This is a genomic window from Pseudonocardia sp. NPDC049635, from assembly GCF_040659795.1.
In the GTDB taxonomy this organism is placed as follows: Bacteria; Actinomycetota; Actinomycetes; order Mycobacteriales; family Pseudonocardiaceae; genus Pseudonocardia.
This window is the reverse complement of the sequence record NZ_JBFAON010000005.1, coordinates 56,483-112,540: the sequence shown is the minus strand read 5'-3', so window position 1 is coordinate 112,540 and position 56,058 is coordinate 56,483. Positions and strand designations below refer to the sequence as shown.

General features: G+C 73.7%; 55 protein-coding genes, 2 pseudogenes and 1 riboswitch (2 of these 58 only partly in view). Of the genes and pseudogenes, 32 read left to right on the top strand and 25 right to left on the bottom strand.

Annotated elements, in window-relative coordinates; genetic code table 11:
* Positions 1–385, bottom strand: partial view of a gephyrin-like molybdotransferase Glp gene (gene glp, locus AB0J24_RS08840; protein WP_358677680.1) — the 5' portion only. Its footprint begins 875 nt before the window's first position; only the first 385 of its 1,260 coding nucleotides appear in the window; the start codon lies at positions 383–385; the stop codon falls past the left edge of the window.
* A 215-nt stretch (positions 386–600) separates the two neighbouring features.
* On the opposite strand from glp, the gene groL reads away from it, so the two are divergent.
* Positions 601–2,229, top strand: coding sequence for a chaperonin GroEL (groL, locus tag AB0J24_RS08835; protein ID WP_358677677.1), 1,629 nt, complete (start codon positions 601–603; stop codon positions 2,227–2,229).
* Between the two features lie 130 nt (positions 2,230–2,359).
* On the opposite strand, the gene AB0J24_RS08830 is transcribed toward groL, so the two are convergent.
* The 3 genes from AB0J24_RS08830 to AB0J24_RS08820 form a co-directional block, all read right to left on the bottom strand.
* Positions 2,360–2,710, bottom strand: coding sequence for a PspC domain-containing protein (locus AB0J24_RS08830; RefSeq protein WP_358677674.1), 351 nt, complete (start codon positions 2,708–2,710; stop codon positions 2,360–2,362).
* Positions 2,711–2,789: 79 nt separating this feature from the next.
* On the bottom strand, positions 2,790–3,017 hold the full coding sequence (locus AB0J24_RS08825) for a hypothetical protein (RefSeq protein WP_358677671.1): 228 nt from the start codon (positions 3,015–3,017) through the stop codon (positions 2,790–2,792).
* 109 nt (positions 3,018–3,126) lie between these two features.
* Entirely contained in the window at positions 3,127–4,788 is a 1,662-nt protein-coding gene (locus AB0J24_RS08820; protein ID WP_358677668.1) for a DNA repair helicase XPB, read from the bottom strand.
* Positions 4,789–5,195: 407 nt separating this feature from the next.
* Here AB0J24_RS08820 and AB0J24_RS08815 point away from each other — a divergent pair, with 407 nt between their 5' ends.
* From AB0J24_RS08815 to AB0J24_RS08800, 4 genes are read left to right on the top strand one after another with little or no spacing between them, the layout of a single operon-like run.
* A complete protein-coding gene (locus AB0J24_RS08815; protein ID WP_358677665.1) occupies positions 5,196–9,413 on the top strand; it encodes a nitrate- and nitrite sensing domain-containing protein in 4,218 nt (1,405 codons plus the stop codon).
* Positions 9,410–9,838: a roadblock/LC7 domain-containing protein gene (locus AB0J24_RS08810; protein ID WP_085910464.1), complete on the top strand. Its 429-nt coding sequence runs from the start codon at positions 9,410–9,412 to the stop codon at positions 9,836–9,838. Before AB0J24_RS08815 ends, AB0J24_RS08810 begins: the two co-directional genes overlap by 4 nt.
* A gap of 53 nt (positions 9,839–9,891) precedes the next feature.
* Positions 9,892–10,548 (top strand): DUF742 domain-containing protein, encoded by a 657-nt coding sequence (locus tag AB0J24_RS08805; RefSeq protein WP_358677662.1) that lies wholly within the window; start codon positions 9,892–9,894, stop codon positions 10,546–10,548.
* 46 nt (positions 10,549–10,594) lie between these two features.
* Complete coding sequence (locus AB0J24_RS08800; protein ID WP_358677659.1) at positions 10,595–11,146, top strand: ATP/GTP-binding protein; 552 nt, start codon at positions 10,595–10,597, stop codon at positions 11,144–11,146.
* On the opposite strand, the gene AB0J24_RS08795 is transcribed toward AB0J24_RS08800, so the two are convergent.
* Positions 11,143–13,419 (bottom strand): helicase-associated domain-containing protein, encoded by a 2,277-nt coding sequence (locus AB0J24_RS08795; protein ID WP_358677657.1) that lies wholly within the window; start codon positions 13,417–13,419, stop codon positions 11,143–11,145. The genes AB0J24_RS08800 and AB0J24_RS08795 overlap by 4 nt on opposite strands.
* 97 nt (positions 13,420–13,516) lie before the next feature.
* Between AB0J24_RS08795 and AB0J24_RS08790 the strand changes: the two genes are divergently transcribed.
* Together AB0J24_RS08790 and AB0J24_RS08785 are read left to right on the top strand one after the other, a co-directional pair.
* A complete protein-coding gene (locus AB0J24_RS08790; RefSeq protein WP_358677654.1) occupies positions 13,517–13,699 on the top strand; it encodes a hypothetical protein in 183 nt (60 codons plus the stop codon).
* Between the two features lie 2 nt (positions 13,700–13,701).
* On the top strand, positions 13,702–14,304 hold the full coding sequence (locus AB0J24_RS08785) for a nucleotidyltransferase family protein (protein WP_358677651.1): 603 nt from the start codon (positions 13,702–13,704) through the stop codon (positions 14,302–14,304).
* Positions 14,305–14,317: 13 nt separating this feature from the next.
* Here the strand turns inward: AB0J24_RS08785 and AB0J24_RS08780 are convergent, their stop codons facing one another.
* Positions 14,318–14,917 (bottom strand): transglycosylase family protein, encoded by a 600-nt coding sequence (locus AB0J24_RS08780; RefSeq protein WP_358677648.1) that lies wholly within the window; start codon positions 14,915–14,917, stop codon positions 14,318–14,320.
* 439 nt (positions 14,918–15,356) lie between these two features.
* Between AB0J24_RS08780 and moaC the strand changes: the two genes are divergently transcribed.
* From moaC to AB0J24_RS08765, 3 genes are read left to right on the top strand one after another with little or no spacing between them, the layout of a single operon-like run.
* Positions 15,357–15,854, top strand: a complete 498-nt coding sequence (gene moaC, locus AB0J24_RS08775) for a cyclic pyranopterin monophosphate synthase MoaC (RefSeq protein ID WP_358677645.1) — start codon at positions 15,357–15,359, stop codon at positions 15,852–15,854.
* The gene (locus tag AB0J24_RS08770; RefSeq protein ID WP_358677642.1) at positions 15,851–16,327 is read left to right on the top strand and encodes a MogA/MoaB family molybdenum cofactor biosynthesis protein; all 477 of its coding nucleotides are present in this window, start codon (positions 15,851–15,853) and stop codon (positions 16,325–16,327) included. The genes moaC and AB0J24_RS08770 overlap by 4 nt, the downstream gene beginning before the upstream one ends.
* On the top strand, positions 16,327–16,755 hold the full coding sequence (locus AB0J24_RS08765; protein WP_358677639.1) for a molybdenum cofactor biosynthesis protein MoaE: 429 nt from the start codon (positions 16,327–16,329) through the stop codon (positions 16,753–16,755). The genes AB0J24_RS08770 and AB0J24_RS08765 overlap by 1 nt, the downstream gene beginning before the upstream one ends.
* Before the next feature lie 158 nt (positions 16,756–16,913).
* On the opposite strand, the gene AB0J24_RS08760 is transcribed toward AB0J24_RS08765, so the two are convergent.
* Positions 16,914–17,471, bottom strand: coding sequence for a transglycosylase family protein (locus AB0J24_RS08760; RefSeq protein WP_358677637.1), 558 nt, complete (start codon positions 17,469–17,471; stop codon positions 16,914–16,916).
* Between the two features lie 549 nt (positions 17,472–18,020).
* Here AB0J24_RS08760 and AB0J24_RS08755 point away from each other — a divergent pair.
* The 9 genes and pseudogenes from AB0J24_RS08755 (at position 18,021) to AB0J24_RS08715 (ending at position 27,320) form a co-directional block, all read left to right on the top strand.
* The gene (locus tag AB0J24_RS08755) at positions 18,021–18,926 is read left to right on the top strand and encodes a MoxR family ATPase (RefSeq protein ID WP_358677634.1); all 906 of its coding nucleotides are present in this window, start codon (positions 18,021–18,023) and stop codon (positions 18,924–18,926) included.
* A gap of 2 nt (positions 18,927–18,928) precedes the next feature.
* Positions 18,929–20,062, top strand: coding sequence for a VWA domain-containing protein (locus AB0J24_RS08750; RefSeq protein WP_358677632.1), 1,134 nt, complete (start codon positions 18,929–18,931; stop codon positions 20,060–20,062).
* Positions 20,055–21,170 carry an XdhC/CoxI family protein gene (locus AB0J24_RS08745; protein ID WP_358677629.1) on the top strand — a complete coding sequence of 372 codons (1,116 nt, stop codon included), beginning with the start codon at positions 20,055–20,057 and terminating at the stop codon, positions 21,168–21,170. Before AB0J24_RS08750 ends, AB0J24_RS08745 begins: the two co-directional genes overlap by 8 nt.
* A gap of 98 nt (positions 21,171–21,268) precedes the next feature.
* Positions 21,269–22,549, top strand: coding sequence for an iron-containing alcohol dehydrogenase (locus AB0J24_RS08740; RefSeq protein ID WP_358677626.1), 1,281 nt, complete (start codon positions 21,269–21,271; stop codon positions 22,547–22,549).
* Between the two features lie 25 nt (positions 22,550–22,574).
* Positions 22,575–23,945: a histidine kinase gene (locus tag AB0J24_RS08735; protein ID WP_358677623.1), complete on the top strand. Its 1,371-nt coding sequence runs from the start codon at positions 22,575–22,577 to the stop codon at positions 23,943–23,945.
* Positions 23,942–24,634, top strand: a complete 693-nt coding sequence (locus tag AB0J24_RS08730) for a response regulator transcription factor (protein WP_358677620.1) — start codon at positions 23,942–23,944, stop codon at positions 24,632–24,634. The genes AB0J24_RS08735 and AB0J24_RS08730 overlap by 4 nt, the downstream gene beginning before the upstream one ends.
* 155 nt (positions 24,635–24,789) lie before the next feature.
* Positions 24,790–25,989, top strand: a pseudogene (locus tag AB0J24_RS08725) (DUF222 domain-containing protein); the annotation flags it as partial.
* Positions 25,990–26,039: 50 nt separating this feature from the next.
* Positions 26,040–26,174, top strand: a pseudogene (locus tag AB0J24_RS08720) (HNH endonuclease signature motif containing protein); the annotation flags it as partial.
* A 546-nt stretch (positions 26,175–26,720) separates the two neighbouring features.
* The gene (locus AB0J24_RS08715; protein ID WP_358677618.1) at positions 26,721–27,320 is read left to right on the top strand and encodes a hypothetical protein; all 600 of its coding nucleotides are present in this window, start codon (positions 26,721–26,723) and stop codon (positions 27,318–27,320) included.
* Between the two features lie 427 nt (positions 27,321–27,747).
* Here AB0J24_RS08715 and AB0J24_RS08710 read toward each other — a convergent pair whose 3' ends face one another.
* The 3 genes from AB0J24_RS08710 to thiO all read right to left on the bottom strand — a co-directional run bounded on the left by AB0J24_RS08710 (position 27,748) and on the right by thiO (position 29,890).
* Complete coding sequence (locus AB0J24_RS08710) at positions 27,748–28,530, bottom strand: thiazole synthase (protein WP_358677615.1); 783 nt, start codon at positions 28,528–28,530, stop codon at positions 27,748–27,750.
* Complete coding sequence (thiS, locus tag AB0J24_RS08705) at positions 28,527–28,718, bottom strand: sulfur carrier protein ThiS (protein WP_358678044.1); 192 nt, start codon at positions 28,716–28,718, stop codon at positions 28,527–28,529. The genes AB0J24_RS08710 and thiS overlap by 4 nt, the downstream gene beginning before the upstream one ends.
* An 11-nt stretch (positions 28,719–28,729) precedes the next feature.
* Positions 28,730–29,890 carry a glycine oxidase ThiO gene (gene thiO / locus AB0J24_RS08700; RefSeq protein WP_358677612.1) on the bottom strand — a complete coding sequence of 387 codons (1,161 nt, stop codon included), beginning with the start codon at positions 29,888–29,890 and terminating at the stop codon, positions 28,730–28,732.
* Positions 29,889–29,999: riboswitch (TPP riboswitch) on the bottom strand. Its footprint overlaps the gene before it by 2 nt.
* Positions 30,000–30,035: 36 nt before the next feature.
* On the opposite strand from thiO, the gene thiE reads away from it, so the two are divergent.
* Entirely contained in the window at positions 30,036–30,710 is a 675-nt protein-coding gene (gene thiE, locus AB0J24_RS08695; RefSeq protein WP_358677609.1) for a thiamine phosphate synthase, read from the top strand.
* A gap of 2 nt (positions 30,711–30,712) precedes the next feature.
* Here thiE and AB0J24_RS08690 read toward each other — a convergent pair whose 3' ends face one another.
* From AB0J24_RS08690 to ectA, 6 genes are all read right to left on the bottom strand, one after another.
* Entirely contained in the window at positions 30,713–31,939 is a 1,227-nt protein-coding gene (locus tag AB0J24_RS08690) for a hypothetical protein (protein WP_358677607.1), read from the bottom strand.
* A gap of 157 nt (positions 31,940–32,096) precedes the next feature.
* Positions 32,097–32,765 carry a DUF3159 domain-containing protein gene (locus AB0J24_RS08685; RefSeq protein WP_358677604.1) on the bottom strand — a complete coding sequence of 223 codons (669 nt, stop codon included), beginning with the start codon at positions 32,763–32,765 and terminating at the stop codon, positions 32,097–32,099.
* Between the two features lie 112 nt (positions 32,766–32,877).
* Positions 32,878–33,804 carry an ectoine hydroxylase gene (thpD, locus tag AB0J24_RS08680; protein ID WP_358677600.1) on the bottom strand — a complete coding sequence of 309 codons (927 nt, stop codon included), beginning with the start codon at positions 33,802–33,804 and terminating at the stop codon, positions 32,878–32,880.
* Between the two features lie 131 nt (positions 33,805–33,935).
* Positions 33,936–34,334, bottom strand: a complete 399-nt coding sequence (locus AB0J24_RS08675; RefSeq protein WP_358677597.1) for an ectoine synthase — start codon at positions 34,332–34,334, stop codon at positions 33,936–33,938.
* 7 nt (positions 34,335–34,341) lie between these two features.
* Entirely contained in the window at positions 34,342–35,595 is a 1,254-nt protein-coding gene (ectB, locus tag AB0J24_RS08670) for a diaminobutyrate--2-oxoglutarate transaminase (protein WP_358677594.1), read from the bottom strand.
* Positions 35,592–36,194, bottom strand: coding sequence for a diaminobutyrate acetyltransferase (ectA, locus tag AB0J24_RS08665; RefSeq protein WP_358677591.1), 603 nt, complete (start codon positions 36,192–36,194; stop codon positions 35,592–35,594). The genes ectB and ectA overlap by 4 nt, the downstream gene beginning before the upstream one ends.
* Before the next feature lie 409 nt (positions 36,195–36,603).
* On the opposite strand from ectA, the gene AB0J24_RS08660 reads away from it, so the two are divergent.
* Entirely contained in the window at positions 36,604–36,846 is a 243-nt protein-coding gene (locus tag AB0J24_RS08660) for a hypothetical protein (RefSeq protein ID WP_358677588.1), read from the top strand.
* A 106-nt stretch (positions 36,847–36,952) separates the two neighbouring features.
* Here AB0J24_RS08660 and AB0J24_RS08655 read toward each other — a convergent pair whose 3' ends face one another.
* Positions 36,953–37,693 carry an SDR family oxidoreductase gene (locus AB0J24_RS08655; protein WP_358677585.1) on the bottom strand — a complete coding sequence of 247 codons (741 nt, stop codon included), beginning with the start codon at positions 37,691–37,693 and terminating at the stop codon, positions 36,953–36,955.
* A 190-nt stretch (positions 37,694–37,883) separates the two neighbouring features.
* Here AB0J24_RS08655 and AB0J24_RS08650 point away from each other — a divergent pair, with 190 nt between their 5' ends.
* The 4 genes from AB0J24_RS08650 to AB0J24_RS08635 all read left to right on the top strand — a co-directional run bounded on the left by AB0J24_RS08650 (position 37,884) and on the right by AB0J24_RS08635 (position 42,623).
* Positions 37,884–38,690, top strand: coding sequence for an arpA protein (locus AB0J24_RS08650; protein ID WP_358678042.1), 807 nt, complete (start codon positions 37,884–37,886; stop codon positions 38,688–38,690).
* Positions 38,691–38,694: 4 nt separating this feature from the next.
* Positions 38,695–40,491 (top strand): choline/carnitine O-acyltransferase, encoded by a 1,797-nt coding sequence (locus tag AB0J24_RS08645; protein WP_358677582.1) that lies wholly within the window; start codon positions 38,695–38,697, stop codon positions 40,489–40,491.
* A gap of 40 nt (positions 40,492–40,531) precedes the next feature.
* Complete coding sequence (locus AB0J24_RS08640; protein ID WP_358677579.1) at positions 40,532–41,500, top strand: NAD(P)-dependent oxidoreductase; 969 nt, start codon at positions 40,532–40,534, stop codon at positions 41,498–41,500.
* Positions 41,501–41,636: 136 nt separating this feature from the next.
* Positions 41,637–42,623: a hypothetical protein gene (locus tag AB0J24_RS08635; RefSeq protein WP_358677576.1), complete on the top strand. Its 987-nt coding sequence runs from the start codon at positions 41,637–41,639 to the stop codon at positions 42,621–42,623.
* An 8-nt stretch (positions 42,624–42,631) separates the two neighbouring features.
* Here the strand turns inward: AB0J24_RS08635 and AB0J24_RS08630 are convergent, their stop codons facing one another.
* On the bottom strand, positions 42,632–43,519 hold the full coding sequence (locus tag AB0J24_RS08630; protein WP_358677573.1) for an alpha/beta hydrolase: 888 nt from the start codon (positions 43,517–43,519) through the stop codon (positions 42,632–42,634).
* 81 nt (positions 43,520–43,600) lie between these two features.
* Between AB0J24_RS08630 and AB0J24_RS08625 the strand changes: the two genes are divergently transcribed.
* Complete coding sequence (locus AB0J24_RS08625; protein ID WP_358677570.1) at positions 43,601–44,197, top strand: hypothetical protein; 597 nt, start codon at positions 43,601–43,603, stop codon at positions 44,195–44,197.
* 15 nt (positions 44,198–44,212) lie between these two features.
* Here the strand turns inward: AB0J24_RS08625 and AB0J24_RS08620 are convergent, their stop codons facing one another.
* Genes AB0J24_RS08620 through AB0J24_RS08610 form a run of 3 tightly spaced genes read right to left on the bottom strand, consistent with a single transcriptional unit; the run spans position 44,213 to position 46,467 of the window.
* Positions 44,213–44,707 carry a VOC family protein gene (locus AB0J24_RS08620; protein ID WP_358677567.1) on the bottom strand — a complete coding sequence of 165 codons (495 nt, stop codon included), beginning with the start codon at positions 44,705–44,707 and terminating at the stop codon, positions 44,213–44,215.
* A 27-nt stretch (positions 44,708–44,734) separates the two neighbouring features.
* The gene (locus AB0J24_RS08615) at positions 44,735–45,349 is read right to left on the bottom strand and encodes an FMN reductase (protein ID WP_358677564.1); all 615 of its coding nucleotides are present in this window, start codon (positions 45,347–45,349) and stop codon (positions 44,735–44,737) included.
* On the bottom strand, positions 45,349–46,467 hold the full coding sequence (locus tag AB0J24_RS08610) for an LLM class flavin-dependent oxidoreductase (RefSeq protein WP_358677561.1): 1,119 nt from the start codon (positions 46,465–46,467) through the stop codon (positions 45,349–45,351). The genes AB0J24_RS08615 and AB0J24_RS08610 overlap by 1 nt, the downstream gene beginning before the upstream one ends.
* 85 nt (positions 46,468–46,552) lie before the next feature.
* On the opposite strand from AB0J24_RS08610, the gene AB0J24_RS08605 reads away from it, so the two are divergent.
* Positions 46,553–47,038 (top strand): MarR family transcriptional regulator, encoded by a 486-nt coding sequence (locus AB0J24_RS08605; RefSeq protein ID WP_358677558.1) that lies wholly within the window; start codon positions 46,553–46,555, stop codon positions 47,036–47,038.
* 30 nt (positions 47,039–47,068) lie between these two features.
* Here the strand turns inward: AB0J24_RS08605 and AB0J24_RS08600 are convergent, their stop codons facing one another.
* Positions 47,069–47,212 (bottom strand): hypothetical protein, encoded by a 144-nt coding sequence (locus tag AB0J24_RS08600; protein ID WP_358677555.1) that lies wholly within the window; start codon positions 47,210–47,212, stop codon positions 47,069–47,071.
* Positions 47,213–47,464: 252 nt separating this feature from the next.
* Here AB0J24_RS08600 and AB0J24_RS08595 point away from each other — a divergent pair, with 252 nt between their 5' ends.
* A complete protein-coding gene (locus AB0J24_RS08595; RefSeq protein ID WP_358677553.1) occupies positions 47,465–48,085 on the top strand; it encodes a VTT domain-containing protein in 621 nt (206 codons plus the stop codon).
* 27 nt (positions 48,086–48,112) lie between these two features.
* On the opposite strand, the gene AB0J24_RS08590 is transcribed toward AB0J24_RS08595, so the two are convergent.
* Together AB0J24_RS08590 and AB0J24_RS08585 are read right to left on the bottom strand one after the other, a co-directional pair.
* Entirely contained in the window at positions 48,113–49,822 is a 1,710-nt protein-coding gene (locus AB0J24_RS08590; RefSeq protein ID WP_358677550.1) for an AMP-binding protein, read from the bottom strand.
* Entirely contained in the window at positions 49,819–51,180 is a 1,362-nt protein-coding gene (locus tag AB0J24_RS08585; protein ID WP_358677547.1) for an MFS transporter, read from the bottom strand. Before AB0J24_RS08585 ends, AB0J24_RS08590 begins: the two co-directional genes overlap by 4 nt.
* Positions 51,181–51,391: 211 nt before the next feature.
* Here AB0J24_RS08585 and AB0J24_RS08580 point away from each other — a divergent pair, with 211 nt between their 5' ends.
* Both AB0J24_RS08580 and AB0J24_RS08575 read left to right on the top strand, forming a co-directional pair.
* Positions 51,392–52,297, top strand: coding sequence for a LuxR C-terminal-related transcriptional regulator (locus tag AB0J24_RS08580; RefSeq protein ID WP_358677544.1), 906 nt, complete (start codon positions 51,392–51,394; stop codon positions 52,295–52,297).
* Between the two features lie 60 nt (positions 52,298–52,357).
* Entirely contained in the window at positions 52,358–53,752 is a 1,395-nt protein-coding gene (locus AB0J24_RS08575; protein ID WP_358677541.1) for an amidase, read from the top strand.
* 19 nt (positions 53,753–53,771) lie between these two features.
* On the opposite strand, the gene hppD is transcribed toward AB0J24_RS08575, so the two are convergent.
* Positions 53,772–54,968, bottom strand: coding sequence for a 4-hydroxyphenylpyruvate dioxygenase (hppD, locus tag AB0J24_RS08570; RefSeq protein WP_358677539.1), 1,197 nt, complete (start codon positions 54,966–54,968; stop codon positions 53,772–53,774).
* Between the two features lie 182 nt (positions 54,969–55,150).
* Here hppD and AB0J24_RS08565 point away from each other — a divergent pair, with 182 nt between their 5' ends.
* Positions 55,151–55,747 (top strand): carboxymuconolactone decarboxylase family protein, encoded by a 597-nt coding sequence (locus AB0J24_RS08565; protein WP_358677536.1) that lies wholly within the window; start codon positions 55,151–55,153, stop codon positions 55,745–55,747.
* 80 nt (positions 55,748–55,827) lie between these two features.
* Positions 55,828–56,058, top strand: the 5' portion of a protein-coding gene (locus AB0J24_RS08560; RefSeq protein ID WP_358677533.1) for a CBS domain-containing protein. 222 nt of this gene lie beyond the right edge of the window; 231 of the gene's 453 nt are visible here — the first part of the coding sequence; it begins with the start codon at positions 55,828–55,830; its stop codon lies off the right edge, out of view.

Here is a 56,058-nt window from a genome sequence, read left to right as displayed (position 1 = left end):
CGCCGTCGGTCCGCTCCACCGGCACGATCGCGTCGGCACCCTCGGGGACCGGCGCACCGGTCATGATCCGCGCGACGGCGCCGGGCGCCAGCGGCGGCACCGAGGTGCGCCCGGCCGGGATGTCCTCGGCCACCGGCAGCGTCACCGGAGCGGCCTCGGAGGCGCCGGCGAGCTCGGCGGCCCGTACCGCGTAGCCGTCCATCGCCGAGTTGTCGAACGGCGGCAGGGCCACGCCCGCGGTCATGTCCTCGGCCAGGACCCGGCCGCTCGCCTCGGCCAGCGGCACCCGCTCGGTCCCGGTCGGCGGCACCAGCGCGGCGACCGCGGCGGCGTGTTCGGAGACCGATCGCGGACCGGAGTTCGACCAGGTGGGTGCGGTGGCCATGGGGCCATCCTGCCCCGCTCCCCGGTGGCCCGGCATCCGGGCCCCGTCGCTTGCACTCACCACACCCGAGTGCTAGAAACGGGCACAGCATCCACTGGCACTCGTGTCCGTGGAGTGCCAGATCGGTTCGGTGAGGCCGGCGCAGGGTAGCCGGCCGTCCGTCGCGGGCGCCGCATCCGATCTCTCGACCACCTCTATCGGAGGGCAACACCCCCATGGCGAAGCAGATTGCGTTCGACGAGGAGGCTCGTCGCGGCCTCGAGCGGGGCATGAACACCCTCGCCGACGCCGTCAAGGTGACGCTGGGCCCGAAGGGCCGCAACGTCGTTCTGGAGAAGAAGTGGGGCGCGCCGACCATCACCAACGACGGCGTGTCGATCGCCAAGGAGATCGAGCTCGAGGACTCCTGGGAGAAGATCGGCGCCGAGCTGGTGAAGGAGGTCGCCAAGAAGACCGACGACATCGCCGGTGACGGCACCACCACCGCCACCGTGCTGGCCCAGGCCCTGGTCCGTGAGGGCCTGCGCAACGTGGCCGCCGGCGCCAACCCGATGTCGCTCAAGCGCGGCATCGAGAAGGCCACCGAGGCCGTCTCCCAGGCGCTGCTGAAGAGCGCCAAGGAGGTCGAGACCAAGGAGCAGATCGCCGCCACCGCGTCGATCTCCGCCGCCGACAAGCAGATCGGCGAGCTCATCGCCGAGGCGATGGACAAGGTCGGCAAGGAAGGTGTCATCACCGTCGAGGAGTCGCAGACCTTCGGGCTCGAGCTCGAGCTCACCGAGGGCATGCGCTTCGACAAGGGCTACATCTCGCCCTACTTCGTGACCGACGCCGAGCGGATGGAGGTCGAGCTCGAGGACCCGTACATCCTGCTGGTCTCCTCCAAGATCTCGACCGTCAAGGACCTGCTCCCGCTGCTGGAGAAGGTCATGCAGTCGGGCAAGCCGCTGGCGATCATCGCCGAGGACGTCGAGGGCGAGGCCCTGGCCACCCTGGTCGTCAACAAGATCCGCGGCACCTTCAAGTCCGTCGCCGTCAAGGCCCCGGGCTTCGGTGACCGCCGCGAGGCGATGCTGGCCGACATGGCCATCCTCACCGGTGGCGAGGTCATCTCCGAGAAGGTCGGCCTCAAGCTCGACACCGCCGACCTGTCCCTGCTGGGCACCGCCCGCAAGGTCGTGGTGACCAAGGACGAGACCACCATCGTCGACGGCGCCGGTGACGCCGACCAGATCGCCGGCCGGGTCAACCAGATCCGCGCCGAGATCGACCGCACCGACTCCGACTACGACCGCGAGAAGCTCCAGGAGCGCCTCGCCAAGCTGGCCGGCGGCGTGGCCGTCATCAAGGCCGGCGCGGCCACCGAGGTCGAGCTCAAGGAGCGCAAGCACCGCATCGAGGACGCCGTGCGCAACGCGAAGGCGGCCGTCGAGGAGGGCATCGTCGCCGGCGGCGGCGTCGCCCTGATCCAGGCCGGTGCGGGCCTGTTCGAGGGCCTCGGCCTGGACGGTGACGAGGCCACCGGTGCGAACATCGTCAAGGTCGCGCTGGAGGCCCCGCTCAAGCAGATCGCCATCAACGCCGGCCTCGAGGGCGGCGTCGTGGCGGAGAAGGTCCGCAACCTGCCGACCGGTGAGGGCCTCGACGCCGCCACCGGGGAGTACAAGGACCTGGTCAAGGCCGGGATCATCGACCCGGCCAAGGTGACCCGCTCGGCGCTGCAGAACGCGGCCTCGATCGCGGCCCTGTTCCTCACCACCGAGGCGGTCATCGCCGACAAGCCGGAGAAGGGTGGCGCCGCGCCCGCCGACCCGACCGGTGGCATGGGCGGCATGGACTTCTGATCGGTCCTGCCGCACCAGGCACCCAGCACGACCCGCGGGGGCGGTACCGGTTCGCCGGTGCCGCCCCCGCGGCGTTCGGGAGCCGCCGACGCCTCCGGGCCCCGGCGGGCGGTGGGCCGCCGGGCACGGCTCATCCGACCGGAGCGATCAGCCAGACGGCCAGGTAGACCAGCGCTGCGGCGCCACCGGTGGCCAGGGTCAGCACGAGGACCAGGATCCGGAGCAGGGCCACGTCGATGCCCAGGTCCGCGCCGAGCCCGCCGCAGACACCGCCGAGCATCTTGTCGGTGGCGCTGCGGCGCAGCCGGAACGAGGCGAGCCGATCACCGAGCCCCGGTGAACCTGCGCCCGCGGCGCGGTCCGTGCGCGGCGGGTTCGGGCCGGTGCCGGTTCCCGGGCCGGTGCCGACGGCCGGATCGGCCACCGGGTCGGTGGTCCGGTCGGAGCTGTTGCCTGCGGAGTTCTGCGCTGTGGTGTCCATGGCTCCAGGTTGCCGGGGAGCCGGACCGGCGGGCTCCGGATCGCCCCGGATCCCGACCCGGACACCCGGGCCCGCGGGCTCAGGGACGCGGGGTCTGACCGCCTCCGGGTGCCGGCGGCTCCGCCGCGCTGCGCGGGCGGGGCGGCCGGGGCGGGAGGTGGCCCTCGCGCTCACCGTCGTCGCCGTCCGGGGGCCCGGGGAGCCCGCGGTCCCGCAGCCGGATCATCCGGCCGAACACGAGCGCGACGGCGAGCCCGACCAGCACCCACGCGCCGATACCGGCGAGGACCCACATGGTCGTCGTCATGCGTTCCTCCCGGGGCCGGCCGGCTTGTCACCCCCAGTGTGCCCCCGGACACGGTTCGGCGCCGGATCCGCGCCGGGTCCGCGCCGCCATCAGGGCGCCGGCGCAGCGCTCAGCCGCTGTCCGGGAGTGCCGGACCGAGCAGGTCGTCGGCGTCGACGATGCGGTAGGCGTACCCCTGTTCCGCCAGGAACCGTTGCCGGTGGGCCGCGTAGTCGGTGTCCACCGTGTCCCGGGAGACGACCGAGTAGAAGTGCGCCTGCCGGCCGTCCCCCTTGGGCCGCAGCAGCCGCCCCAGCCGCTGCGCCTCCTCCTGGCGGGACCCGAAGGTACCGCTGACCTGCACCGCGACCGTCGCCTCCGGCAGGTCGATCGAGAAGTTCGCGACCTTGGACACGACCAGCCGGTCGATCTCGCCGCTGCGGAACTCCTCGAACAGCCGCTCCCGCTCACGGTTGCGGGTCGAACCCTGCACGATCGGCGCGTCCAGCTTCTCGCCCAGCTCCTCCAGCTGTTCGAGATAGGCACCGATGACCAGGGTCGGTTCCCCGCGGTGCCGGTCCAGGATCGCCTGCACCACGGCGAGCTTGGTGCGTGCCGTCGCCGCCGTCCGGTACCGCTCCTCGGAGTCGGCAGTGGCGTAGGCCATCCGTTCGGCGTCGGTCAGCGTGACCCGCACCTCGACGCACTCGGCCGGGGCGATCCAGCCCTGCTCCTCGATGTCGCGCCACGGCGCGTCGTAGCGCTTCGGACCGATCAGCGAGAACACGTCGCCCTCCCGGCCGTCCTCCCGGACCAGGGTCGCGGTGAGCCCGAGCCGGCGCCGGGACTGCAGGTCCGCGGTCATCCGGAACACCGGCGCGGGCAGCAGGTGCACCTCGTCGTAGACGACCAGGCCCCAGTCCCGCGAGTCGAACAGCTCCAGGTGCTTGTACTCGCCCTTGGTCTTGCGCGTCACGACCTGGTAGGTCGCGATCGTCACCGGACGGATCTCCTTGCGCTCACCGGAGTACTCGCCGATCTCCTCCTCGGTGAGCGAGGTCCTGGCCACCAGCTCGCGCTTCCACTGCCGTCCGGCGACCGTGTTGGTGACCAGGATCAGCGTGGTGGCACCGGCCCGGGCCATCGCGGCCGCCCCGACCAGGGTCTTGCCGGCACCGCAGGGCAGCACGACCACTCCGGAGCCGCCGTCCCAGAACCCGTCCACGGCGTGGCGCTGGTAGTCGCGCAGCGACCAGCCGTCCTGCACCAGGTCGATCGGGTGCGCCTCGCCGTCGACGTAACCGGCGAGGTCCTCCGCGGGCCAGCCGACCTTGAGCAGCGCCTGCTTGAGCCGTCCCCGCTCGGAGGGGTGCACCACGACGGTGTCGTCGTCGATCCGGGCCCCCAGCATCGGGCTGATCTTCTTCTGCCGGAGGATCTCCTCCAGCACGGCGCGGTCCAGCGCCGTCAGCACCAGCCCCTGGGTGGGGTGGTTCGACAGCTGCAACCGCCCGTAACGGCCCATCGTGTCGACGACGTCGACCAGCAACGGTTGCGGCACCGGATAGCGGGCCCATCGCACGAGCGCGTCGACGACCTGCTCCGCGTCGTGACCGGCGGCACGGGCGTTCCAGAGCGCGAGCGGCGTCACACGGTAGGTGTGCACGTGCTCCGGGGCGCGCTCCAGCTCGGCGAACGGGGCGATCGCAGCCCGCGCCTCGGCCGAGTCCGGGTGGTCGACCTCGAGCAGAAGGGTCTTGTCGGATTGCACGATCAGCGGACCGTCGGTCACGGAGCGAATCCCTTCGACGTCGGAAATCGGAGCAGCGCAAGACCGCCGGGCGACGAGCGGAGACGAACGGTCAACCTGCGTCACCGCACGTGACCGGAGGGTGAGCGCCGCTACGCCGCGCGGGACGACCCCGCGATGGGGGCTAGACTCCTGAGCCGTCCGCCATGCACAGACGAGACCCTGCACGATCATATCCGCCCGGCTCCCCCGGAGCGCGGCAGCCGCCGCTTCCGTGTCCGCGCGGAGACGGCCGGGAGGGATCGTCGTGACCCGAAAGGCGCACCGGACCCGCTGATGCTCCCCCTCCGCGACGCCACACGGCCGGCCCGGCCGCCCGCCGCCCGCCGGGACCACCCGGGAGCGCCCATGCCCGTGCCCGGACCGGAGACCGACAGGGAGACCGCGCCGTGACCACCGTGACCAGCACGGAACGCCCGAGCACCCTCGCGGAACGACTCAACCCCCGGAACTGGAGCCTGGTCACCAAGCTGGTGGTCGTGGGCCTGGTGCCGACGGTGCTCGCGCTGAGCATCGGCGCGATCCGGGTCGTCGACCAGGCCAACGTCGCCGAGGAGCTCGGCCGAGGCAGCGGCCTGGTGGAGGTTCACCAGCAGCTCAAGACGCTGACCGGGGCACTGCAGACCGAGCGTGACGTCGCCGCCACCTTCGTCGCCGGCAACCGGGTCGGGGACCGCGCGCAGGTCGAGGGCGCGCAGGCCGCGACCGACGAGGCACTGCGGAACACCACCGCCCAGCTCGACGCTGCCGAGGAGCAGGAGCCGCAGCTGGCCGCCGCGCGCCGACAGGCGGAGACCACACTGGGGCAGCTCCCGGTGATTCGCTCGCAGGTCGCGGGCGGCCCCACCCCCGCGGCCGACGTGGCCCTGCGCTACACCTCGATCGTGCAGCGCACGCTCGCGCTGGACCGGGCACTGGTCGGGCGGCTGCAGACCGCCGAGACGGCCGGTCTGACCACCGCGATCGCCGCCGGTGCGACCGCCCGCGAGTCGCTGCAGCTGGAGCGCACCGTGGTGAACGCCGCGCTCGCCTCCGGCCAGCTCGACGAGGCCTCGCGCGCGCGGATGAACACCGCCGAGGCCGCGTTCCGGACCGCGGCGGGTGACGTGGCGCTGGCACTCACCCAGGACCAGGCCGGTGCCTTCGGCGACTTCGCCGCCGGGCCGGTCGACGCCGAGCGGACCGCGCTGCGCGACCAGGTGCTGGCCACCCCGGCCGGTGAGGCGCCGCAGGTGGACGCGGCCGCGTGGAACGCCGCCGTGGACCGTTCGACGCAGGCGGTCGACGAGTCGACGCAGGCCGCCGAGCAGGCGTTCGTGGACCGGCGGACCGCCGCAGCCGAGCAGGCCGGCAACACCGCGGGCCTCAACTCGGTGCTGCTGATGCTGACCCTGCTGCTCACCGGCGGCATCATCCTGCTGCTGGGCAGGCAGATGGTCCGCTCGCTGCGGCTGCTGCGCAGCTCGGCACTGGACGTCGCGGAGCGCAAGCTCCCCGCCGCCGTCGAGGGCATGCGTTCGGGTCAGGCACCGAACGCGCTGGTCGAGCCGGTGCCGCTGGACAGCCGCGACGAGATCGGCGAGGTCGCCAGGGCGTTCGACGCGGTGCACGGCCAGGCGATCCGCCTGGCCGCCGACCAGGTCGCGCTGCAGCAGAACGTCAACAGCATGTTCGTCAACCTCTCCCGGCGCTCGCAGGCGCTCGTCGAGCGCCAGCTGCAGCTGATCGAGCAGCTGGAGAGCAACGAGCAGGACCCGGACCAGCTCTCCAACCTGTTCCAGCTCGACCACCTCGCCACCCGTATGCGGCGCAACAGCGAGAACCTGCTGGTTCTCGCCGGCACCGATCTCGCCAAGCGGAACGTGGCACCGGTGCAGGTGGTGGACGTGCTGCGGGCCGCGGTGTCCGAGGTCGAGCAGTACCAGCGGGTCGTCGTCCAGACCCCGCCGAACGCCACCATCGCCGGCCGGGCGGCGAACGACCTCGTCCACCTGCTCGCCGAGCTGCTGGACAACGCGACGAACTTCTCCCCGCCGGACTCCCAGGTCGTCATGAGCACGACCCGCACCGCCGACGAGTCGCTGCTGATCGAGATCTCCGACCGCGGTGTCGGCATGCTCGACGCCGAGCTGGCCGACGCGAACCAGCGGCTCTCCGGCCCGGCCGAGGTCGACGTCTCGGCGTCGCGCCGGATGGGCCTGTTCGTGGTCGGCCGGCTGGCGGCCCGGCACCGGATCGGTGTCCGGCTCGCGTCCGCGGCGGCGGGTGGCGGTTCCGGGGGGCTCAGTGCCTCGGTGAGCGTGCCTGCGGACCTGGTGCCCTCGGCACAGCTTCCCGAGCAGCGCCGCGACGGCGGGCCGAGCGCCGCGTTCCCCGTCCCGCAGGCACCGCCCCCGCCGGCTCCGGAGCTGCCGGGGCCCTCCGCCGGGCGTGCCGCCCCGGAGGGCGGCGACCGTCGGGTCGCGGTCAACGGGGCAGGCCGCGGCGGTCCGCTGCCGTCGATGGTCGCCGGATCCGACGGGCCGCTGACCCCGACGTTCGAGGCGGGCAGCACCGCCACCGGTGGGGCGCGCAACGGCTCCGCCGCGGCGCTGCCGACCCGCAGGCCGGGCTCGTCGCTGCGCAAGAACGCCCCGGAGGCCGCCGGCGACGCGGCCGGAGGGCCGGAGATCGCCCCGAACGGGATCGCCCCCGGCGGGATGCAGTCGTTCGCGCCGTCCCGTGAGGCGCCCGCGACCGAGGAGCGCACCCCGGCCGACGTGTTCACCCCCGTCGAGGACGAGCCGGCCGTGGGCGGGTCCGGCGCCGCCCCGAGCGGCGGCACGGACGGTGACCTTCCGCCGCAGGGACCCGGCCAGGACCTGCCTGCCGCCCCGGCCCCGGCCGGGGACGGCGAGGAGCCCGGTTCCGGCGACGACCCGGCCGAGGGGACGGCCGGGCCCGACGCCACCACCACCGAGGAGCGCGAGGAGGCGGGGCGGCCGGGCATGGGCCCCGCAGCGGCACTCGGGCTCGGCGGCGCCTTCGCCGCGGGCGCCGCGGCGACCCGCTCCGGTGACCGCGGGCCCGAGCGTGATCTCGACGAGACCGTCGTCATGGGCGCGGCCACCGACGACGGCCCGGCCGATGACGACGTCACCGGCCCCGGCCAGGGCGGCTCCGAGCAGGTGGCCGGGCGCGGCACCGATCCGGCCGGCCGAGCGACCCCCACAGGGGAGGACCTCGACGGCCCCGCCGCGGTGAAGCCGTCCGCTGCCGCCGAGGTATCCACCGATTCCGAGATCTCCGGTGCCACCGCCGACTCCGCCGACTCCGCCGAGGCCACGGTCTCCGGGGCCTCCACCGATTCCGGTGACGCCGCGGGTTCCGGTGACTCCGGTGGCCCGACAGGCACCGGAGTCACCGGGGCCACCGACGACGCGGCCCCGCGGGCCGCGGTCGGCGCGGCGGTGGACCCGGCCGCGGCGACCGGGCCCGACGACGCCGAGGGCAGCAGCAGGACCGGCGACCGGGACGAGACCTCGGACGACACCACCGAAGACGGGACACACGGCCGGGCGGACGGCGCCGCAGGCGTCACCGGCGCGCGGCCTGGTTCCGAGGAGCCGGCCACCGGGGACACCGCCCCGGCCGGGGCCGGCGACAAGGCCGGGCCCGGGGGGACCGGTCACACGACGACCGGCCGCACTACCGACACCCGGTCGATGCCTGCGGTGGGGCCCTCGGGCCGGGAACCGATGGGTGGCCCTCCCGGCGCCCGCCCGCACGGGGCCCGGCCCGGCCCGGCCCCGCGACCGGTGATGCCCGGCGGGCCCGGCCCGGCCCTGCCGGCCCGGCGTCCGTCGCCGGGCCCCGGCCGGGGCGGCCCGGTCCCGGCTCCGGACGGACGCCCCGCGCCCGGCCCGAACGGCGCCCCGCTGCCCAAGCGGCCGATCACCGCCCGCGGCCCCGTCGACGGCAGGCCTCCCGCCGGGCGGCCGGGCCAGGGCCCGGCCCAGGACGAGTTGTTCGCGCCGAAGGTGCCGGTCGAGGGGGACCGGGGCCAGCTGCGCCGCCCGGGGGCCCTGGAGGCGGCCCGGTCGCAGCAGAACGGCTTCGACATGAGCCAGACGACGCCGATCTTCGACGACATCGCCTCGGCGTGGTTCCGGTCCAACCGTTCGGTGCCGGTCCGCTGGCAGGACGGCTCACCTGCCCAGGCCGACGGCCCGTCCGGGCCGCCGGACGCGCCGTCCGGCCGGGCCGGTGCGGCGGGCTTCGCGTCGCCCGCCGACGACGCCTGGCGACAGGCGCGAGAAGTCGCCGGGGAGGAATCCGGGATCGACGATCCGGACGAGACCACCTCGGCGGGGCTGCCCAAGCGGCGACCGCGCGCGCGGCTGCTGCCCGGCAGTGCGGCAGGATCGACAGTGCTCAGCCCCGCTCCGGCAGGCGAGCCACGCACCGCGGAGAGCGTGCGCGGCCGGCTGGCGAGCTACCAGCAGGGTGTGCGCCAGGGCCGGGAGAGCGCCTCCGGCAGGCAGTACGCCTCCCGCACCACGACCGACGGCACCCCCGAGCCGTCCGGTGACCGAACGAACCAGACCGACCCTGAGGAGAACCAGTGAGGGCACCGCAGGCACAGCCCAGCCAGAGCCGTTTCGGTTGGTTGGTCACCAACTTCGCGGAGCGCGTCCCCGGCGTCGCGCACGCGATCGTGGTGTCGGCCGACGGGCTTCTGCTGACGGCGTCGGACCGGCTCCCCCGGGACCGGGCCGACCAGCTCGCGGCCGTCGCGTCCGGTCTCATCAGCCTGACCCAGGGTGCGGCCCGGTGCTTCGACGCGGGCGGTGTGGTGCAGACCGTGGTGGAGATGGACCGGGGGATCGTGCTGCTGATGTCCATCAGCGACGGTTCCTGCCTGGCCGTGCTCGCCTCGCCGAGCTGCGACATCGGCCTGGTCGGTTACGAGATGACGCTGCTGGTCGACCGGGTCGGCCAGCTCCTCACCCCGGAGCTCCGCGCGGAGCTGCAGGGCTCGTTCGGGCCCTGAGCACACGTCATGAACCCCATCGCAGCAGGATCGGCCAGGGTAGGTGAGATCCGATGACACAGGACCCGGGTGGACAGGGCCCCGAGCCCACGTTCGCCGACGTGATGAACGGGTTCAGCCTGGACTCCAAGCGCAAGCCCAGGAAACGGCGATGGGGCTGGGGCCGGGCCGAGGACGAGGCGCCCGAGGAGCCCCCGCGGCAGGCGCCGCCGCCGTCGCCCGCCGAGATGACCGGTCCGATCAGCGGGTCGGCGGCCTACGGGCCGCCGCCCACGCCCGGTGAGTGGGATGCACACCACGGTGACGTGCCTTCCCCGCACCCCGGTCCGGCATCCGCGCCGGCGGCGCCGCCTCCGCCCGCTCCCGGTGGGGCCTCGTTCGTGCGGCCCTACGCCTGGACCCGGGGCCGCACGAAGTCGGGATACGAGCTGGCCATCGAGACGCTCGTCTCGGTCAGCAGCCGGGCCCGCAGCCAGCTGGAGCGGTTGCCGATGGAGCACCGCACCGTCGCCGACCTGCTGGCCGAGCAGACCCGCTCGGTCGCCGAGGTCGCGGCGCTGCTCTCGCTCCCCCTGGGCGTGGCCCGGGTACTGCTCGGGGACATGGCCTCGGGCGGCACGGTGACCGTTCACCAGACCGCGAGCACCCCCGGCGACGTGCCGGACCTCGCGCTGATGGAAAGGGTGTTGAGTGGACTCCGTCGGCTCTAGGCCACAGCCGCCACAGCCGCCCCGGCCCGTCGCGCGGACCGCGACGATGTCGGCCAAGATCGTCGTCGCCGGCGGGTTCGGCGTCGGCAAGACCACCTTCGTCGGGTCGGTCTCGGAGATCATGCCGCTGACCACCGAGGCGGTGATGACCGAGGCGAGCTCGTCGCACGACGATCTCTCGGCCACCCCCAACAAGCGCTCGACGACGGTCGCGATGGACTTCGGCCGCGTCTCGTTGGACTCCGACCTGGTGCTCTACCTGTTCGGGACGCCCGGCCAGCAGCGCTTCTGGTTCATGTGGGACGACCTGGTCCGGGGCGCGATCGGTGCCGTCGTGCTGGTCGACACCCGGCGGCTCGCCGACTCGTTCGCCGCGATCGACTTCTTCGAGGACCGGAACCTGCCCTACGTGGTCGGGGTGAACGTCTTCGACGGCCACCTGCAGCACGGGCTGGAGGACGTCCGCGAGGCGATGTCGATCGACCCGTCCGTCCCGATGGTGGTGTGCGACGCCCGGCACCGGCAGTCGACGAAGGAGACGTTGATCGCGCTGGTCCAGCACGCGATGCACCAGCGGATGGCAGCGGGCGCCCGCTAACGCTCGACCGGCGCGATCGATGTGATCCGGTGCAGCTGGATCCGGCGGAGCTCTCCGTCGAGTGCGTCGCGGCCCTCGACGACTCCCCCGCCCACCGAGGTGGGGGCCAGCACCCGGTCGCCCGCGACGCCGTGACCGTCGACGAACCCGATCCACACGGTCCGGCCCTCGCGGACCGCCGCCTGCAGCGACGCCAGGTTGCCGGTCGATCCGGTGGCCTCCCGGCGACCGGCGACGCTGTCCCGCACCCCGGCGAGCGCGTCGCCGGCCCGCAGTCGTTCGACGAGCTCGTCGGTCCGGTCCGTGGTGTCGGCCCCGGCCGGTCCGGGACGCGGGCCCGTCCCCCGTCGCCTCGACTCCGCCCGCCTGCCCCGGGCGGCCATGTCGAGCACCGCGCCGCCCGCGTCCTCGGCAGCCGGGCTGAACCCGGCCGCCCGCAGGCCGTCCAGCACCTCGGCCAGCGGCAGCGAGCTCACCAGCACGGTCGGCGCGATCCGGCGCAGACCCAGCTCGGCGGTGCCCTCCTTGGCCAGCACCTCCGAGAGCAGCACCTCGTCGTCGGAGCGCAGGAAGCAGGCGACCGCGCCGCCACGTAGCCGGCCGTGTCGCCGGGCGACGTCGTCGACCAGGTAGGTGAGGGTCTGCGGGACCGGGGTCCGGGACCGCTTGGCGAGGACCTCCTTCACGTCCTCCGCGGTGCGCCCGGTGTCCAGCGCGCGACGCAGGCTCCGCTCGGTGAAGCGGTAGACGGTGGCCCCACCGGCCGACTCGACCTCGGCGAGCACCGACAGCTCGTGCGCCAGGTCGGCGGAGAGCCGGCCGGGTGCGACGGCGGTCAGGTCGGCCTGCAGCAGGATCTCCTCCACCGGGGCGGGCAGCGCAGCGTGCAGCGCGGCGGCCACCGCGGTCGGGTTGCGGGCCTCGCGGGTCACCGGATCGAGCAGCACCCGCCCGGCCGTGGTGAGCGCATCGAGCGCGACGACACCGATCGTGGTCGCCTCGGCGAGCGTCCAGCCGACCAGCTCGTCGCGCAACCGGCCACCCCGCCGTGGCGCGGCCCAGGCCAGGATCCGGGCCAGGTCCGGAGCGGACCCGACGGACGTGCCGGCGGGCAGGTCGGCGAGCGCCTGCAGGATCCGGCGCCGGTCCCGCGCCGCGGGTGGCCTGCGCGGACCGTCGGAGAGCGCGGTGACCGGCTTGTCGGCGTCGTCCCGGCGGCCGACCAGGCCGGGCAGCCGGGGCAGCTCCAGCCAGGTCCGGGCGAGCACCGCCCAGCGCGACTCCTCGGGGGCGCTACCCCAGATGTCGGCTGTCGGTGTGGGCAGCCACTCCGGTGTGCTCGACTCGCTCTCGGCGATGAGATCAGCCGCGTAGAGGATCTCCAGGACGAGCGCGACCGTCGTCTCGTCGGTCCCCGCCTCCTTCGCGGCCCGGCGCAGGTCGCGCACCCCGAACCCGCCGGAACGGAGCACGCCCGGCCCGTCGGTCGCCAGGAACTCCAGCACGAGATCGACCCGGCGCAGGAACTCCAGCGCCGCCCCGGCACCGGTGCCGTCCACGACGGACGGGTCCCGCTCGCGCAGCGGGACGTCCGGCCGGGACAGGTCGAGCGGACCCATCGGCCGGTCGCCCCGCAGGGCGAGCGCGACCTGCCGGGGCAGCTCCACGGTGTCCGGGTCGCGCAGCAGCAGGAGCCCGCGCGAGACCAGTGCACCGACCGCGCCGGAACCGTCCCCCGCATTGCGGGAGCGCCCGATCGGCGGGCCCTTGGCGAGCACCTCGAGCACCGAACGCTCCTCGGGCGTGGTGGCGGCCAGCAGCGCGTCCAGTTCGGACGTGGCGGCCGGACCGGTCGCCTCGCGACCGAGCCCGGCCGGGAACGGCCCCACCACCTCGGCGGCCGCCGGGACCGCGGACAGCGCCTCGTCCGGGCCCCACACCAGCGCGCGTCCACGCAGCGGACCGAGCCCCTCGACGAACGTCCGCCGGTCGACGTCCGGGCCGAGCCAGCGGCGCGGACCGGAATCGGCCCGCGTCCCGTCCACCGGGGCGCGCGTCGCACCGGACAGCACGAGCGCCTCCAGCACGGTCAGCGCGACCGTGCCGAGGTCCTCGCAGGCACGTTGCACCGACGCCCGGATGGAGGCCCGGGTCGCCAGCACCGTGAGATCACCGGGCGGGGGGACGGCGAGGTCCGGACGCGCGCGGAGCAGCGCGGCGAGGAACCCGTCGTCCTGCCCGCGCAGCCACTCGACCAGGGACGTCTGCACCACCGCCAGGGTAGTCGGTGGTGCGGGCCGCACCGGTGCGGACAGGGCACGTGGACGTCGGCGATACTGGACGGGACACCGCACGATGCTGGAGGAACCGATGGCGTCCAAGCCCGCCGACCCGAACCGGATCGACCCGAACTGGCCGGACCTGCCGGACGGCGGGCACGCGGTCACCGAGCTCATGGGCACCGTGCAGGGCAACATGTCGCCGTTCGGCGACGTCGAGTTCCCCGTGGACGACGTGCCCTACGAGCACCCGGTCACCGAGATCAACCGCTGACCGTGGTCGCGGGTCTGCTCCTCGCCGGCGGCGCCGGGCGCCGCATGGGCACCCCGAAGGCGATGGTACGGCTGCACGGGGAGCCGCTGGCGGTCCGTGCCGTGAAGGCGTTGCAGGCGGGCGGCTGCGGACCGGTGACGGTCGTGCTGGGCGCCCGCGCCGACGACGTCACCGACGTGCTGCGCGCGGCCGGCCTCGGCACCGAGGGCAGCGACGTCGGGGTCGTGGTCGCGGAGGACTGGGACGAGGGCATGGGCGCGTCGCTGCGGCGCGGCCTGGGTGCGCTGACCCACCTGCCCGGCACCGGGGCCGCCCTGGTCCACCTGGTGGACCTGCCCGGGGTCGGCCCCGAGGCGATCCGGCGGGTCGCCGAGGGAGCGGGCCATTCGTCGCTGCGCCGGGCAGCCTACGGCGGCGTGCCCGGCCATCCCGTGCTGCTCGGCCGGGACCACTGGTCGGGTGTGGCCGGAGCGTCCACCGGCGACGCGGGCGCCCGCGGCTACCTGGCCGGGCACCCGGCCCTGGAGCTCGTCGAGTGCGGTGACGTCGCCGACCCCGACGACGTCGACACCCCGGCCCAGCTGCGGCGCCTGGCCGGGGCGTGACCCGCTCGCCGGGTCAGACGTTGACGACCTGACCCGGGTGGATCAGCTGACCCGCACCCAGGTGCGGGTTCTTGGCCAGCAGGGTCTTCCAGTGGCCGACGCCGTGCGCCGCCGCGATCTTGCCGAGGGTGTCGCCCGCCTGCACGGTGTAGGTGCCGCCCGACGCGGGGGCGCTGAGCTTCACCCGCGCGGGTGCCTGGGTGCCGGCGTCACGCTCGACGGTGCGCGGGGTGGCGGCCCCCGAGGCACCGGTCTTCTTCGAGCACGAGGGCCAGGCGTTCCAGCCCTGCCCGGCCAGCACCTTCTCGGCGACGGCGATCTGCTCGGCGCGGGTGGCCTGGTGCGCGGAGGGGGCGTACTCGGCGCCGCCGAACGCCTTCCAGGTGGTCGGGCTGAACTGCAGTCCGCCGTAGTAGCCGTTGCCGGTGTTGATGGACCAGTTCCCGCCGCTCTCGCACTGGGCGAGCTTGTCCCAGGTGGCGTCGCTGGCCGCGTTCGCGGTCGGGACGAGCACCATCATGGGTGCGCCGAGCACGGCGCCTGCGACGGCCGTCCGGGCGATCGTCCGCCCGGTCGCGCTGGGTTTGCGGTGCTTGCCGCGGTATCGAGCCATGGCACGGGTCTCCCCCGTGGCGCGTCCGACCAGCGCCCGGGGAGTTGGGCGCCGGATCCGTGGCCGGGGAGTGGCCGCCGGATCCGCCTGGCTGTCGGCCCTGTCCCACGTAGTACCTCGGGGGCCGGTGGCCGCCGGACAGGGAGCACTGCGGCACCGGGGCCCGTCCGCATAGGGGAGTCGGTCGGGCCGGGATCGAAGGTAGGTGACGTCCGGTCGACGCGGAAGCCGTCCGGCACCCGGCGTGTCTCCGGGCGAACCGGGCACACCAAGATCGAATGAATGGTTTCCGCTGGTAGCAATGCCCGATCACGAACGCGAAACGCACCGGGAAACAGAGTGTTGTAAACAACAAACGTGATACACATCACTTCTTATCGGGTGCTGGCCGGTCGGGCCGGGCACCCCGCGCGTGCGGCACCGCCGTAGGGTCGGCGGGGTGAGTAGGGAGCTCAGCCACGTCGACGAGGCCGGGGCGGCCCGCATGGTGGACGTCTCGGGCAAGCAGCCCGGACCCCGCGCGGCGGTCGCCACCGGCGTCCTGCGGACCACCGCCGAGGTGATCCGGCTGCTGGAGTCCGACGGTCTGCCCAAGGGCGACGCGCTGGCCACCGCCCGGATCGCCGGGATCATGGGCGCCAAGCGCACCCCGGACCTGGTCCCGCTCTGCCATCCGATCGCGATCAGCGGGGTCACCCTGGACCTGGTGACCGGCACCGGTGACACCACCGGCCGGGTCGAGATCCGGGCCGAGGTGCGGACCACCGACCGCACGGGCGTCGAGATGGAGGCGCTCACCGCGGTCGCCGTCGCCGGCCTCACGCTGCACGACATGATCAAGGCCGTGGACCCGGCGGCCGTGCTGGACGCGGTACGGGTCGAGCGCAAGGACGGCGGGAAGACCGAACACTGGACCCGGCCGGAGCACCGGTCGTGAGCGGCCGGACCGCGCGGGTCGTCACCGCGTCGAACCGGGCGGCCGCCGGCGTCTACGCCGACCGGGCCGGGCCGGTGATCGCCGCCTGGCTGCGCGAGCGCGGCTACGAGACCCCCGATCCGGCGGTGGTCCCGGACGGTGATCCGGTCGGCTCCGCGCTGCGGGCCGCCGTCGACGACGACGTCGACGTCGTGATCACCACCGGTGGCACCGGCATCTCGCCCACCGATGCCACCCCGGAGGCCACCCGGGCCGTGATCGACCACGAGGTGCCGGGCCTGGCCGACGCGATCCGGCGGGCCGGCGAGCCGGTCGTGCCCACCGCCGTGCTGTCCCGTGGGGTGGCGGGTGTCGCACGCCGCACCCTGGTCGTGAACCTGCCCGGTTCCCCGGGTGGGGTGAAGGACGGTCTCGGTGTGCTCGAGCACGTGCTCGACCACGCCGTCGACCAACTGCGCGGAGGTGACCACTGATGGGTGCAGAGGTGTTGCGCGCCGCCGTCGGCGAGGAGCCGCTCGACGTCGACGAGCACGCGCGGCTCGTCGAGCACGCCGCGGCCGGCGCGGTCGTGACCTTCGCCGGTGTGGTCCGCGACCACGACGGCGGCAGGTCGGTGCAGGGGCTGGAGTACAGCGCCCACCCCACCGCGGCACGGATCGTCGCCGAGGTGGCCGAGCAGGTCGCCGCGAACACCGCGGGCGTCCGCGCGCTGGCGGTGAGCCACCGGATCGGCCCGCTGGCGATCGGTGAGGTCGCACTGGCCTGCGCGGTCGCGGCCGAGCACCGCGGTCAGGCGTTCACCGCCTGCGCCGAGCTGGTGGACGAGGTGAAGCGGCTGCTGCCGGTGTGGAAGCACCAGCGTTTCGCCGACGGCACCGACGAGTGGGTCAACTCGACCTGAGCGGTGCCCCGTCACCCCTGCCCCCCGGGAAACCGGAACGGCCCGGGCGCCTCCGCGCAGGGAGGTGGCCCGGGCCGTCGTCCGCCGGGGTGGATGCTGGGGACACACACCCCGATCCGCGGCCCCGGATGGCGGTCCGGGGCGGCGGTCGTGGTCGGTCAGCCCAGCTTGAGGGTCTGCCCCACGCTGATCAGGTTGACGTTCGCGATGCCGTTCAGCGAGGCGAGCCGCGCGACCGTGGTGCCGTTCGCCGCGGCGATCCGGCCCAGCGTGTCGCCGGAGCGGACGGTGTAGGAACCGCTGCCCGACGCCGCCGGAGCGGCCGGAGCGGCCGGGGCCGACGCCTTCACGCGCTTGCCCGGCTCGGCCACGTGGCCACGGATGCCCAGCTTCGAGGAGCAGGCGGGCCATGCGCCCCAGCCCTGCGCCGCGAGCACCCGCTCGGCGACCGCGATCTGCTCGGCCCGGCTGGCGTTGTGCGCCGATCCGGTGCCGCCGAAGGCGCGCCAGGTGCTCGGCGCGAACTGCAGCCCGCCGGAGTACCCGTTACCCGTGTTGATCGACCAGTTGCCACCGCTCTCGCACTGCGCGAGCTGGTCCCAGACGCTGTCCGGGGCGGCGTTGGCGGTGCCGGCGATCGCGGCCGTGGCGCCGACCGTGACGAGTCCTGCCACGGCCACGCGCAGGAGACTTCGGCCCTTGGGTCCCTGAGACATTGCTGTACTCCCACCGCGCCGGCCCGATCAGCTCGCACGTCCGCGCAATGGTCCCCGGGCACGGATGTGCCCACCGTTCGCCGCGGGGGAGCGTCGATCGGGACCGGGGAGCGACGTCTGCGACGCCCGCGGAAGTACTCGCTGTCGTCCCCGTCCCGTTCTTGGTCCTCGACGGACCGGGCTGCCGCAGGACGGGGGTCGTTCGGCGCGGCGGGCCCGGATGTTTGCTCGTTCAACTGGCCGCTCCGGTCGGACCGGCCGCTGAGAAAGGTGAATGCCGGAAAGGAATTCGTCAATCAGCGACAGGGTGAGCGAAATCATGGTTGCAACCGTGTAATTATCAGATCGACCCCAAACGTGCTGGTCAACGGCGTCACATCACGGACGTATCACGCGAGCGTGAACTGTTCCTGATCGGAAGCATCTCGAACCTTCCCGACGCCCCGTTCGTCGGTACGGGGATGGGCCGGGCCCCCGCGCCCGGCCCGTGGCCGGGTGCGCGACCGCCTGCTGTGGCCCTCCGCCGCACCCGTCCGGCATGCTGGTTCGGTGAACGACTCCGCACCGGCCGGCGCCGGCCCGACCGGCCCCGCCGAGCTCGCCGCCGCACTGCGCGCGACCGGTTACCTGGCCGACGACGGGCTCGCGACGGCGACCTACCTGGCGATGCAGATGAACCGCCCGCTGTTCTGCGAGGGCGAGCCGGGCACCGGCAAGACCGCGCTGGCCCAGGCGCTCGCGCAGTCCCTCGACGCCCCGCTGATCCGGCTCCAGTGCCACGACGGCATCGACGCCGCGCAGGCCCTCTACGACTGGGACTTCCCCCGCCAGCTGCTGCACCTGCGCACCCTCGAGGCCACCACCGGCGCCGACGGCAGGCTCGATCCCGACGCCGTCGAGCACAGCCTCTACGACGAACGGTTCCTCCTCGCCCGCCCCATCCTGCGCGCCCTGCGCACCACACCCTCGGTCCTGCTCATCGACGAGATCGACCGCGCCGACGACGAGTTCGAGGCCTTCCTGCTCGAGGTCCTGACCGAGCACGCCGTCACCATCCCCGAGCTCGGCGAGATCCGGGCGAGCACCCCACCGATCGTCGTCCTCACCTCGAACCGGACCCGCGAGGTGCACGACGCACTCAAACGTCGCTGCCTCTACCTCTGGTTGGAGCACCCCTCGATCGAGCGCGAGATCGAGATCCTGCACAGCAGGCTGCCGGAGGTCCCGGAGCGGCTGGCGGCCTCGGTCGCGCGCGCGGTGCAGAAGCTGCGCCACGCCGACCTGATCAAGCCTCCGGGTGTCGCCGAGACCCTCGACTGGGCCCGCGCGCTGCAGCTCATCGGGGCCCGGCACCTGGACCCGGAGTCCGCCGCACGCACCCTCGGGGCCGTGCTCAAGTACCGGGAGGATGCCGACCGCGTGCACAAACAGCTCGACACGCTGCTGGCGTCCTGACCGTGCCCGCCGCCGAACAGCTCGCCGCCGACACCCTGCTCACCGGGCTCGTCGGTTTCACCGAGGTGCTGCGCGCCGCGGGGGTCCCGGTCACCGGGGACCGGGTCGCCGCGTTCGTCGAGGCCCTCGAGACGCTCGACGTCACCGACCGGGAGCAGGCGTACTGGGCCGGGCGGCTGACCCTGTGCGCCGACCCGGACGACGTCCTGCGCTACGACCTGGCCTTCCCCGCCTGGTTCGAGCCGTCCCAGGGGCGCCGCGCCACCAACCGCGACGAGCGGCCACCGGCCCCGCCGAAACTGGCCGCGCTCGTCCCCGGGCGGGAGGGCGCCGGTGACGACGACGCCGAGGACGGCCCTCAGATCAAGGCCGCGGCCACCGGCACCGAGGTGCTGCGCAGCCGCGACCTCGCCGAGCTCTCCCCCGCCGAGCGTGAGCACCTGCGCCGGTTGATGACGCTGCTCCGGCCGGAGCCGCCCACCCGGGCGTCACGACGCAAGCACCGGGCCGTCCACGGTGCACCCGATCCGCAGCGGACACTGCGTACCGCGCTGCGCAACCAGGGTGAGCTCTCGCGGATCCGGCGCCGGGACGTGTCGCGGCGGCCGCGCAAGGTCGTCCTGCTGATCGACGTGTCGGGATCGATGGAGCCCTACGCGGACGCGCTGATGCGGTTCGCGCACGTGTTCGTGCGTCGCGCACCGCGCTCGGTGGAGGCGTTCACCCTCGGCACCCGGCTCACCCGGATCACCCGCGAGCTGCGCCAGCGCGATCCCGAGCGGGCGCTCGGCGCCGCCGGGAAGGCGATCCCCGACTGGTCGGGCGGGACCCGTCTGGGTGAGGTGCTGAAGGCGTTCGTCGACCGCTGGGGCCGCCGCGGGGCCGCCCGCCGGGCGGTCCTGGTGGTCTTCTCCGACGGCTGGGAGCGGGGCGGGACCGAGCTGCTCGGCGAGCAGGTCGAGCAGCTGGCGCGGCTGGGCCACCGGCTGGTCTGGGTGAATCCGCACGCGGGCAAGGACGGCTACTCGCCGGTCCAGGGGGGAATAGTCGCGGCCCTGCCGCACTTGGACGATCTGCTGGCCGGGCACAGCCTGGACACGCTCGAGAAACTGCTGAAGGTGGTCAGAGATGCGTGACGTCATCGAGCAGCTGGAAGGCTGGTGGCGCAAGGGCGAGCCGGCAGCGCTGGCGACGGTGGTCGGGACCTTCCGCTCCGCGCCACGCCAGCCCGGTGCCTCGATGCTCGTCGGGCCCGGCGGGGAGGCGGTCGGATCGGTCTCCGGCGGTTGCGTCGAGGGCGCGGTCTACGAGCTGGGCCAGCAGGTGCTGGCCGAGGGCCGGCCGGTGCTGCAGCGCTACGGCGTGTCCGACGACGACGCCTTCGCGGTGGGCCTGACCTGCGGCGGGATCCTGGACATCTTCGTGGAGAAGGTGACCCCGCAGACCTACGAGCAGCTCGGCCGGATCAGCGAGGCGATCCGGGCCGAGGAGCCGGTCGCGGTCGCGACCGTCGTCGCCGGGCCGTCCGAGCGGCTCGGCACGCGGCTCATCGTGTGGCCGGACCGGGTCGAGGGCGGGACCGGATCGGACCGGATCGACGACGCCGTGCGCGACGACGTGCGCGGGTTGCTCGACTCCGGCCGCAACGCCACCCTCACCTACGGCGTCAACGGTGAGCGGCGCGGCGAGGGTCTGCAGGTCTTCGTCGAGTCGTTCGCGCCGCCGCCGCGGATGATCGTGTTCGGCGCGATCGACTTCGCGGCCGCGGTGGCCAGGATGGGCTCGTTCCTCGGGTTCCGGGTGACGGTCTGCGACGCCCGCCCGGTGTTCGCCACGGCGAGCCGGTTCCCGGGAGCGAACGAGGTCGTCGTCGAGTGGCCGCACCGGTACCTGCAGGCCGAGGCCGACGCGGGCCGGATCGACCAGCGCACCGCGCTCTGCGTGCTGACCCACGACCCGAAGTTCGACGTGCCGCTGCTGGAGGTCGCGCTGCGGTTGCCCGCGGTGGGCTACATCGGCGCGATGGGATCGCGGCGCACCCACGACGACCGCATCGAGCGGCTGCGGGAGAGGGGCGTGACCGACGCCGAGATCGCCCGGATGTCCTCACCGATCGGGCTCGACCTGGGCGCCAGGACGCCCGAGGAGACGGCCGTCTCGATCGCCGCCGAGATGATCGCACAGCACTGGGGCGGTGCCGGGATCCCGTTGGCCGAGCGGGAGGGCCCGATCCACGCCACCTGACGCGTCCGCCCTCTGCTTTCGGAGAGGGCGCTGCACTCCCCCGACCTGCGGATCCCCCTGTACCGTGGGCCGCAACCTCGAAGCGGGAGGAGGGCAGCGTGGTCCTCACCGGTCCATCCGGCGGCGCCGCGCGGGACACCGTGCTGGTGCTGGACGGCGGCCCGGCGCATCCCGGTTCCCGCGGTGGCTACACGGTCCGTTCTCCGGAGTGCCCGCGCGAGACCCGGCCGCGGCTGTCGAAGTTCCACGCCCCCGAGATCGTCTTCGGGCCCGACTCGCTGCCCGAGTCGGCCCATGCGGCCGTGCGCCTGGGGGCCCACCGGCCGTTCGTCGTCACCGACCCGGGAGTGACCGAAGCGGGTTGGCCCGCCGAACTGCTGCGGCACTTGCGGTCAGCCGGGATGCGCCCGCAGCTGTGGAACGAGATCACCCCGAACCCCAAGGACCACGAGATCCAGGCGGGTTTCGAGCGGTACCGGGATTCCGGCTGCGACGTGGTCGTCGGTATCGGCGGCGGCTCGGTGATCGACGCCGCGAAGGGCGTCGCCCTGCTCGCCGCGAACGGTGGCGCGATCGGGGACTACGAGGGCATCGACCGGATCTCCCACCCGATCCCACCGCTGGTGATGGTGCCCTCGACCTCGGGGACCGGGGCGGACGTCTCGCAGTTCTGCATCATCACCGACACCGCCCGGCTCACCAAGATCACCATCATGGGCCGGGCCCTGGTCCCGGACGTCTCGGTGATCGACCCGCGGCTGCTGGTGACGATGCCGGACTGGCTCAACGCCGCGACCGGACTGGACGCGCTGACCCACGGCATCGAGGCGTTCGTCTCGCTGGCCCACGGCCCGCTCACCGACACGCACGCGCTGCACGCGGTCGCACTCGTGCACGCCAACCTGCCGACCACGATGATCCGCCGCCGCGACGACGGTCCGCGCACGGCGATGGCGCAGGCCGCGCTCGAGGCCGGTCTCGCCTTCACCAACGCGATCCTCGGCGCCACGCACGCGATGAGCCACCAGGTCGGCGGCATGCTCGACCTGCCGCACGGGTTGATCAACGGCATCCTGCTGCCGCACGTCATCCGGTTCAACGGGGCCCAGGAATCCGCCCGGTTCGTGCCGATCGCGCAGGCCATGGGCCTGCCCGCCCGACCGGGGATGCCCGGTGACGAGGCCGTCGACATGGTCGCCACCGAGGTTCGCAAGCTCGCCGACGAGGTGGGCGTACCGACCGGTCTGGGCGCGATCGGCGTCCGGGAGTCCGACGTCCCTCGACTGGCCCTGCTCACCCTGGGCGACGCCTGCCTGACCACCAACCCGCGTACGGCGAGCGCCGCCCAGATCGAGGACCTGTTCCGGGAGGCCCTGTAGTGGCGACCACAGCGTCCCCCGCCCGATGACCGCCGCGGCGCGGTTCCCGAGCCGCCGCACACCGGCACCCGCCGAGCGTTCCGGCGGGCCCCGTCCGCGGCCCGATCTCGACGCGCTCACCGGGCTCCGCACGGGCAAGCCGTCGTTCTACTCGGAGTACCGGGTCAACGCCGAACGGCTGCGCCGGGTCATCGGTTCGCTGGACCGGATCTCGGCCGCGCTGGTGCGCACGTTGGAGGGGTCCGAGGCGCTGGTCCGTGCGGTCGCCGACGCGGCCGCCGATCACCTGTCCGCGGACTGGGTGGTGCTCGCCCTGGTCGACGGGGAGCTGACCGACGCGCAGCCCCGGCACGTGGTGATCGGGCCGGACGGGGTCGAGTGGTCCGACCTGCAGCTCGTCCCGGACCGGGTGCGCAGGCACATCGTGCTGCTGCAGGGCGCCCTCGGCGTCGGATGTGACGACTCCGACCGGCGGCATCTGCACGTCCCCATCCGGTTGAACGGCCGCACCGTCGGCGGATTCGTCGCCTGGACCCCGGCGGACCGCGAGATCGACGACACCGACCACTCGGTGCTGCGGATCCTGGCCGGCCAGACCGCCTCGGCGCTGCAGAACTGTGCCCTGCTGGACCGGGCGGAGCGGCTGCACGCCCGCACCGCGGCGCAGGCGGAGGATCTGCGCACCCGCAACGACGAGCTGATGCGCACCCAGCAGGCGCTCGGAGCGGCCCGCCAGCGCGAGGTGCTGGACAACGAGCGGCATCGGATCGCCCGCGAGCTGCACGACAGCGTCACCCAGTACGCGCTGTCCGCGGGCATGCACATCGAGCTGTGCCGCAGCGAGATCGACGACCCCCGCCTGTTGGAGCATCTCGACACCGCGAAGGACCTGACCCGGCGCGCGGTCGAGCAGCTCCGCTCCGCGATCTACGCCCTCAACGACGACGACCACGCCGACAAGGACCTGCCCTCGATGTTGCGGCAGCTGTCCACCGTGCACATGCCCGACGAGCTGCGGGTCGAGGTGACGATCGGCGGCACCCCGATCCCGCTGCCGCACGAGCACGAGCAGTCGCTGTTCCGGATCGCCGGTGAGGCGCTCTTCAACACGGCGATGCACGCGTCGGCGTCCCGGGCGGTGGTCCGGCTCGCCTACCAGCCCGACCGGGTCCGGCTCTCGATCTCCGACGACGGCGGGGCCGCTCCGGACCAGATCCGCCGAACACTGCGCGCCGCCTCGGTCCGCGGCCCCTCCGGTGAGCACCGTGGACTCGTCAACATGGACGCGCGGGCCCGCGAGATGGGTGGCACCCTGCGGTTCCGGCGATCCCGGATCGGCGGATTGCAGGTGCAGGTGGACGTTCCGTCCGGGACGGCCAGGAGGGAGAACCCGTGAGCACCACGGACGTGCGTGGTGGTGGGACGGCCCGCCGGGATCCGCCGGCCGTCCGGCCGATCCGGATCGTGCTGGTGGACGACCACTCGATCATGCGCCAGGGCCTGCGGGCCGTGCTGGAGCGCGAGGACGACCTGCGGGTGGTCGGCGAGGCGGGCAACGCCGCCGAGGCCATCGCGGCCGTCGCGGCGAGTCGCCCGCAGGTCGTGCTGCTCGATCTCAAGCTGGCCTCCGGCCCGCAGACCGACGGGCTGGAGGTCTGCCGCAGGCTGTGCGCCGACCATCCCGGGATCGGTGTGCTCGTGCTGACCACCTTCGCCGAGGACCGGCTGGTCGTCGAGTCGGTCCAGGCCGGGGCACGCGGTTACGTCGTGAAGGACGTCGACACGACCGAGCTGGTCCGGGCGATCCGGGCGGTCTCCCGCGGCGAGAGTGCGTTCGACGCCCGGTCCGCCTCGGCGATGGTGCGCTCGCTGTCCGGTGGGATGCCGGACCGGGAGCGGCTCACCGACCGCGAGCTGGACGTGCTGCGACTGCTGGCCCGCGGATTGTCCAACCGCGCGATCGGCGCGGAGCTGTTCATCTCCGAGACGACCGTCAAGTTCCACGTCGGGAACCTGATGCGCAAGCTGATGGTCTCCCGCCGCGCCGAGGCGGTCTACGCGGCCACCAAGCTGGGCCTGCTGTAGCGGCCGACGTTCCGCGGAACGCGGGTCACACGCCGACCGTCCCCGCGTTCCGCGGGACCGCTGCCGCCCGGGCGTTCTGGTGACACCACTCCCACCTGCCCTCCCTCACGCGTCCGCCGCTCGCTGTCGGGTGCTCACTGTCGGACCCCTGATGCATGCTCATGCGAACGCATGTTCGATATTCTGGCATCTCGAGGCTGGGGGAACCGATGAACACCGACCAGGGCGCAGGACCCGATCCGCTGCTGTCGCCGAGGCCGCTGTCCGAGCTGCAGTCGGAGCTCCTCGGGCTGGCCGGGCACATCGCAGCCGCCGAGTGCCGATTCCTGCAGCTCCTGGCCGAGTTCGACCGCCGTGACGGCTGGGCGGGCGTCGGGGTGCGTTCGTGCGCCCACTGGCTCACCTGGCGGGCGGGGATGAGCATGCGCACGGCCACCGAACACCTGCGCATCGCGCACGCCTTGGAGAAGCTTCCCCGGGTCAGGGCCGAGTTCGCGGCCGGGCGGCTCTCCTACTCCAAGGTCCGGGCGATCACCCGGGTGACCGGCTCGGACAGCGCGGCGCTGGCCCGCATGGCCGACCGGATCACGGTCCCCCGGGAGACCGGGTCCAGGGCGGCCACCGGGGCAGCAACCGCCGCCGACCAGCCTGCCCCCGCTCCCGACAGCGGGCTCGCCAGCGGGCTCGACAGGGACTGCAGGAGTGGGCCCGGCAGCACGACCGGCACCGGGCCGGAGACCGACCCCGACACCGACGCCGACGCCGAGGCCGGCGGCGCTCCCGCCGGCGTCTCCGTCGTCGATCCCGAGGTCGCCGAGGAGATCATGCTGAACCTCGCCCGTTCCGGCACCGCGAGCCACGTCGAGAGGGTCGTCCGCGCCGTCCGCCGGCGCACGGCCCCGCCCGCGGTCACCGCCACGCGCCGCGGTCTGAGCTGGTATCACGACGCCGACGGGTCGCTGGTCGTCCGCGGCCGGTTCACCCCGGAGGACGGCGCGGAGCTCGTCGCCGCGGTCTCGGCGCTGCTCCCGATGCCCGCCCCGGCGCGGCCGGAACCCGAGCAGGCTCCCGGACCGGTGGCCGACCGCCAGGCGGCCCGGCGGGCGGACGCGCTGCTGGAGCTCGTCCGCCGACAGGACCGGCCGGATCGACAGGACGGGGACGCGCCCTCGGTCGCCCGCGGTGAGGCCCGCGTCGTCGTCCACATCGACGTGGACACCGGCACGGCCCGCCTCGCGGACGGTCCGGAGATCCCCGGCCCCACCGCCGAACGCCTGGCCTGCGACGCCCGCAGCCGGGTCCTGCTCGACGACCGCCGCGGGAACCGGCTCTACCTGGGTCGATCCCGTCGACTCGCCTCCCGGCACAGATCGCGGCACTCACCGCCCGGGACTGCGCGGACGGCGGGGGCTGCCGGTTCCCCGGCTGCGGCAGCACCCGGTACCTGCACGCCCATCACGTCCGGCACTGGTTGCGGGGCGGACGCACCGACATCGACAACCTGATCCTGCTCTGCGGGTTCCACCATCGGCTGGTCCACGACCACGGTTACCTGATCCGGTACGTCGACGCGCGCTGGGAGTTCCGTCGCCGCGACGGTGTACTCGTCCCCGCTGCCGGGGCACCGCTGAGCGGTGACCAGGAGGTCCTGGTCGAGCAGCACACGAGCGCCGGCCTGGGGATCGACGGTGACCCGCTCACCCCCGACTGGTACGGCGACCCGATCGATCCCGGGCTGTTCCTGGACGCTCTGCTCCCTCCGGTGTCGCCCGGTGCGGCCGCCTGAGACACCGCGGGGTCCGCGTACCGGTCGGGGCCGCCGGCGCCGCGAGACCCGCACGCTCTCGTCGCGGAGTCGCGGCCACCGGCGAGCCCGGCCCGGTGGCACGAGACGTACGGGTCCCGGCACCGGGGCCGCCGGACGCCACCTCGGGCACGGCTCGGTGCTCCCGCCGGTGCTGCGACGTGATCGCGTCCGCGTCGCGGGTCGTGGACCCCCGCCCCGGCCGGTTCACCCGGCCCACCGCTCGCCACCCACCCGGCCCCTGCCCGGAGCACCGGGGCTCAGAGCCGGTAGACAATGCTGATGCGCTGGTACGCCGAACGCCCCGCCCGTCTGGCCCGGCAGGTCGTCGCCGACCTGGTCGCCCTGGTGTGGTTGGTGCTGGCGGTGCTCGCCGGGGTGGCCGTGCACGACGGCCTGCGCACCCTCGAGGGCCCCGGTCGCTCGCTCGTCGCCGCGGGCGGGCGGATGTCGGAGGTGTTCACCGGGATGTCGGGCGCGGTGTCATCGCTCCCGTTCGTCGGTGCGGACCTCGCCGTCGCTCTCGACCCGGCGACCCGGGCCGGTGCCGATCTCGCGGCCGCCGGGCACGAGTTCGGCCGGACCGTCGGGATGCTGGCGACCGGGGCGCTGCTGGTGGTGCCGCTGTTGATGCTGATGCCGGTGCTGCTGGGTTGGTTGCCGCTGCGACTGAGGTACGCCCGCCGGGCGGGGGCCGCCGTCGCCGCCCGGGCGGGCGCCCCCGACCTGCTGGCCGTCCGCGCCCTGGCCCGGGTCCCGGTGGCCCGGCTGACCCGGGTCGCCCCCGATCCGGCGGCGGCGTGGCGGGACGGGGACCCCGACGTCGTCGCCGGGCTGGCCGCGCTGGAGCTGACGTCGTTGGGTCTGCGGCCCCGGCCCTGAGCCCACCGCCGGAACCGCCGCTCCCGGACACCCGGACAGTCGGTGCGAGCCGTTCGCGCGGAGCCGCGCCGGGGATCCACGGCCGCCGATCGAGCCGATCCGCCGGCGCGCGGTGTGCCAGGTCGGAGAGCCGGACCGAGCCGGTGCAGGCGCCCACCCGGCGCGGCAACCCCGCCGTTTCCGGTCGAGACCGGCGAACGGGCCGACCCGCGGCAGGCCGTGGACGAGACAGGTGAGCAGGACGAGCCCACCGGCCACGACGAGTGCGCGCCCCGGCTCCCGGCCGCCCGCGAGCCGCGAGCCGCGAGCGGTGCCAGTACGGCGATCGTAAACAGGCCGGAGTGCGGAGCAGCACCTCCGGCGGCGGCCGCGGCCGGGAGTGCTGCTCGTCGTGTCGACCGACCCGTGGCGAGGCAGGGCAGGGACGTCAGCCCGGGTCGGGCTCCGGGGACGACGCGTGCGCCCAGTAGCGACGCGGGATCCGGCCGGCGTGCCGGGCGGCCCAGCCCGCCTCGACACCGCGGCGCATCGCCGTGGCCATCCGCTCCGGGTCCGCGGCCCGGGTGACCGCGGTGGCCAGCAGCACCGCGTCGCAGCCCAGCTCCATCGCCAGCGCGGCCTCCGAGGCGGTGCCGATGCCGGCGTCGAGCACCACCGGCACCCCGGCCTCGGCGACGATCATCTCGATGTTGTGCGGGTTGCGGATGCCCAGTCCGGTGCCGATCGGTGAGCCGAGCGGCATGACCGCGGCGCAACCGGCCTGCTCCAGCTTGCGGGAGAGCACCGGATCGTCGTTGGTGTAGGGCAGCACGGTGAACCCGTCGTCGACCAGTTGCTCAGCGGCGTCCAGGAGCTCCACCGGGTCCGGCAGGAGGGTCCGCTCGTCGGCGACGACCTCCAGTTTCACCAGGTCGGTCTCCAGTGCCTCGCGGGCCATCCGGGCGGTCAGCACGGCCTCGGCAGCGGTGCGGCAACCGGCGGTGTTCGGCAGGATCCGGATACCGAGACGGCGCAGGAGATCCAGCAGCCCGGTCCCGCCCGTGACGTCGACCCGGCGCAGCGCCACCGTCGTCAGCTCGGTCCCGGAGGCGACCAGCGCCCGCTCCAGGATCTCCAGGTTCGCCGCGCCCCCGGTCCCCATGATCAGGCGGGAGTCGAACTTCTCGTCGCCGATGATCAGCGGCGTGTCGGCCCGTTCGCTCATGGTCATCCTCCCTGCACCGCGGTCAGTACCTCGACCCGTGCACCGTCGGCGATCCGGTGCTCACCCCAGGACCTCCGGGGCACCACCTCACCGTCGACCGCCACCGCGACGCCCCGTTCGGGCAACCCGGCGTCGGCGAGCACCCGGGCGAGCACCGGTTCGCCGTCGACCTCGTGGTTCTCGCCGTTCAACACGATCTGCAACGTCAGCTCCTCTCGGCCCCGACCGGCTCGAACCGGCGGGGGTCGGCCGCACGGGCGGCGCCCGGCACGTCCTGGCCGCGCAACAGCGCGGCGACGGCGGCGGCGGTGACCGGGACGAGCAACATGCCGTTGCGCCCGTGGCCGGTCGCCACGAACATGCCCTCCGGCCCGATCCGGCCGATCAGGGGCAGGTTGTCCCGGCTCCCCGGGCGCAACCCGGCGGCCGTCTCGGTCAGCTCGTACTCGGCGATGCCGGGCAGCACCCGTTCGGCGTCGCGGAGCAGGTCCCGCACCCCGCCGACGGTGACGGCGGTGTCGAACCCGTTCTCCGCGGTCGTCGCACCGACCACCAGGTCCCCATGGCCCGGTACCACGCGGGGCACTGCGTACACCGGGCGTCCGTCGACGAGTGCGCGCACCGTCCGCGAGGGCGGCGGCAGGGCGCCGGAGCGCCGGGTCAACCGCAGGATCTCACCCTTCACCGGGCGGACCAGCCCGTCCAGCACCGGGTGCAGGCCGGCCGAGTGCGCACCCGCGGCGACCAGCACCGCGTCGGCGTCGACCACGGTCGCGTCGGCCAGCCGGACCCCGGTGACCCGGCCACCGGTCTCCAGCACCTCGCCGACGGCGCGTTCGTCGACGGTCACGCCGAGCCGCTCGCAGGAGGCGCGCAGTGCTGCGAGCAACCGCCGGTTGTCCACCGACGGGTCGTCGGGCACCGACAGCCCGCCCCGGACGTCCGGTCCCAGGGCCGGTTCGAGCCGGCGCAGCTCACGGCCGGTCATCCGCTGCACCGGCCGGCCCAGTGACTCCAGGTACCCGGCGAGCGAGTTCAGCTCGTCCCGGTCGCCGGACCCGGTCGCGACGACGACCGTGCCCTCCGGATGCAGCCCGGCGTCGGTCCCGGCCTCCTCGGTCAGGGCGCGGGCGAACTCCGGCCAGCGCGCGACCGAGTCCAGTCCCAGCGCCAGCAGGTCCTCCTCGCCCGGCCACGCCTCGGTGACCGGGGCGAGCATCCCGCCGGCCACCCAGGACGCGCCGGTCGCGGGGGCCGGGTCGTGCACGGTGACCCGCCAGCCCGCCCGGGCCGCCTCACGGGCCGCGGACAGCCCGATCGCGCCGGCGCCGACGACGGCCAGCCGGCCGTTCCGAAGGGCGCTCATGGAACTTCCACCTCACTCCCTGCGCCGGCATGACCCGGATCAGGTTCGACGGTCGGGACCGCGGTCGGGTCCCCTCTCAGCCCGCTCGCCGGGCTCCCGTGGTTCGTCTCCTACCGGCTCCAGGCTACGCCGTACCGTTCGGGCCGTGTCCCACACCGATACCCGCACCCGTCGCCTGGACAGGCTCGCGGCCGCCCGGCTGTACCTCTGCACCGACGCCCGCTCCGAGCAGGGCGACCTCGCCGACTTCGCCGACGCCGTGCTGGCCGGCGGCGTCGACATCATCCAGCTCCGGGACAAGGGCGGTCCGGACGGCCCGCTCGAGGCCCGGCACGAGCTGGCGGCGCTGGAGATCCTCGGTGACGCCTGCCGCAGGCACGGTGCGCTCCTCGCGGTGAACGACCGGGCGGACGTCGCGATGGCCGCGGGTGCCGACGTGCTGCACCTGGGCCAGGACGATCTGCCGGTGCACTGGGCACGGCGGGTGGTGGGTCCGGACGTGATCGTCGGCCGGTCCGCGCACAGCGCCGAGGAGACGCTGACCGCGGCGGACGAGGACGGCGTCGACTACTTCTGCGCGGGTCCGTGCTGGCCCACACCGACCAAGCCCGGGCGCCCGGCCCCGGGCCTGGACCTGGTGCGGACGGTCGCGGGCCGGGCGCCGGCGCGTCCGTGGTTCGCCATCGGCGGGATCGACGAGCAGCGGCTCGACGAGGTGCTCGACGCCGGCGCCACCCGGATCGTGGTGGTCCGGGCGATCACCGGCGCCGAGGACCCGCGGGCCGCCGCCGAACGGCTGCGGGCGCGTCTCCCCCGCTGACCTCAGTTGCCGCCGGTGCCCCCGGTCGTGCCACCGTCCTGGCCGGACTCCTGCCGGCCGGGCTCGGGCTGGTCGGTCGGGAGCACCCGGTTCAACCGGTCCTGCAGCGAGTCGCCCTGCCGGGAGTCGGAGCCGCCGTCCTGGCCCGGCTCGGGCGTCGTGGTGCTCTCGGTCGGCTCGGAGGTCGACGTGCTGCTCTCGGACTCCTCGGTCGAGCTCTCCGACCCGGTCTGGTCGCTGTCACCGGCGCCGGCGCCGTCGTCCTGCTCGGTGCTCTCCTGCGGGGACGGGCCGCCGACGGCGCGACCGATCGAGGTGCCGCCGTCGCCGCCGCTGAGCGGGGACCCCTTGATGAACTCGATGCCGGTGATCAGGAACATCGAGACCGCGAAGGTGACGATGCCGATCACCGCGGAGACGATCATCGTCTTGCGGGTGACCCGCACGCGCCGCAGCCGGCCGGGAGTCGACGGGGACGCCGCCCGGTGCGTCCGCCCCGGCGCGTGCGCGGGGTCGAGCAGAACGGTCTCCTCGCCGGTCGGGTCGGCGGCCCCGCGGCCACCCTGTTCACGCGCCGCGATCACCGCGCTCTTCTTGGCCAGCTCGACGGCCTTCTCCTTGCTCACCTCGATCGAGCGGGTGAACAGGGTCGTCGCCAGGGTCGAGATGATCGATCCGAGCGCAGCGCCGACCACGGTCCCGACGGCGCCGAGGAACGATCCGAGGATGGCGGTGACGACTGCGGCACCGGCACCCGCAGCGATCTTCGTCGGGTTGAGATCGGCCTTCAGCGACGACGTCTCACCGGCAGGCTCCTTCTCGCCACCGGAACCGCCGGCTCCACCGCCACCACCGGGGCCACCGGGTCCACCGGGGCCGCCGGGGCCGCCGCCCACCGGGCCGTGCGGGCCACCGGGCCCGGCCGCACCCGGGCCGGCCGGATGGACCCGGGTCTGCGGTTGACCGCCCGGCGGGGTGCCCTGCGGGACGCCCGGGCCCGGCACGACCCGGGTGGGTCGTCCGGCGGCCCGCGGCGGGCGCGCCTGCGGGACCCCGGGGGGCGATCCCTGCGGCGGGCGGGACAGTGCCGTGCGGCGCTGGACCGGGACGCGCGGAGCGTCCGGCGCGACGGGGCGGCCGGTGGGGAACGGTGGGGCCGGGCGATGCCCGCCGGGGACGCCACGCGGGTCGTCACCGGGGCCTGGCTCGGGGGGGCGCTGCTGAGGCATGGCTCCTTGCAAAGGTCGTGGTCCGGCGGCTCCGCAGTGGTGAACGTGCGGGAGCGCGCGGACGCACCCGATGATCACCTGAAGTGGCAACCCTCACGCGGGTGAATGAAAGTCACGTTGTGATCACGATTCTACCGGGACCGACCGTTGCGTTGCGTCACCGGGGGTGACGGATCCCCGGATGATCGCTCGGCAGCGCCGTACGCAGCAACGGCCACGACACCAGCACGCTCAGCGCCACGAGCGCCGGGCTCAGCACGGTCCTGGCCAGCCCCAGCAGCACGACCTGGTCCGCGGCCCACAGCGGGAGGAACACGGAGAGCCGCACGAGGTACTGCGCCACCCACGCCCAGGACGCCCGCTGGTAACCCCGGAGCAGATCGGGATCGCGGCGCCAGCGGGTCCGCTGTCCCAGCAGACCGCCGACGACGACACCGAGCAGCGGCCAGCGCACGACGATCGAGATCGCCCAGGCCAGCGCGCTGCCCACGTTCGACACGATCTGGACCAGGAAGAAGTCCGACGCCCGGCCGGTGATCAGCGCGATCGCCGCCGCAGCCACCACCCCGGCGAGACCGAACAGCACCGCCCGCGGCTTGCGCCCGCTCCGGAGCCGCCAGGCGGCCACCACAGCACCGGCGAGGACCGCCGCCCCGGCGCCCCAGTTGATGGGGTACCCCGACCCGGCCCATCCGGCGGCCAGCCAGGTCACGACGAAGGCGACCACCGGGACCGAGGCGTCGACGGCTCCGGCTCGGCCACCGAGCAACTCGGCGAGGCCGGGGTCCGGTCGGGGCTCTGTGCGGGGGGCGGGATCGGGGGCCACCCGGTAAGGGTGCCCTATGCCGGGCCCGCCCGTCGACGGATCCGGACGGGCGGAGGGCCCGCCCCGGAACGTCCGGGACGGGCCCTGCCGTCAACTGATGATCTTGTGGTGGTTAGCGCACCGGCGTGAAGTCACGCGCGCCGATGTACTCGGGTCGCCGCTTGGGCGCGTAGAACGGCTCCACACACGCGTTCTCGACGCTGTTGAACACCAGGAAGATGTTCGACCGCGAGTACGGGGTGATGTTGTCCGCGGAGCCGTGCATGCAGTTCGAGTCGAACCAGGTCGCGGAGCCGGCCCGTCCGGTCATCATCGCGATGCCGTGCCGGTCGGCCAGCGCCGTGATCGAGTCCGGGTCGGGGGTCCCGATCTGCTGCTCCTTCAGCGACGTCCGGTAGTAGTCCTCCGGCGTCTCGCCGACACAGGACACGAAGGTCCGGTGCGAGCCCGGCATGATCATGAGACACCCGTTGTACGGGTGGTTGTCGGTCAGCGAGATCGAGCAGCTGACCGCCCGCGGGGTCGGCATGCCGTCCTCGGCGTGCCAGGTCTCGAAGTCGGAGTGCCAGTAGAAGCCGCCGCCGCCGAAACCGGGCTTGTAGTTGATCCGGCTCTGGTGGACGTAGACGTCGGAGCCGAGGATCTGACGAGCCCGGGACAACACCCGCTCGTCGCGGACCAGGCGGGCGATCGCCGAGGAGATCCGGTGCACCTCGAAGATCGAACGCACCTCGTCGGACGACTTCTCGATCACACACCGCTCGTCGGAGCGGACGGCGGGATCGTTCGCGAGGCGATCGAGCTCGGCCTGGAAGAAGGCGACCTCGTCACCGGTGAGCAGGTCGGGGACCTGGACGAAGCCGTCCCGGTCGTGCGCGGCGAGCTCCTGCGCGCCGAACATCCCGGTGCTCCCGGGCTTCCCCCACACGGTGGGCTCGACCCGCTCGATGAACGCTGGCTCCTGCGAGACCCGCGTGTAGTAGCGGTCGCCCGCGCGCTGCAGGCGGGTCAGGTCGTCGCTGCCGGCCACGGCAGTCATGGACATTCCTCCTTGCGGTGTTGCTGTCTTCCCTTCGGACGGGGGTCGGTCTGGCCTGACGGACCGAAAGGGGCGTTCCCGCTGTCATGCAGCGGAAACGCCCCTGTTCGGAAGTGCACCGGGAAAGCGGCTCAGCTCTCCTCGGTGATGAGCGGGTACACGCCGTTCTCGTCGTGCACCTCGCGGCCGGTCACCGGCGGGTTGAAGACGCAGACGCAGGTGATCTGGGTCCTCGGGCGCAGCTGGTGCCGCTCGTTGCCGTTCAGCACGTAGATCGAGCCCGGCTTGAGCTGGTAGGTGACGTCGTTGTCCTTGTCGTAGAGCTCACCCTCGCCCTCGGTGATGAAGACGGCCTCGATGTGGTTGGCGTACCAGAAGTCGTTGACGGTGCCGGCCTGCAGCGTCGTCTCGTGGACCGAGAAGCCGACCTTGTCCCCGGCCAGCACGATGCGCTTGCTGCGCCACTGGCCGTCCTCGGACATGACGTCCCGCTCGGTTCCGGTGATCTCGTCGATGGTGCGGACGATCATGTGTGTATCAGCTCCCGATGACGCTTCGGACGGACTCGCCGATGATCGCAAGTCCCTCGTCGATCTCGTCATCGGTGGTCGTGAGCGGCGGCAGGAGCTTGAGCACCTCGTCGTTCGGGCCGGCGGTCTCCAGCAGCATCCGGCGCTCGAAGGCCTTGCCCGCGATCTTCTCCGCGAGCCCCTCCTCCTCGAACTGGATGCCGCGCGCCAGACCCCGGCCCTTGGCGAACATCTCGGTGCCCTGGTTGTCGGCGATGATCTTGTGGAAGCCCTCTTCGATCTTCTCGCCCTTGCGGATCGTGTCCTTCTCCAGGGTGTCGTCGGTCCACCAGTTCCGCAGCGTGTGCGTGGCTGTGACGAAGGCCGGGTTGTTGCCGCGGAAGGTGCCGTTGTGCTCGCCCGGACCCCACTGGTCGTGCTCCGGCTTGATCAGCACCAGCGCCATCGGCAGGCCGTAACCGGAGATGGACTTCGAGATCGTGACGATGTCGGGCTTGATCCCGGCGATCTCGAACGAGAAGAACGGACCGGTCCGGCCGCAGCCCATCTGGACGTCGTCGACGATCAGCAGCAGCCCCTTGCGGCGGCAGAGGTCCTCGAGGCCCTGCAGCCACTCGATCCGGGCCGGGTTCAGGCCGCCCTCGCCCTGCACCGTCTCCACGATCACCGCGGCCGGCTCGTTGAGGCTGGACCCGGTGTCGTCGAGCACCTTCTCGAACCACAGGAAGTCGGGCATCTTGCCGTCGAAGTAGTTGTCGAAGGGCATCGGCGTAGAGTGCACGAGCGGGATACCGGCGCCACCGCGCTTCATCGAGTTGCCGGTCACCGACAGCGCACCCAGGGTCATGCCGTGGAACGCGTTGGTAAAGTTGATCAACGCTTCCCTGCCGGTGATCTTCCGGGCCAGCTTCAGCGCGGACTCGACGGCGTTCGCCCCGGTCGGGCCGGGGAACTGGACCTTGTACTCCAGCCCGCGCGGCTTGAGGACGATGTCCTCGAACGTGGTGAGGAACTCACCCTTCGCCGAGGTGTACATGTCCAGGCCGTGCGTGATGCCGTCCCGGGTGAGGTACTCGATCAGCGGCTTCTTGAGCACGTCGGGGTTGTGCCCGTAGTTCAGTGCCCCGGCACCGCCGAAGAAGTCGAGGTAGGAGTTGCCGTCGACATCGGTCAGTCGGCTGCCCTTGGCCGTGTCGAAGACGACCGGCCAGTTTCGGCAGTAGCTCCGGACCTGGGACTCGAGATCCTCGAAAACGGTCATGTGTTCTCAACCTTTTCTGCTGCGATCGGGCCGATGCGGTAGAGGTGCTCCGGCTCGTGCTCGTCACCGAGCAGGTCCGGACCGAACAGGTCCTCCCGCTCGATCGTCGTGTCGTGTCGCGTGGCGAAGGAGGTGAACAGGCGGATGGACGACTCGTTGTCCGGGGTGATGGTCGTCTCCATCCGGTCCGTCCCCGCGTCACGGGCGGTCCGGTCCCACACCGCGTCCAGCATCCGGCCGGCCAGGCCCGCCCCGCGGGCGGCCGGATCCACGCACACCTGCCAGATGAACAGCGTCCGCGGCCGGCCCGGACGCAGGTAGCCGGTCACGTAGCCGACGGCCCGGCCGTCGTCCCGGCGGGCGATCACGGAGGAACCGGCGAAGTCACGGCACCAGAGGACGTAGGCGTAGCGGGAGTTCGCGTCCAGCGTCTGCGACTCCACCGCGAGCCGCCACATCTGCACCCCGTCGGCCGGGTCCGGCGACACGATCTCGTACGAAGGGTCCCCTCCGGCGTCGGCGTCGGTCCGCTCCGGGGACATCGTTGCTCCGGAGGTCGACGCGGACGCCCGAGGTTCGGCCTGCTCGGGTGCGATCATGTCGGACGAGATTAACGGGCCGCACGACCGGTCGCAGCCGCTGACGGCCCGGACCACCGACTCGGGTCACCGACATCGTGACCGCGAGCACACCGGGCAACCGGCCGGACGAATCGGACGTCCTCCCAGCGAGCGGCCGGGTTTCCGGGGGTGTCGGCCCCCCGCCGGCAGGCGGCTCGCGGGCCACTCGAATCGGTCGTGGTGTCGCTCGCCACGCTCCGCGACGAGGCGGAGCCGCGTTCGGCCGTTCGTGCGGATGCACTTGCATCTGCACGGGGCCGGGGTGACCATGGATGCTCCGCCGCACATCAACCGGAGGAGAGCCGTGTCGGTACCGCCCGCAGGTGCGCGCCAGGTGCCGTCGCCGACCCTTCCGGCCGAGCCTCCCGCTCCGGCGCCCGATCAGAACGTGACGGTCACCTGCGCCCGCGACGGGTACAGCCACGTCGTCCCGCACGCGGTGCTCGCCGACTCGCTGGCCTCCGGTGCCGGGCACTGCACGGCGATGTGCGGGCACGTCGTGCTTCCCGCCTCGTTGGCCTCACCCCCCGGGGACCGCTGCCTGTTGTGTGCGGAGACCTCCGGCATCGGGCGCCGCGCCCAGCGCAAGCGCTCGTGGGCCTCGCTGGCCCGCTCGGCGCGCAGTGCCTGATCCGCCCTGCCTGATCCGCCCTGCCTGATCCGCCCTGCCTGATCCGCCCTGCCTGATCCGCCCTGCCTGATCCGCCCTGCCTGATCCGTCCGCTCGCCGCAGCGCGCTACCGACCACCGGCCACGTCCAGCACGGCACCGGTCACGTAACTCGCCTCGTCGGACAGCAGCCAGGCGACCGCCGCCGCGACCTCGTCCGGCCGTCCGGCGCGGCCCATCGGGATCGACGCCGCCATCCGGGACACCCGGCCCGGCTCGCCCGCCCGGGCGTGGAACCCGGTGTCCAGCAGTCCCGGCCGGACCGCGGCCACCCTGACGCCGTCCATCGCGACCTCCTTCGCCAGTCCCACCACGAGCGCCTCGACACCGGCCTTCGCGGCGGCGTAGTCGTTCCACTCGCCGGGCGAGCCGAGCACCGCGGCCCGCGACGTCACGTGCACCAGCACCCCGCTCTCGCCGCCGTACCGCGGCGAGAGCGCGCGCACCGCAGCGCGTGAGCAGACCAGCGCCGCACGCAGGTTGAGCGCGAGGACACCGTCGATCCGCTCGTCGCTCATGTCCTCCACACGCTGCCGGGACGGCGCGCCACCCGCGTTCACCACCACCCCGGTGAGCGGGCCCGGCATGTCCGCCGCGGCCTCGAACAGCCGCTCGACGCCGTCGGTGCCGGTCACGTCGGCCGCGACCGCGCGGGCGTGCACCCCGGTCGCGCGACAGTCGGTGACGACCTGCTCGGCCTCGCCGGGTGACGCCCGGTGCGCGACGACGACGTCCCGGCCCCGGGCGGCCAGCAGCCGGGCGGTCGCGGCGCCGACCCCGCGGGAGGCACCGGTGACGAGAACGGTCATGACCGCAGTGTGACCGGTCCGAGAACGACGGACCGCGGTGCCTGACCGTTCGGTGACACACCGTGGACAATGCGAGCTGGTAACGGTTTGGATGGGCTCGACCATCGACAGGCGGCGCCGACGCCGCCCGGTGCGAAGGAGCTGATCGGTGCGGCCCAGCCTGGAACCGGTCGACCTCGCACGTTATCCGCTGCACGAGCCGGGCACGCCGCGCTGGTCGGCGGCGGTGCGCGCGGCACACGACGCACTCGCCGGGGACGGCTGCGCGGTGCTGTCCGGGTTCGTGCGGGCGTCCTTCCGGGACCGGCTGCGCGCCGAGGGCGAGCAGATCGCGCCGCTGGCCCACCACGAGACCCGGGTGGTGAACGTCTACAACACCGAGCCCGACCCGGCGCTGCCCGCCGACCATCCGGCCCGGGTGCCGCTGGAGCGGGGCAACGCCTTCGTCGCCCGGGACCGGATCCCGGTCACCGGGCTGATCCACCGGCTCTATCCCGATCCGGCGTTCCGCGCGTTCCTCGCCGCCTGCGTCGGTGTGCCGGAACTGCACGAGCTCGCCGATCCGCTCGCCGGTCTGTGCCTGAACGTGGTCTCCGGCGGCCGGTCGCACCCCTGGCACTTCGACACCAACGAGGTCGCGATCAGCCTGCTCACCCGGGCCCCGGAGCAGGGTGGGATCTTCGAGTACGTCCCGGGCATCCGGTCGGCCGGCGCGGAGAACACCGACGAGGTCGCCGCCGTCCTGGCGGGGGAGGATGCCGGCCGGGTACGACGGCTCCGGCTGCGGCCCGGGGACCTGCAGCTGTTTTACGGCCGGTACTCGCTGCACCGGGTCACCACGGTGCGCGGGGCGACCGACCGGCACACCGCGATCTTCTCCTACAGCGGCCGGCCCGGCGTCATCGGCAGCGCCGAACGCACCCGGCAGCTGTTCGGCCGGACGCTGCCCGCACACGGGGGGCCACGTTCCGTGCGGGTCGACGGGCTGATGGACTGACGCCGTGACGGAGCAGACACCCGCGACCTTCGCGGCCGACGACGACCTGCCGAAGGTGCCGCTGCCCACGCTGTCCGCCTCGGTCGACCGGTTCCTGCAGTGGTGCGCGCCGCTGCTCACCCCGGACGAGTACGACCGGACCGCCGACGCGGCGCGCGAGCTGCTCATCCCCGGTGGCACCGCGTCGGTACTGCAGGCCGACCTGGAGCGGTTCGACGCGACCGCGCACAGCTGGCTCGACGAGTTCTGGCCGTCGCGCTACCTGGGCCGCCGCGACCGGATCGCGCTGAACGCGAACTTCTTCTTCCTGTTCGGGCCCGGCACACCGGACCAGTGCCTGCGCGCGGCGGAGCTGGCCACCGCCGCGATCGGGCACAAGGTGGACCTGGACGCCGGGACGTTCCCGGCGCCCGCGGGCCGGGGCGGCCCGCAGTCGATGGACCAGAGCAGACACATCTTCTCCACCACCCGGATCCCGGGTGACCCGCAGGACACGGTCCGCACCCCCTACAGCGACGCCTGGCCGGGGCCGTCGACCGAACGGCACGTCGTCGTGCTGTGCCGGGGCCGGATCCACCGGCTCGACGTGTTCGGCTCCGACGGTGCGCTGCACACCGTCGACGAGATCGCCGGTGCGCTGCGCGCGATCCGGGACGCGCACCCCGCGCGGGCCGGGTTCGACGAGGCCGTCGGTTCGCTGACCACCCTCGCCCGCGCCGGGTGGGCCGCCGTGCGGGGCCGGCTCACCGGTCTCGACCCGGCCAACGCCGAGGCCGTCGACGTCGTCGAGCGGGCGCTCTTCGCGATCTGCCTGGACGATGACGCTCCGGCCGACGAGACGGCCGCCGCCCGGACGCTGCTGGCCGGTGACTCCGGGAACCGCTGGTTCGACAAGGCGCTGTCGATCGTGGTGCTTCCCGACGGCACCGCCGGGGTGAACATCGAGCACTGCGAGCTGGACGGCACGACCGTCCTGACCCTGGTGGACGCCATGTTCGCCGATACCGTGGTGACCCACGCCGAGCGCGCGGGCGCCCGCCCGCACGGTGCGCCCACCGCCGCCGAGCTGGAGTTCGTGCTCGACGACGACCTGCGCGCCGCGATCCGCCGGGCGCACGACGAGTTCGCCGCGTTCCTCGACGGCACCGCCACCACCCTGGTCGCCGTCGACGACTTCGGCGCCGACACCGCCAAGGCGCTGGGGGTCTCACCGGACGCCTTCGTGCAGGCCGCCTACCAGGTCGCGCACCGGCGGGCGAAGGGCGTCACCGGGGCCACCTACGAGTCCATCGCGACCCGGCAGTTCCGGCGCGGACGGACCGAGGCGATGCGCGTGGTGACCCCCGAGATGGTCGCCTTCGTCGATCTCATGCAGGACCCGCAGGCCTCCGCCGACGACCGGCGCACCGCGCTGCGGGCCGCCACCGACGCGCACGTCACCCGCGCCCGCCAGTGCCAGCAGGGCGACGCGCCCGAGCAGCACCTGTGGGAGCTGGAGTGGATCCAGCGCCGCCGCGGCGCCGAGCTCGGCGCGACCGGGCCGCTCGCGGTGTTCTCCTCCCCCGGCTGGACGATCATGCGTGACGACTGGCTGTCGACCAGCTCCGCGCCGTCGCGCAACGTCCGGTACTTCGGGTTCGGCTCGACCAGCTCACGCTGCATCGGCGTCGCCTACGTGCTGCTGCCCGACCGGTTCCACCTGCACCTGTCCACCCCCGCCGACCAGGCCGGGCCGATGGCGGCGTTCGCGCGCGAGCTGCGGGTGGTGATCGGCGAGCTGGTGGCGCTGCTGGCGCGGTAATCGACTGGCCATCCGCGCGAAGCCGTGCTGGGCTGCGCCGATGGAGCGATTCCTCGTCACCGGCAGCTCGGGGCACCTCGGTGAGGCGCTGGTCCGCACACTGCGCGCCGACGGCGTGGGCGTCACCGGGCTGGACCGGACGTCGTCGCCCTGGACCGACGTCGTCGCCCCGCTGTCCGACCGGGCCGCGCTCGCCCACGCCCTGACCGGCGTCACGCACGTCCTGCACACCGCGACGCTGCACAAGCCGCACGTCGGGTCGCACACCCGGCAGGACTTCGTCGACAGCAACGTCTCCGGGACGCTCGCGGTGCTGGAGTGCGCGGCCGCGGCCGGGGTCGCCGGGGTCGTGTTCACCTCGTCGACGTCGGCGTTCGGCCGGGCGCTGATCGGGGAGGGTCGGGTGACCTGGATCGACGAGAGCGTCGTCCCGCGGGTGCGCAACATCTACGGCGCCACCAAGACCGCCGCCGAGGAGCTGTGCGAGCTCGCCGCACAGGACCCGGGCCTGCCGGTGGTGGTGCTGCGGACATCGCGGTTCTTCCCGGAGGCCGACGACCGGGACGACGTCCGGCAGCGGTTCGACGACGCGGCGACCAAGCTGGTCGAGTTCTGCCACCGCCGGGTCGATCTCGCCGACGTCGTGTCCGCGCACCTGGCGGCGGCCCGGCGGGCACCGGAGCTCGGGTTCGCCCGGTACGTGATCAGCGCGCCCACCCCGTTCACCCGCGACGACCTCGCCGGGCTCGCCACCGATGTACCCGCGGTGCTGGCCCGGCGGGCACCGGAGGTGGCCGCGCTGCTGGACGAGCGGGGCTGGGCGGTGCCCGGGGTGGATCGCGTCTACTCGTCGGCCCGTGCGGTGGCGGAGCTGGGCTGGCGACCACGGTGGGACGCCCGGGCGATCGCCGAACGGTTGCGCTCCGGGGCCGGTCCGGGCAGCCCGCTCGCGGCGGAGGTCGGGACGAAGGGTTACCACGCAGAGCCCACCGGCGTGTACACATCGTGAGTTCGACTCACCGGACCAGGTGACTGAGGGCCCCAGGGGCTAACGCCATGGGTGCGTACGGCGGTATGGGTGACGTAGCAGTCGGAGTCACCGCAGCCGCAGCACGAGCACCGAGCACCGAGCACCGGAGGTCCGCATGACCGGCCCGCAGCAGCCCCGGCCCCACCCCGACGACGGGACCGCCGGGGCGCGGCCGTCCCCGCAGCCCCGGCACGGCCGCTCGGAGCACGACTTCCCGCAGGACTCGTACCAGGGCGAGCAGCACCCCGGCGGCTACCCGGACCTGCGGGCGGCCCGCCCGGTGGAGCGCCCTGCCCCGGCCGTCGACGGTCACGACGACCTGTACGGCGACCGCGCCGCCGAGCCGCACCGCAGCACCGACCCGGGTGGCCACGGTGATCAGGGCCGACACGGTCGGCCCGCGCAGCGCGGGCAGGTCGACCTGGACCAGCGTGGCTACGGCGGCGAGGTTCCGGAGCCGGGGCCCGTCGGCGGGCAGCCGGCCTACCCGGTGCCGTCCACCGGGGCGGGGGCCCGCAGGCCCGTGCCCGACACCGGCCTGCGCCACGAGACCGGCCCGCGTCCGGGCTACGGCGAGTACGGCGACCCGGCCTCCCGCGGCGGGACCGCCATCGACGGCGGCCCGCCCTACGCCGGCGCACCGCCCGCGCCCGCGGCCCGCCACGTCCCGGCCGACGACCGGGACGGTGCCCCCCGCGACTCCGCGGCGGCGGCGGGATCAGGAACTGCGGTCGCCGAGCGGGACGACCCCGACCCGGCGACCGGGCCGGCGGTGGCCGTACCGGCCCAGCGCGCCGCGGCCCCCGGGAACCGGCCGGCCACCGTCGCCGAGGCCGCCGCCGCCCGGTTCGGCAACCCGGCCGGGGCACCGGCCACGGCGTCGGCGCCGGGCAGCGGGTCCGTACCGGCCCCGGCACCCGCGTCGGCCGCCGCGGCGCGGAAGGAACCGGCCGCCCTCACCGCGCTGCGGGTGATCACCTACGTGCTGGTGTCGCTGTCCTGCCTGATCTTCCTGGCGGGTGCGGTGTACGGGTTCCTCGCGTGGCTGGAGCTGCGCGACGCGCTGAGCACCTCACCGCTGTTCGGCGGGGCCGGGGGCTGAGCCGGCCCTCACAACCGGGCGAGCACGTCGCGCAGCCGCGCGTCGAACGCCTCGGGCTGCTCCATGAACCCGACGTGCCCGCCCGGGAACCGCTCGGGCGTGATCCCGAGCCCGGTCGCCAGCGCCCGGGAGGTCAGGTCGCAGAGCTGACCGTCGGAGTCCTCGCCGATGCCGACGGCGACCCGGCGGCCACGCAGGATGTCGAGATCGGGTGACCAGCGGACGGTCTCGCGCATCTCGTGCAGGAAGAAGTGGCGCTCGTCGGCGTCCTGGCGTTCCCGGCCCGGGTCGGGGTCGTCGGCGCCGGGCAGGCCGGTGGCTCCCGCGTCCCCCGGTCCGTCGGCAGTCGGATCGCCGGGGCCGTCCGGCCCGCCGGCGGGCAGGTTCGCCGCCTCCATGAACAGCGCCCAGGCCGCGGCCGGGCCCTGCTCGTGGTAGCGCCGCACCATCTCGTCGGTGGTCTCCCGGCGGGCGGCCGCGTCGGGCAGCAGCTCCTGCAGGGGCGGCTCGTGCGCGACGACCGCGCGCACGAGTTCGGGCCGGGTCTGCATCAGCGCGAGCGAGACGACGGCGCCGCCGCTGGACCCGACCAGCGTCGCCGGGCCCCGCCCGAGGTGCTCGACGAGCGCGGCGAGGTCGGCGGCGCGCACCGGCACCGGGGAGTCAGCGTCCACGTCGTCGACCGGGCTGCGGCCGGTACCGCGCGGGTCGAACGTGACCACGGTGTGGTCGGCCGCGAGCAGCGCGGCCGACGCGGCGAACCCGTCCGCCCCCATCGGGGAACCGACGAGCACGAGCAGCGGTCCGGTGCCGCGGACGTCGAAGTGGATCCGGGCCCCGGCGACGTCCAGCACGGCGTCGACGAGGGTTCCTGCGCTCTCTGCGGTGCCGGTCACGGTGGTACCTCCCGGTCGGTTCGGCCTGCACGGGTTCCGACCGGGGCGAGCCCGGAAACTCATCGCCGTACGCTGGAGATCGTGCCGGGGACGGTGGGCCGACGGATCACGAGCTGGCTGGGCGTGCTGCTGGTGTTCGTGCTGCTCGGCGGCGCGCTCGTGTGGTTCGCCGACAGCCGCGGCCTGACCACCGACGACCTGTGGGAGATCGTCGATCCGCCTCCGCCGGAGCAGTGCACCGAGGACGATCCCACCTCCGCCGGCTGCCTCACGCCGAGCGCGCTGCGCCTGCACGACGCCGCGGTGGCCCGCTTCGGCGAGCCGGGCCCGGATGCGCCGGTCCGGTCGCTCACCTGCTGGTCCGAGCACGCCTGGAACCCCTCCAGCGACCACCCCGCGGGCCGGGCCTGCGACTTCTTCCCGGCCGGGTACGGCGAGTTCCCGGCCGGGACCGACCTCGACGACGGCTGGGCGGTCGCGGACTGGCTGCGCGAGAACTCCTCGGAGCTGCGGGTGCGCTACGTGATCTGGCAGGGCCGGATCTGGTACCGCGGCGCCGGTGACACCGGGGAGGGCAGGGACGGCTGGGGCCGTCCCTACGACGGCGGCGGTGTCTACGACCCCGAGGACGCGACCGGCGGGCACTTCGACCACGTGCACGTCAGCGTCCGGCGCTGATCGGGCTTCGCGGTCCTAGAGGACCTGTTCGCCGTACATCTCCCCGAGCGGGTCGGCGATCAGCTCGATCCGCGCACCGTCGGGATCGCGGAAGTACACCGAGACGCCGGAGTGCACCTCGTGTTCCACGCCGGCCTCGGTCAGGCGGGCGACGAGCGCGTCCCACCGGTCCTGCTCGACGCTGATCGCGACGTGGTGCAGCCCGCCGAGCACCTCGGCGTACGGGCCCAGGTCGAGCCCGGGGAAGTCGAAGAAGGCGAGCAGGTTCCCGTTGCCGATGTCGAAGAAGAAGTGCGAGGAACCCGGGTAGTCCCGGTTCTCGATCAGCTCGGTCAGCGGGAAGCCGAGCACGTCCTGGTAGAAGCGCACGGTCCGCTCGACGTCCGAGCTGACCAGCGCGGTGTGGTGCAGGCCCCGGGCGGTCGACGCCGGCCGCTCGCCCGCGGGCTTGAGGTGGGTCCGGCGGATCCGGTCACGCTCGGCGTCGTGAACCGCGACGTTCGTACTCATGGCGATCGTTCCCTTCGGTGATGTGGATCAGTGCTGGCGCGCGAGCAGTGCGGTGAAGTCCGGTACGTCGTCGAAGCCGGCGGTCCGGGCCGCCCGGGGCCGGTTCGTGACCGCGTCGGCGAGCTCACCAGCGGCCCGCTCGATCCGGGCCGCCAGGGTGCTCGACGAGTCGGTCGCACCCCAGTCCTCGGGAGCGGCGAACACCGCGGTCGGCACGACCACGGCGCGCAGGTGCGCGAACAGCGGGCGCATCGCGTGCTCCAGGGCCAGCGAATGCCGCGCCGTCCCGCCGGTGGCCGCGACGAGCACCGGGGTGCCGGTCAGGGCGTCCCGGTCGAGGACGTCGACGAAGGTCTTGAACAGGCCGCTGTAGGACGCCGCGAAGATCGGCGTCACGGCGATCAGCGCGTCGGCCCCGGCGACCGAGTCCAGCACCGGCGACAGCGAGGCGTTCGGGAACCCGGTGAGCAGGTGGTCGGCCAGATCACGGGCGTGTTCGCGCAGTTCCACCTGCTCGACCTCGGCCTGCTCGCCCCGGTCGCGCAGCGCGGCCGAGGTGGCCGCGGACAGCCGGTCCGCGAGCAGCCGGGTGGACGACGGCGTGGACAGCCCGGCGCTCACCACGACGATCCTGCGTGTCATCAGGCGGCCTCCGTCCCCATCTCGTCGGTGCCCGCGGCGGCCTTCGCCGCGACCAGCGTGGCGTGTGTCGGCGCGTCCGGCACGCCGGGCGCGCGCAGCGCGGCGAACTCCGTGCGCAGCACCGGCACGACCTGCTCACCGAGGATGTCGAGCTGCTCCAGCACCGTCTTCAGCGGCAGGCCCGCGTGGTCGATCAGGAACAGCTGTCGCTGGTAGTCGCCGACGTAGTCGCGGAACCCGAGGGTCCGGTCGATGACCTGCTGCGGGCTGCCGACGGTCAGCGGGGTCTCCCGGCTGAAGTCCTCCAGCGACGGCCCGTGCCCGTAGACCGGGGCGTTGTCGAAGTAGGGCCGGAACTCGCGCACCGCGTCCTGGGAGTTGGGTCGCATGAACACCTGGCCGCCGAGCCCGACGATCGCCTTCTCGGCCGGGCCGTGGCCGTGGTGCTCCCAGCGTGCGCGGTAGAACTCGACCATCCGCTTGGTGTGCGAGGCGGGCCAGAAGATGTGGTTGTGGAAGAAGCCGTCTCCGTAGTAGGCGGCCTGCTCGGCGATCTCCGGGCTGCGGATCGAGCCGTGCCAGACGAACGGCGGGACGCCGTCGAGCGGGCGCGGGGTTGAGGTGAACCCCTGCAGCGGCGTCCGGAAGCGGCCCTCCCAGTCCACCGTCGCGCCCTCCTCGGCGTCCCACAGCCTGCGCAGCAACGCGTAGTTCTCGATCGCCAGGTTCATGCCCTGGCGGATGTCCTGGCCGAACCAGGGGTAGACCGGGCCGGTGTTGCCGCGGCCGAGCGTGAGGTCGATCCGGCCACCGGAGAGGTGCTGCAGCATCGCGTAGTCCTCGGCGATCTTCACCGGGTCGTTCGTGGTGATCAGCGTGGTCGCGGTGGACAGCTGCAGGCGCTCGGTGAGCGCCGCGATGTAGCCCAGCGTCGTGGTCGGCGAGGAGGAGAAGAACGGCGGGTTGTGGTGCTCGCCGAGCGCGAACACGTCCAGCCCGACCTCTTCGGCCTTGCGCGCGATGGTCACGATGTCGGAGATCCGCTGCGCTTCGGTCGGCGTCCGGCCCGTGGTCGGGTCGGTCGTGATGTCGCTGACCGAGAAGATTCCGAACTGCACGACTACCTCCGAGGTGATTGATCCGTCAACTACCAGTCTGCTCCAACATAGGTGATGCGTCAACTATTCCGATAGGCTGGGGCGCGTGACACGGTGGCTGGACGACCGCGAGCAGGCGGCGTGGCGGGGGTACCTGCGGATGCAGGCGAGGCTCCAGGCCGAGCTGCACCGCAGGTTGCAGGCCGAGTCGGGGCTCTCGATCGCGGACTTCGACGTGCTGGTGGCGCTGACCGACCGGCCGGACGAGCGGGTCCGCGTGCTGGAGCTGGCGTCCTCGCTGGAGTGGGAGAAGAGCAGGCTGTCCCACCACCTGGCGCGGATGCAGCGGCGCGGGCTGATCACCCGCGAGGAGTGCGACGACGACGGCCGCGGCAACTTCGTGGTGCTCACCGACGCGGGCCGGTCGGCCATCGAGCGGGCCGCCCCCGGGCACGTGGAGTCGGTCCGCGAGCTGGTCTTCGACGCCCTCACCGACGAGGACGTGGACGCACTCGCCCGGATCAGCACCGCCGTCGGGGCGCGGCTGGACGGGACCCGACCCGGTGGGACACGGCCGGGCGCGACACGGTGATCCGATGCCGACCGCCGGGGCCGCGGGCGTTCAGACCCTGCGCAGGCAGGATCCCACCCACACCCCGCCGAGCAGGACGACGATCCCGCCGCTGACCAGCGCCCCCACGACGAGCAGGGCCACCCCGCCGGCGAGGACGAGGGCGGCGACGAGCAGTTGGATCCACAGCAGCACCGCCCCAGGATTGCACCGCGCACGTCCGCCGGGACACCGCCGTGGTGCCGCGCGAAGCATCCGGTGCCATCATCGGTGCAGCGGGCAATGTCGACCGCAGGGCCGTACGGGTGATGATGTACGGCTGGACGGAGGTGCGGTCGGCACCCGTTCGGCCGCTCCGGCGACGAGCGGCCCGGAGCCACGGGGCGACGTCGGGTCGCACGGAGGGACAGGGCACCATCTCCGGGGAGTACCTGATCGGAGGCTTGCGTGATCGGACTGTCGGACACCGTGGCCGCGTTGCTGGCCGCGATCCCGGCTGCCCCGGTCCGATCGCTCCTCGTGATCGGCCTCGGGGCGTTCCTCGAGGGCCCGGTCGTCACCGTGGCCGCGGCCGCGCTGGCCGGGGCCGGGCAGCTGCCCTGGTGGGGCGTCTGGCTGGCGGCCGTGGTCGCCGACGTCGTCGGCGACACCCTGCTCTACGCGCTCGGCAGGCACGGTGACCGACCGGCCGTCGCACGGGTGCTGGCCCGGTTCGGTCTGACCGACGCCCGCCGCGAGACCCTCACCCGCGAGGTACGCACGCACCTGCCCCGGATCGTCGTCGGGGCGAAGCTCGTCGACGTCGGGGCGATCCCCGCCTACCTCGCGGCCGGCCTGGCCGACGTCGGCTACCGCCGCTTCCTGTCCTGGATCGTCCCCACCACCGCGGTGCGCGCCGCAGTGCTCGTGGGCGTCGGGTACACGGCGGGCGACCGGCTCGCCGCGGATCTGCAGAGCAGGCCGTGGCTGCTGCTCGTCGCCGGGGTCGCGGTCGGTGTCGCGCTGGTCGTCGGCAGGCTGGCGATCGTGCGGGCCACCGCGGCCCGCAGGCGCGTGCACGTCCGCTGACCCGCGGGGTGCACGCGCCCGTCGGCCTCACCCCCGCAGCTCGGGGAACGCGTCGTCGCGCCACTCGAGCGCCGAAGCCGCGTCCGGTTCGTCGGTCTCGCGCCGGCGCAGCTCGACCCGGCGGATCTTCCCGGAGATCGTCTTCGGCAGCTCCGCGAACTCGAGGCGCCGGACCCGCAGGTAGGGAGCCAGGTTCTCGCGGGCGTGCGCGAGGATCGCCAGGGCCGTCTCCCGGTTCGGCTCCCAGCCGGGGGCCAGCGCCACGTACGCCTTCGGCACCGCCAGCCGGACCGGGTCGGGCTGCGGGACCACGGCTGCCTCCAGCACCGCCGGGTGCTCGACGAGCACGCTCTCCAGCTCGAACGGCGACACCTTGTAGTCCGAGGCCTTGAAGACGTCGTCGGTGCGCCCGACGTAGAAGATGTAGCCCTCGGCGTCGCGGGTCGCGGTGTCCCCCGTGTGGTAGAAGCCGCCGGCCATCGCCTCGGTGGTCCGCTCGGGCATGTCCAGGTAACCGGTCATCAGGCTGACCGGGCGGCGGGACAGGTCGATGCAGATCTCGCCCTCGGTGTCGGAGACCTCGCCGGTGGCCTCGTCGACGAGAACCACCGGGACACCGGGCAGCGGACGCCCCATCGACCCGGGCTTGACCACCGAGCCGGGGGTGTTGCCCACCGACGCCGTGGTCTCGGTCTGCCCGAACCCGTCGCGCAGGGTCAGCCCCCACTGCCGTCGCACCTGCTCGATGATCTCCGGGTTCAGCGGCTCGCCCGCCGCGATGACCTCGCGCAGCGAACCCGGCCCGCCGGACAGGTCGGCCTTGATCAGCATCCGCCACACCGTGGGCGGCGCGCAGAACGTGGTGACCCGCCTGGAGCGCAGCTGGCCGAGCAGCGCCGTGGCGTCGAACCGGGTGTAGTTGTAGAGGAAGATCGTCGCCCCGGCGAGCCACGGCGCGAAGAAGCAGCTCCAGGCGTGCTTCGCCCAGCCCGGCGAGCTGATGTTCAGGTGCACGTCGCCCGGGGTGAGCCCGAGCCAGTACATCGTGCTCAGGTGCCCCACCGGGTAGGACGCCTGGGTGTGCTCGACGAGCTTGGGCCGGCTGGTCGTGCCCGAGGTGAAGTAGAGGAGCAGACGGTCGGTGGCGGTGGTGCCGGGGTGCGGCAGCGGAGCCTCGGCGTCCGCGCCCGGCACGCCGTCGGCGTCGGTGTAGTCCAGCCAGCCCGGCGCCGACCCGCCGACGGCCACCAGCACCCGACCGTCGTGCAGGCCGTCGAACTTCTCCGCGCAGGAGACGTCGGCGATCACGAACCGGGCCGCGCCGCGTTCGAGCCGGTCGGGCAGGTCGACGGCGCCCAGCGCCGTCGTGGTCGGCATGATGACCGCGCCGAGCTTCATGACGGCGAGCATCGACTCCCACAGCTCGACCCGGTTGCCGAGCATGACCAGCACGCTGTCCCCGCGGGAGACGCCGAGCGACGCGAGCCAGCGGGCGACCCGGTTGGAGCGGCGGCGCAGCTCGTCGAAGGTCCAGGAGCCGGCACGGCCGTCCTCCTCGACGATCTGCAGGGCCGGCCGGTCGTCACCGTCGGCGATCACGTCGAACCAGTCGTGCGCCCACTGGAACGGGCCGGGCAGCTCGGGCCAGCGGAAGTCGGCGACCGCCTTCTCGTGCTCGCCGTGCAACGCGACGAGCCGGTCCCGGGCGTCGCTGAGGATCTCGTGGTTGGTGCTCATGCTCGTGACTCCGTGCTCTCGGTCTCGTGTTCCAGCGCCCGGTTCCTGGTCTCGCGCAGCAGCGACACGCTGACCAGCGAGATCACCGCGGTGATCGACAGCATCACGCCGATCGCGATGCTGCCGAACGAGGCGGCCAGGCCGGGTGCGAGCAGTGGCGGGACCGCGCCACCGAGCACGCCCGCGAGGTTGTAGCCGAGCCCGGCGCCGGTGTAGCGGTGCTTCGCCGCGAACAGCTCCGGCAGGTAGGACCCGGCCGGCCCGTAGGAGACGGAGAAGATCACCAGCGTGACCGACAGGCCGATCCCGAACGCCAGCGGCGTCCCGATGTCCAGCACCGGGAACAGCGCGAGCGCCCAGACGATGCCGGCGATGCAGGAGACGCGGATGACGTTGCGGCGCCCGAACCGGTCGGACAGGATCCCCGAGATCACGATGCCCGCGCCGAAGACCACCGAGGCACCGATTCCCAGGCCCAGCACGACCGGGCGCTCCAGCGCGGCGCCGTCCGGATCGGTGCCGTAGGCCGTCAGGTAGGCGGTCCCCATGTAGAAGAACGCGAACAGCATGGTCAGCGCCCCCGCCGACAGCAGGACCTCGCGCGGCTGGGCGCGGACGGCCTCGAGGAACGGCAGCCGCTTGGACCGGTCCAGGGTGGCCGCCTGTGCCCTGGCCCGGGCCTGGGCATCGGTGAACGCCGGGGTCTCCTCGATCGACAGCCGCACCCACAGACCGACGCCGACCAGGGCGATCGACAGGATGAACGGGATCCGCCAGCCGTAGGTCAGGAAGGCGTCGTCGTCGTCGCCCATGACGAGGCCGGTGATCAGGAAGGTGCCCGAGGACAGTGCGAACGCGATCGCCGGGCCGAGCTGCGGGAAGACGCCGTAGAACCCGCGCTTCTCCTTCGGTGCGTACTCGGCGGTCAGCAGGGTCGCGCCGGCCCATTCGCCGCCGACGGCGAAGCCCTGGCAGAAACGCAGGAAGACCAGGATGAGCGGGGCGGCGACGCCGATCGTCTCGGCGGGCGGCAGCAACCCGATCAGGACGGTGGCGATCCCCATCAGCAGGAGGGTCGAGATGAGCGTGCGCTTGCGGCCGATCCGGTCGCCGTAGTGGCCGAAGACGACGGCGCCGACCGGGCGGGCGAAGAAGGCGACGGCGAACGTCGCGAACGACGCGACGGTGCCCGCCGTGGCACCGAGCGCCGGGAAGAAGACGGTCGGGAACACCAGCGCCGCGGCGGTGCCGTAGATGAAGAAGTCGTAGAACTCGATCGTCGTCCCGGCACAGCTGGCGGCGGCGACCCTGCGGAGCGGAACCGGTCTCGTCGTCTCCGGTGGGGGCGCGTCGGGCATCACGGGGCTCCTCGTCGAGCGGCGGTCGGGGCGGTCGGGGCGGACGAGAGGGTCACCGAGCCTGCCGCGGTGGCGCTACCCACGTAAGTAGGGATACCCACTTCGGGGGGTATCGGCTGCTCGGACGGCTTGACGCCGGCCGGGACACGTGCGAGAACGCACCCGGAACGCGGATGAGAAGCACATCTGCGCGCACCGATGGAGGGCACCCGTGGTCAACGGTGGCACGGCGTGGGCCGGTGGCCCGGTGTGGGACGCGGCCGCGGACACGGCCCGGGACACCGCCGACGGTGCGGCGGAGGACCTGGTGGCGCGGACCCTGGAGACCTCGCTGGCGCGGCGGCTGGGCGAGCTGCACCGCAGCACCGGGCTGCCGGTGGTGTTCGGTGGCCCGACCCGCAGCACGGGTGCCGGGCTGAAGCTGACGATCACCCGGCTGGCCGGGACCCTGGGCGACTCGCTGCGTCAGCTGGACGTGGTGTCGGGACGCGGCCTCGGCGGTGTCGCGATGGTGCGCAAGCGCCCGTGCCGGGTGAACGACTACGCGTCGACGTCCGGGATCACCCACGACTACGACCTGCCGGTCGTCGAGTACGAGAAGCTGACCTCGATCCTCGCCTACCCGATCATGGTGGGCGGGGCGGTGCGCGGGGTGGTCTACGGAGCCGTGCGCGAGGACCGGCCGATCGGTGACGTCGCCGTACGCCGGACCGGTGCGATCGCCACCCAGGTGGCGCGGGACGTGACGGCGATGCTGGAACCGGTCGTCCCGGGCCCCGGTGGCGGAGCGGGCCCGGACCGCAGCACGGCGCTCGACGAGCTGGCCGCGCTCGCCCGCACGACCACCGATCCGGGTCTGCGGGCCAAGCTCGATCAGATCCACCGGGCGCTCACCGGGCCGCGACCGGCTCCGGCCGTTCCGGGCGCGCTGCTGGCACCCCGGGAGGCCGAGGCGCTGCGGCTGGTGGCGGTCGGGGCGAGCAACGCCGAGATCGCCGCGGAGATGGGCCTGGCGGTGGACACGGTGAAGACCTACCTGCGCAGCGCGATGCGCAAGCTGGGCGTGCACAACCGCACCAAGGCGGTCCTCGCAGCCCGCTCCGCCGGCCTCCTGTGACCCCGTCCCGGGCGGGGTGGGGTCTCCCGGCCGGGTGCCCGGGGAGCATGATGAGCAGACATGAGCCGGGTGCACGCGTTCTCCGACGACGCTCTGGGCGACGACGATGCCGTCGAGCTGGCCGACCGGCTCCGCCGCCGCGAGGTGTCCGCGGCCGAGCTGCGGGCCGCGGTCGCCCGGCGGGTCGCCCGCGTCGAACCCGAGCTGCACGGGCTGGCGCTGGACCGGATCGACGATCCGGTGCCCGGTGAGCGGGCCGGACCGTTCGCGGGCGTCCCGACCCTGGTCAAGGACAACACCGAGGTACGGGGCTGGCCGGTCGGCAACGGCACCACCGCCTACGTCCCGGCACCGGCCCGGGAGCACGCCGAGGTCACCCGGCAGCTGCTGGCGACCGGGCTGGACCTGCTGGGCCTGACCCGGATGCCCGAGTACGGGCTGAACGCGTCCACCGAGTTCGCCGCCGCCGAACCGACCCGCAACCCGTGGGACCCGCGGTTCTCGGCCGGCGCGTCGTCCGGCGGGGCCGCCGCGCTGGTCGCCGCCGGGGTGGTGCCGGTCGCGCACGCGAACGACGGCGGCGGGTCGATCCGGATCCCCGCCGCGGCCTGCGGGCTGGTCGGGCTGAAGCCGACCCGCGGCAGGCTCGCCCCGAACGCGACCGGTGCCCGGATGCCGATCGACCTGGTCGCCGACGGGATCGTCTCCCGGACGGTGCGCGACACCGCGACCTTCCTCGCCGCCGCCGACCGGTACCGCCGCAATCCGGCCCTGCCGCCGGTCGGCCTGGTCGAGGGCCCGGCCCGGCGCCGGCTGCGGATCGGCCTGGTCCTGGACTCCCCGACCGGTGCGCAGGTCGACGCGGAGACCAGGCGGACGGTCACCGAGGTGGCCGAGCTGCTCGGCAAGCAGGGCCACGTGGTGGAGCCGGCGACCACCGGGATCGGATCGCGATTCGTCGACGACTTCCTGGACTACTGGGGCCTGCTCGCGTTCTCGGTGGTCACCGGCGGGCGCTGGCTGCACGGGCGGACGTTCGACCCGGACCGGCTGGACGCGCTCACCCACGGTCTCGCCGACCACTACCGCAAGGCGATGGCCCGCACCCCGGTGTTCCTGCACCGGTTGCGCCGGGTCGCGCAGTCCTACACCGAACTGTTCACCCGGCACGACGTGCTGCTCTCGCCGGTGCTGGCACACACTCCGCCGGAGATCGGGTGGCTGAGCCCCACGGTCGGTTTCGACGAGCTCACCCGGCGGTTGCTCGACTACGTGGCCTTCACCCCGCTGTGCAACGTCGCGGGCGCCCCGGCGATCTCGGTCCCCTCCGGGACGGCGGGCAACGGGCTGCCGCTGGCGGTGCACCTGTCCACCGCCACGGGCGACGAGCGCACCCTGCTGGAGCTGGCGTTCGCGCTGGAGGCCGACCGGCCGTGGCCGCGGATCCAGGGCTGAGCCCGGCGGCGGAGCCGGCTCAGATGTTGCCGCGGCGCATCTGCTCCCGTTCGATCGCCTCGAACAGCGCCCGGAAGTTGCCCTTGCCGAAGCCGAGCGAACCGTGCCGCTCGATCAGCTCGAAGAACACCGTCGGCCGGTCCCCGATCGGCTTGGTGAAGATCTGCAGCAGGTAGCCGTCCTCGTCGCGGTCGACCAGGATCCCGCGCGAGCGCAGCTCGGAGATCGGCACCCGGACCTGCCCGATGCGCTCGCGCAGGTCCGGGTCGTCGTAGTAGGCGGCGGGGGTGTCGAGGAACTCGACGCCGCGGGCGCGCAGCTCGTCGACCGTGCGCAGGATGTCGTTCGTGGCGAGCGCCAGGTGCTGGGCGCCGGGGCCGCCGTAGAACTGCAGGAACTCGTCGATCTGCGAGCGCCGCCGCCCGGGCGCGGGCTCGTTCAGCGGGAACTTCACCCGGTGGTTGCCGCTGGCGACGACCTTGCTCATCAGCGCCGAGTACTCACCGGCGATGTCGTCGCCGACGAACTCGGCCATGTTCGTGAAGCCCATGATCCGGCGGTAGAAGTCCACCCAGGTGTCCATCCGGCCGAGCTCGACGTTGCCGACGACGTGATCGAGCGCCTGGAACAGCCGCGGCCCCCGGTCGGCGACCGTGGACGATCGCGCCACGTAGCCGGGCAGGTAGGGGCCGGTGTAGCGGGAACGGTCGACCAGGCTGTGCCGGGTGTCGCCGTAGGTCGCGACAGCGGCGGTCCGGACGGTGCCGTGCCCGTCGGCGACGTCGTGCGGCTCGGCGAGCACGGTGGCGCCGTGCGCACGGGCGTGCGCGACGGCACGGTCCACGTCGGGCACCTCGAGGGCGATGTCGACGATGCCGTCACCGTGCGCGCGGTGGTGGTCGGCGACCGGGCTGGCCGGGTCGACGGCCCCGCGCAGCTCGAACCGGACCGCCCCGGAACGCAGCACATAGGCCTGGTGGTCCCGGTTACCGGTCTCCGGACCGGAATAGGCGACCAGCTCCATCCCGTAGACGACCTGGTAGGTCAGGGCGGCCTGGGTGGCGTTGCCGACCGCCCAGACGACCGCGTCCCAGCCCGTCACCGGGAACGGGTCGCGCGAACCGTCGTGGTCGACGAGACCGACCAGGCGGCGCAGGGTCTCGGCGTCCAGCTCGGCCAGCCGCTCGGCGTCGGTGAGGGTGTGCTCGACGGTCATCGGGTCACCTCCGGGTGGACACTGCTGGGCACGGGTGGGCATCGAGGACACCTCAGTTCCAGGAGCCTCGGCAACCAGCCCATCTCGAGCTGGCGGAACTGCCCAGATCGACCCGGTGGGCAGCGCCCGTTGCTGGGCGCACGGCCCAGCGGGGCCGGGTGCGGCCTTCTACCCTTGCACCGGTGACGACCGACGACCTGCGCGGCCGCCCCGGGCCGCCCGGCCCGCCCCGCACCCACCCGCTCGACCCGGCCGGGCTGGATCCCGCACGCGCCGCGCTGCACGCCCGGATCGCCACCGGCCCGCGGAAGGCCCAGGCCGGGGTTCCGCTCACCGACGAGCGCGACCGGTTGCTCGGGCCGTTCGGGGTGATGTTGTTCTCCCCCCGGATCGGGGATGCCGTGCAGCAGCTCGGCGCGGCCCTGCGGTTCGACGACGATCTCCCGCCCCGGTTGCGCGAGCTGGCCGTGCTCGCGGTCGCCGTGCACCACGGCAGCGCGTTCGAGTGGTCGGCGCACGAGGGCCTCGCCCGGCGGTGCGGGTTGTCCGCCGGGCAGCTGCAGGCCCTGCTCGACGGCGCCGTGCCGGACGGCCTCGATCCCGGTGAGGAGGTCGCGCTGGACGTCGTCCGGACGTTGCTGGCCACCCACGACCTCGACGGCGACCGCTACGGCGTGGCGCTGGAGACCCTCGGCCGCGACACCCTCGCCGCGCTGGTCTGGCTGACCGGCTACTACGCGATGCTCGCCGGGGCCCTGGCGGTGTTCCGGCCGGAGTGAGGGGTACGTGTCCGTCGTGACCTACCGCGCTCAGCCGCGAACGCGGATGCTGGTGGGGCGCGCCGGAGGAAGGGAGCAGCGTGACCGGGAGCGTCGTGGGGCAGACCGCTGTGGGGCGGACGGTCGCCTCCGCCATGCACACCTTCCCGAAGACCTGCGGCCGGGCGACGACGGTCGGCCGGGCCCGGGAGCTGTTCGGCAAGCCGAAGGTGCACGCGCTGCTGCTGGTCGAGGACGGCCTGCTGCACGCCGTCGTCGAACGCCCCGACCTGGCCGGGCTCGCCGACGCAGCACCGGCCGCACCGGCCGGC

Excerpts from the sequence above, each read along its gene's own strand:
- groL (WP_358677677.1), top strand. The coding sequence starts at position 601 with ATGGCGAAGCAGATTGCGTTCGACGAGGAGGCTCGTCGCGGCCTCGAG.
- AB0J24_RS08830 (WP_358677674.1), bottom strand. The coding sequence starts at position 2,710 with ATGGACACCACAGCGCAGAACTCCGCAGGCAACAGCTCCGACCGGACC.
- AB0J24_RS08825 (WP_358677671.1), bottom strand. The coding sequence starts at position 3,017 with ATGACGACGACCATGTGGGTCCTCGCCGGTATCGGCGCGTGGGTGCTG.
- AB0J24_RS08805 (WP_358677662.1), top strand. The coding sequence starts at position 9,892 with ATGACACAGGACCCGGGTGGACAGGGCCCCGAGCCCACGTTCGCCGAC.
- AB0J24_RS08800 (WP_358677659.1), top strand. The coding sequence starts at position 10,595 with ATGTCGGCCAAGATCGTCGTCGCCGGCGGGTTCGGCGTCGGCAAGACC.
- AB0J24_RS08790 (WP_358677654.1), top strand. The coding sequence starts at position 13,517 with ATGGCGTCCAAGCCCGCCGACCCGAACCGGATCGACCCGAACTGGCCG.
- AB0J24_RS08780 (WP_358677648.1), bottom strand. The coding sequence starts at position 14,917 with ATGGCTCGATACCGCGGCAAGCACCGCAAACCCAGCGCGACCGGGCGG.
- AB0J24_RS08765 (WP_358677639.1), top strand. The coding sequence starts at position 16,327 with ATGGGTGCAGAGGTGTTGCGCGCCGCCGTCGGCGAGGAGCCGCTCGAC.
- AB0J24_RS08760 (WP_358677637.1), bottom strand. The coding sequence starts at position 17,471 with ATGTCTCAGGGACCCAAGGGCCGAAGTCTCCTGCGCGTGGCCGTGGCA.
- AB0J24_RS08745 (WP_358677629.1), top strand. The coding sequence starts at position 20,055 with ATGCGTGACGTCATCGAGCAGCTGGAAGGCTGGTGGCGCAAGGGCGAG.
- AB0J24_RS08735 (WP_358677623.1), top strand. The coding sequence starts at position 22,575 with ATGACCGCCGCGGCGCGGTTCCCGAGCCGCCGCACACCGGCACCCGCC.
- AB0J24_RS08715 (WP_358677618.1), top strand. The coding sequence starts at position 26,721 with ATGCGCTGGTACGCCGAACGCCCCGCCCGTCTGGCCCGGCAGGTCGTC.
- AB0J24_RS08710 (WP_358677615.1), bottom strand. The coding sequence starts at position 28,530 with ATGACCATGAGCGAACGGGCCGACACGCCGCTGATCATCGGCGACGAG.
- thiO (WP_358677612.1), bottom strand. The coding sequence starts at position 29,890 with ATGAGCGCCCTTCGGAACGGCCGGCTGGCCGTCGTCGGCGCCGGCGCG.
- AB0J24_RS08690 (WP_358677607.1), bottom strand. The coding sequence starts at position 31,939 with ATGCCTCAGCAGCGCCCCCCCGAGCCAGGCCCCGGTGACGACCCGCGT.
- thpD (WP_358677600.1), bottom strand. The coding sequence starts at position 33,804 with ATGACTGCCGTGGCCGGCAGCGACGACCTGACCCGCCTGCAGCGCGCG.
- AB0J24_RS08675 (WP_358677597.1), bottom strand. The coding sequence starts at position 34,334 with ATGATCGTCCGCACCATCGACGAGATCACCGGAACCGAGCGGGACGTC.
- ectB (WP_358677594.1), bottom strand. The coding sequence starts at position 35,595 with ATGACCGTTTTCGAGGATCTCGAGTCCCAGGTCCGGAGCTACTGCCGA.
- ectA (WP_358677591.1), bottom strand. The coding sequence starts at position 36,194 with ATGATCGCACCCGAGCAGGCCGAACCTCGGGCGTCCGCGTCGACCTCC.
- AB0J24_RS08655 (WP_358677585.1), bottom strand. The coding sequence starts at position 37,693 with ATGACCGTTCTCGTCACCGGTGCCTCCCGCGGGGTCGGCGCCGCGACC.
- AB0J24_RS08640 (WP_358677579.1), top strand. The coding sequence starts at position 40,532 with ATGGAGCGATTCCTCGTCACCGGCAGCTCGGGGCACCTCGGTGAGGCG.
- AB0J24_RS08635 (WP_358677576.1), top strand. The coding sequence starts at position 41,637 with ATGACCGGCCCGCAGCAGCCCCGGCCCCACCCCGACGACGGGACCGCC.
- AB0J24_RS08620 (WP_358677567.1), bottom strand. The coding sequence starts at position 44,707 with ATGAGTACGAACGTCGCGGTTCACGACGCCGAGCGTGACCGGATCCGC.
- AB0J24_RS08615 (WP_358677564.1), bottom strand. The coding sequence starts at position 45,349 with ATGACACGCAGGATCGTCGTGGTGAGCGCCGGGCTGTCCACGCCGTCG.
- AB0J24_RS08590 (WP_358677550.1), bottom strand. The coding sequence starts at position 49,822 with ATGAGCACCAACCACGAGATCCTCAGCGACGCCCGGGACCGGCTCGTC.
- AB0J24_RS08585 (WP_358677547.1), bottom strand. The coding sequence starts at position 51,180 with ATGCCCGACGCGCCCCCACCGGAGACGACGAGACCGGTTCCGCTCCGC.
- AB0J24_RS08575 (WP_358677541.1), top strand. The coding sequence starts at position 52,358 with ATGAGCCGGGTGCACGCGTTCTCCGACGACGCTCTGGGCGACGACGAT.
- hppD (WP_358677539.1), bottom strand. The coding sequence starts at position 54,968 with ATGACCGTCGAGCACACCCTCACCGACGCCGAGCGGCTGGCCGAGCTG.